This window comes from Clostridium sp. TW13 (assembly GCF_024345225.1).
Classification (GTDB): domain Bacteria; phylum Bacillota; class Clostridia; order Clostridiales; family Clostridiaceae; genus Inconstantimicrobium; species Inconstantimicrobium mannanitabidum.
Genome location: NZ_BROD01000001.1, coordinates 3,171,929 through 3,229,599, shown reverse-complemented (window position 1 = coordinate 3,229,599; position 57,671 = coordinate 3,171,929). Strand labels below are relative to the sequence as shown.

Sequence of the window (57,671 nt, the reverse complement as noted above, 5' to 3'; positions counted from 1 at the left end):
TGATAGTAATCATTTACTTATGGGTACTTCAGATGAAATGCCAGCAGCCTTAAAACAATCCCTTAGATATAATACTCAAATGTTTATTTCAACTATATTAATAGGTATAGCTGTATTTTTAGGATTAGTACAAGCTACGGTTTATTGGATTGAAAATTTAAAGTTAGAAATAGGCATAAGAAAAAAGTGTGGAGCAAGGGATTTTGAGATTTTATGTTTAATTATGAAGAGATATTTTATAGTTTCCATTGTAGCTACTATAATTTCTTTGGGAATCTTGGAGTTTGCGAAGAATATATTTAAATTTGAATTTCTCCAATATGCTGACTTTAATCTTATGTTAAAGATATTATTTGTACAAATTATAGCAGTAGGGTTAATTCCTTGTATGGTATTTTTGTTTAACATAAGAAAAGCAAGTATAGGCAGTCTATTAAGGGAGGAGTAGCTATGAATATAAAATATGCTTTAAAAGCAATCTTAAGCAATAAATTATTATCCATAGTATTGATAATAGAATTAATTTGTGGATACTACTCATTTTATAATATTTTAGATTATCAAAAACAGATAAATGAAGAATCTAAGAAGGTAAATTTTATATATGGCAATAAATCACTATACCAAATGACATTAAACGGTTTTGGCGGTATGGCGTTTAAAGATAGCGAAAAAGCTATAGATTGTATAAAAGAATTACAAAAAGCAAAAGAATATACTTTTACTGTAGGAAATAAAATGCAAGCAGATTTAAAACCTTTTTCAGGCTGCTATAAGTTTAAAATTTCATCATTACCTATGTCTTCTAGTGTAGTTTCCGTAAATGGATTTGTTGCCAATGAAAATGCAGTGAATAGCTTTAATCTACAGGTGCAGGAAGGAAGATTGTTTAATCAAAACGAATATAGTATGGGGAAGGTAGATAATATATACCCAGTAGTTTTAGGGGCAAATTATAAAGGATATTTTAAAGTAGGAGATATAATAGATGGCGTTAAGTTAATGCATGACACTGCTATTAAGATTAAAGTAATAGGTATATTGAAAAAAGATACTAGCATACCAATAAAGTTTGATAATTATAATATATTTTTTCAATCAGAAAAGGCAAATCCTAATTTTGTGAATTTAGATAATTATGTTTTAAAACCTTTTATTACTAATACATCTGAAATTGATGCCACAGAAATAAAATCAGATATGTTGGGTAATTTTGTTGTTTTAGACAAGAGTTATTCAGAAGAAAAGAAAGAAAAGATATTAAATGATATTAAAGATAAATTAGAGAATGCTACAGGAGATAAATTCATAATAACAAGCTATGATAAGGATATTACAAAACAATTAGATCAATATATTAATTCAAGAAATACTTATTTGTATACTTCAATCACAGTATTAATATTCTTATCTATAACAATAATAGTATCCATGCTGAGTTCTATAAATAAGAGAAAAAAGGAATTTGGAGTTTATATCTCAAGCGGAGCTAGAATGAAGGATATCATGAGTATGATCAGTTTGCAGATGATATTAATATCAATTATAGCGTTGATGTTTACAATTATAGCTATATTAATTTATTATAACTTCTTTGATGGGGATGCACTATTAAGTGCACATGATCCTAATATACAAACTAAATCATTAGATTTTAGAATATTAGCAGTGCTTTTATTTGGGGGAGTAGCTTACTCAGCTATTGCTTCTTTGATTCCAATAAGGAAGATAAAAAAATTGAATATAAGTGATTTATTAAGAAGGGATGATTAGTATGGAAATTTTACGATTAGAAAATATACACAAGGTTTATGGTAAGGGCAATCTTCAGATGGAGGCTTTAAAGGGAGTAAATTTAGTGGTTAATGAAGGTGAATTGATTGCTATAATTGGTGTATCAGGTTCAGGAAAGTCAACTCTTCTAAATATAATAGGAACCTTAGACAAAGCAAGTACAGGAAAATATATTTTAGAAGGTAAGGAAACAGAAAAATATTCAGAGAAAGAGATGGCCAAGCTAAGAAACAAGACTTTTGGTTTTGTGGTTCAGCATTTTGCACTGATAAAGGGTTTTTCAGTATATGATAATGTTGAAATTCCTTTAGCTTATAGTAAGGGGAATAAAAAAAAGTATGAAGAAAGAGTAAAAACTATGTTAACTAAGCTAGGAATTAGAGACAAAATAGATAGTAAACCTAATCAACTTTCAGGAGGACAATGTCAAAGAGTTGCAATAGCAAGGGCTTTGGTAAATGATGCAAAAATACTCTTAGCAGATGAACCTACAGGAGCTTTGGATAAGCAAACAGGACAGGAAGTTCTTGATATATTTAAGAAGCTTAATGAGGAAGGAAAAACCGTAATAATTGTAACTCATGATGAAAAGATTGCAAATCAATGTAATAGAGTTATAAGAATGGAAGATGGAAAGATAGTAGAGGATAAATCCCTTATAGAAGTAGTCCAATAATAGATTTTATGAAGAACTTGGTGTAGTGGCAGAAAATCAGTCTTGTGTAGCAGCAGTGCTATTATAAGTTTTCTTAAAAGCTTCAGTTAGTAAGTAGTGGGTTAAATTGTGTATAGAAGTATTCCATTAAAATGTTGGTGGACAACCTATAATAATTCGACAAAATTCTACCAACATTTAACTGGAATAGTTCTATAGGGCTTTTTAGAGTTATAAAGCATAGTATAGGAAGATAATCTATATTAGGGGAAGACTTATGTGCTTATATTGCCAGATTATTTATACTTGTAATGGATTAAATGAATACAAAGTAAGTAACTAAACTTTAAAAACAAAAATATATTTATTTCGACTATAGACTTCACATTTCAGCTTTTTGACTACACTTTATCTTTTGTTTCATACAAAAATCTCTTTTGACAGATAAATGATTAAAAAAATGATATTAAAAAGCGATTATATAAACAAAATTTCAAAAAAATGAAAAAAATAAATAAAATATGTTGAAATGGAATAAAATTCAATATATAATAATATAAAGTAAACGATTAACTGGAGGAACTTATAATAATTAATAAATGGTACCTAAATATTAGTTATTTTATAAAGAATTTTGGTTTGGTTTACTCAATAAGATAACTAATTATTTAGGAGGAGAGAAATATGAGAAAAAGAACAAAAAGAACTTTAGGGTTAGCTACAATTTTAGCATGTAGTCTTTCAGTGACAGCTTTTGGATTTACTGCAGATAAGTATAAAATAGGGGCTGTAGCAGGTTATTGTTACTGTGGATTGTATGGATATCAACATGCTATAGAAGCAATTAGATATGAAAAGGAGGCAGGTAGAAGAACAGAGGGAAGTGCTAAAATTGGGACTGCGTATAGTGGACATCATGGTAGGATTTACGCTCAGATTGGAGATTGTGTAGGTAAATCAGTTGAGATTACAGGTCCGGGATGGAGCCTTACAACCCCATTTGATATTTGGGGGCGCTATCCAGTTACAGAAATCCATAGTTATACTCCATATTGATTAAATATAAACGATTAATTTATAGGGAAGTTTACAGCTTCCCTATTTTAAAATGAGGGAGGGAATATGGTTAAAAAAACTTTTTTAGGAACTCAATACATATTTATATGTATAGTAATAATGGTATTCTTTAGTTTTACGATGATAATAAATATAACAAATATACAAGAAGGTTATAAGGAACATAGCAGTTCAGATACAAAAAATATGATGTATATTGATTTTGTACAATCAGATGGAACTAAGGATATAGATGCTGATGAAAAGGATAGTAAAAGTAAAATTGTAAGTAAAAAAAAGGCATATATAGATTTTTTAAAGAGTGTAAGGCAAAAGAAAGATATAATAATTAAAGTTAGCGGCGGAATTATGGGATTTATAAATTCAGATTATAATGTTGGATTATATTTTAATGGCAGGTATGATTGCCCTTATCATATATTAAAAGGAAGGTTTTTTACAAAAGAGGAGATGGAGAGTAAGGCTAAGACTGTAGTTATAGGCAAGGATGTAGTAAGTCAAACTATAAAAGAAGGAGATAAAACATATATTTTATGTGGGCAAGATAAATATGAGGTTATAGGTGTAGTTGGAAAAGAGAATGCTTCTACATTATATGATGATATAGTTTTATATAATTTAATTAATCTTGCGGATAGTAAGGAGAATATAGGAAGCATAGAGTGGAAAATAGACAGCAATGTTTATAATGTTAATGAATTGAGAAATATTATATCAACCTATGATGATAGTCACCTACTTAAAGGTGCTTTCTATAAAATGCCACCAGCATTAAAAGACTCTCTTAAATACAATACTCAGATGTTTATTTCAACAGTCTTAATAGGCATAGCTGTATTTTTAGGATTGGTACAAGCTACAGTATATTGGATTGAAAATTTGAAACTAGAAATAGGAATAAGAAAAAAGTGTGGGGCAAGGGACTTTCAAATTTTATGTTTAATTATGAAGAGATATTTTATAGTTTCCATTGTAGCTACTACAATTTCTTTTGTTGTTTTGGAAATTGTGAAGAACATATTTAAATTTGAATTTCTCCAATATGCTGATTTTAATCTTATGTTAAAGATTTTACTGGTACAAATTATAGCAGTAGGGTTAATTCCTTGTATGGCATTTTTGTTTAGCATAAGAAAAATAAGTGTAGGCAGTTTATTAAGGGAGGAGTAGCTATGAAGATAAAATATGCCTTAAAAGCAATCTTAAGCAATAAATTATTATCTATAGTATTGATAATAGAATTAATTTGTGGATACTACTCATTTTATAATATTTTAGATTTTCAAAAACAGATAAATGAGCAGACTAAGAAGGTTAATTTCATATATGGGAATGTATCTGTATATAGTATTCGTCTAAAGACCACTGGCATTATGGGATTCAAGGATAATGAAAAGTTATTAGCTTGCATTAAAGAGTTACAAACATCAAAGGATTATAAATTTACTATCGGAAAAGAAAGTGATATACGTTTGAAAAAATTTAGGGGATTTGAAAATTTTAAAGCAGGAGAATCCTCCAATTGTAAAATAGATAATGTAGAATATGTATATGCAAATAGTTTTGCTGTTAATGAAAATGCAGTGAAAAGTTTTGATTTACAAGTACAGGAAGGAAGATTGTTTGATGAAAATGAATATAGTAAGGGATCTGAAGATAATATATATCCAGTTGTTTTGGGAGCAAATTACAAAGGCTACTATAAAGTTGGAGATGTAATAGATGGGTTGAAGTTAGAGGAGGATATAGGTGCTAAATTCAAAGTAGTTGGTATATTGGAAAGAAGTGCTAGTATGCCACTAAAGTTTGATTATAATAGTATATTTTTTCAATCAGAAAAAGGAAGTCCTAACTTTGTGAATTTAGATAATTATATAGTAAGACCTTTTTTTGATGATGCATCTAGAAATACTGCAGATGATATGTTTTTTTGGGCTTACAGAAATTTCGCTATTTTAGATAAGAATTATTCAGAAGAAAAGAAAGAAAAGATATTGAATGATATCAAAGATAAATTAGAGAATGCTACAGAAGAAAAATTCATAATAACAAGCTATGATAAGATAATTACAAAACAATTGGATCAATATATTAATTCAAGAAATACTTATTTGTATACTTCAATTACAGTATTAATATTCTTATCTATAACAATAATAGTAGGTATGTTGAATTCCATAAATAAGAGAAAAAAGGAATTTGGAGTTTATATCTCAAGTGGGGCAAGAATGAAGGATATCATGAGAATGATTGGCTTACAGATGATACTAATATCAGTTATAGCTTTGATTTTTACAGCAGTAACTATATTAATTTATTATCATTACTTTGATGGTGATGCGTTAATGGATAATCCTTATATAAAAGTTAAATCATTAGACTTTAAAGCATTAGCAGTGCTTTTATTTGGGGGAGTAGCTTATTCAGCTATTGCATCTTTGATTCCAATAAGGAAGATAAAAAAATTGAATATAAGTGATTTATTAAGAAGGGATGATTAGTATGGAAATTTTACGATTAGAAAATATACACAAGGTTTATGGTAAGGGCAATCTTCAGATGGAGGCTTTAAAGGGAGTAAATTTAGTGGTTAATGAAGGTGAATTGATTGCTATAATTGGTGTATCAGGTTCAGGAAAGTCAACTCTTCTAAATATAATAGGAACCTTAGACAAAGCAAGTACAGGAAAATATATTTTAGAAGGTAAGGAAACAGAAAAATATTCAGAGAAAGAGATGGCCAAGCTAAGAAACAAGACTTTTGGTTTTGTGGTTCAGCATTTTGCACTGATAAAGGGTTTTTCAGTATATGATAATGTTGAAATTCCTTTAGCTTATAGTAAGGGGAATAAAAAAAAGTATGAAGAAAGAGTAAAAACTATGTTAACTAAGCTAGGAATTAGAGACAAAATAGATAGTAAACCTAATCAACTTTCAGGAGGACAATGTCAAAGAGTTGCAATAGCAAGGGCTTTGGTAAATGATGCAAAAATACTCTTAGCAGATGAACCTACAGGAGCTTTGGATAAGCAAACAGGACAGGAAGTTCTTGATATATTTAAGAAGCTTAATGAGGAAGGAAAAACCGTAATAATTGTAACTCATGATGAAAAGATTGCAAATCAATGTAATAGAGTTATAAGAATGGAAGATGGAAAGATAGTAGAGGATAAATCCCTTATAGAAGTAGTCCAATAATAGATTTTACGAAGAACTTGGTGTAGTGGCAGAAAATCAGTCTTGTGTAGCAGCAGTGCTATTATAAGTTTTCTTGAAAGTTTCAGGTAGTAAGTAGTGCGTTAAATTGTGTATAGAAGTATTCCATTAAAATGTTGGTGGACAACCTACAATAATTCGACAAAATTCTACCAACATTTAGCTGGAACAGTTCTATAGGGTTTTTTAGAATTATAAGGTACAGTATAGCAAGATTAGTATGTTTATAAGTTAATACAAAAGAGAGTAATAGATATTTTAAGGCATAATAATACCATGATAAAAATGATTATATAATGTGTAAATAATGTTCTACATTGATAAGCAGGTGAGGTAGAACTAAATATGCAGTTTATTTATTGAAACATATATAAAGAATGAAATTAGAATTTAAATCATAATGTTTTTGTTATATTGGAGTTAAGCAGTAAAAATACAGACTGTTTGACTCCATTTTAATTTAGTTTATAATCATGCTTTTCTATATTTTTGTGGAAGCAATAGATAAATACCATAAAAACCACAAGTTGAATATATGGATATGGAGTTTTTGCTAAAAGACTGTGAGATAAGTTAACATATATAATCAAAAAATATACAAAAAATATAGCTAAATACATAGAAAAAATGTTAAAATAATATGAATGTCTTAAACAAGTTTTATGTTTAAGAAAATTAATAACGTACATCAAGATGAAGTGTAAGTTTCAAAAAATGAGGAGTGAAAAGAATGGATTCTGGGCCTAGTACGGAGTTGAAAAATAGGAGAAGAGAGATTATGTAAGCAACAACTGTTTATTTAACATTGTTTCTCTTCTTCTCATAAGGAGGAGGAAGAATGATGAATAAATTAGCTTTTTTTAGATTTAATGATGTAATTAACAGGGATGTATTTGATGAGTTTGGTGAATCATTAGGTTTATTAAAAGATGTATATACTACATCAGAAAATGGCACATTAAGAGTAATTGGGTACAAAATAAAAAGAGGTAGTCTTATATTAGATTATGAATTCAGAAGCATTAACTTTTTTGAAAAGGATAATGGACGAATCAAGATTTTAACTAAGGGCAGTAGAGAAATATTACCTCGTACTTATAGCTATTTATTGTTTAAGGATCTTTTAAATAATAAGGTTGTAGATTTAACTACGAAAAAGGTAGTTAAGGTAAATGATTTGGCTATGGAAGAAATGGCAGGAGAAATCAGAGTTACCAAGGTTGAGTGTTATAACATAACAAAGTACAAGGGTGCTACAATTAATAAATTGTTAGGAAAAGTGCTACCCCTAATAGGAAAAAAAGCAGAGAAAACAGTGCTTAGATGTGATGAGATTGAAGTTATCAAGCTTTCAGAAGGAGCACTTAATATATCATCAAGATTTAATAAATTATCTGCAATGCATCCAGCTGACCTTGCGGATATCATTGAAGATTTGGATGTAACTCAAAGAAGAGAGATATTTGAAAACTTAGACCAAGATTTAATTGCAGATACATTAGAAGAAGTAGAACATGAAATGAAGGGTGAAATTATAAAGGAACTTAGTGAAAGTAAGGTTGTTGAAGTTCTAGAAAGTATGCCTAATGATGAAATCGCTGATATGTTAGATGAACTTGATGATGAAGAAAGAGAAAAGCTACTAGTAAGCCTTCATAATGAAGATGCTGCAGAAGTAAAAGAGTTGCTGAAATATGAAGATGAAACTGTAGGATCAATTATGAATACAGATTGCATAACAATTAACCTAGATATAACTATTAGGGAAACTATAGAATTAATTAAGGAATTAGATCCTGATGAAGAAGTTATGCATAATGTATACATAACTGATAATGATGGAAGAATTGTTGGTGTGGTAGGTTTAAAAGATATACTATTAAATAGCGATGAGATAAATTCAAAAAGAAAGCTTAAAGAATTTGCTGTTTTAGATGTTAAAAGTTTAAACTATAAAGGAAACATAGGTGAAGCAGTAGAGGCTATGGATAAGTATGATTTATTATCTATTCCTGTAGTTGATGAAGATAATAAAATATTAGGTGCAGTATTGATTCACGATGTTATTGATGAGGCATTATATCCTGTTTGGAAGAAAAAGAATAGGGCTAAATAATGTTTCCATATGTACCATAAAATTTAAATATATAAATTCCTACCTAAATACTTGACATTTAAAATTGAAGTTGTATAATAAAATCATAGTAAATCGTATCACATTACTAAGAATTGAATAATAAATGCATTGATAAAGTAAAGTAGCATAGTGGAATATTACAGAGAGAAAGCAGTGCTGAGAAGCTTTTATAGAGAAATTATGTGAAGTGCCCTTTTGAGCAGGAACCGGAAATTTAAGTATGGTATCTCGGGATTACCCGTTATAGTAATAGAACATTTATGTGTTTGAAAAAGGTGGACATATTCAAGTAGAGTGGGACCGCGGAGTATAATACTTCGTCTCTAGATTTTTAGAGGCGGATTTTTTTTATATAAAAATTAATATATATTTGGGGAGGAATTTAAAATGACATTCAAAAACGTATTAGAACTAATAGGAAAAACACCAGTATTAGAGGTAAGCAATTTAGTAGAGCAAGAGGATGCAAATGTATTTGTAAAGCTTGAAAAATTCAATCCAGGTGGAAGTGTAAAAGATAGAGCAGCTTTAGGTATGATAGAACAAGCAGAAAAAGATGGACTTCTTAAGCCAGGAGCTACTATTGTAGAACCAACATCAGGTAACACAGGAATAGCTATAGCTCTAATTGGAAGGGTTAAAGGATATAATGTAGTAATAACAATGCCGGAAACTATGAGTAAAGAAAGAAGAGATCTTTTAAAGGCTTATGGAGCTGAGCTTATACTAACTGATGGTTCAAAGGGAATGAAGGGTGCTATAGCAAAAGCTGAAGAATTGGTGAAGGAAAATGGATACTTTATGCCACAACAATTCTTAAATCCAGCTAACCCACAAAAGCACTATGAAACTACAGCAGAAGAAATATTAAAGGATATACCAGATTTAGATGTATTCATAGCTGGTGTTGGAACTGGTGGAACAGTTTCAGGTGTGGGAAGAAAGCTTAAAGAATTAAAGAAGGACATTACAGTTATAGCTGTTGAACCAGCAAACTCACCAGTTTTATCAGGTGGAAATCCAGGAGCACATAAAATTCAAGGAATAGGAGCAGGATTTGTTCCAGATATATATGATAGTAGTATAGTAGATAGAATTATACAAGTTAAGGATGAGGATGCATATAAGGCAGCAAAAGAATTTGCTGCAAAAGAAGGAGTATTAATTGGTACATCTTCTGGAGCTGCATTAAGCGCAGCTTTAACTGTAGCTAAAGAACTTGGAAAAGGAAAGAAAGTATTAGCTATAGCTCCAGATGGAGGAGAAAAATACATCTCTATGGGATTATATGAATAATATAAATATAAAGTAATTACAGAGGAAGTGATTTCGTTGTTTAAGAACCTTAAGTACGACTTACAAAGAATCTTAGATAGTGACCCAGCAGCAAGAAGCAAGCTAGAAGTATTTATTCTATATCCATGTGTTCATGCTGTTATAAACCATAGAATTGCTCACTGGTTATATAAAAAGAAATTGTTTTTTTTAGCGCGATTAGTATCCCAAACCTCAAGACATTTTACAGGTATAGAAATTCATCCAGGGGCAAAAATAGGTAAGGGCTTATTTATAGATCACGGTATGGGAGTAGTTATAGGGGAAACAGCTGAAATAGGTGATGATGTAACTCTTTATCATGGAGTTACCTTAGGGGGAACAGGAAAAGAGAAGGGCAAGAGACATCCAACAGTAGGTAATAATGTACTAATAGGATGCGGAGCCAAGGTTTTGGGCAATATAACTATTGGAGATGGAGCCAGAATAGGTGCTAACGCAGTGGTGCTAGAGGATGTACCAAATGAAGCAACTGCAGTTGGTAGTCCAGCCAAGAATATTATAAAGGCCAATGCTACTATTATAGAAATAGAAGATTATAGAGGCAAAAAGAAAAAGATGTACAACAATATGATAATATAGGCATAAGGACTTAATTATTTTTTGAAAATGCCTAATAAAAGGGACTGTTTTTACAGTTCTTTTTATTTTATTGAGCTTATTTCTTTCTAATACATACTTGTTATTTATTCTAAGCTATTTAGTAGATTTATCAAGTGAAACTTGATTCAGGTGGGGTGTATCCCCATCTGAATCTTAGTTGAACTTATCCAGGAGCGTGCAGCCGTTATCTCCAACTTAAGCAGAGAACCTAAATCTATGATTTAGTGTGAATCGCTTACTCATCTGACTTTAGGAAGAGGAGTTTCATATAAAGTTGGAGTGTTACGGATGCTAGCTATCGGATAAATTATATAAGTTTCAAGTAAGGTGCTTTGTGCTTTTTGGGTTAGTAATAGTATATGATTACTAAATTATATAGGTAATTAAATAAATATGTGCACATACATCTGTTCTGCTAATATATTTGCAAAGATGCATATAGAACTATTCCACTTAAAAGTTGGTAGAAAAATGTCGAATTTTTGTAGCTTGTCCATTAATGTTTCCACCAACATTATTATGGAACAGTTCTATATATGAAATAGAATCACTTTGTATAGATAAGAGGTATCGTATATTTATGAGCTAGAAACGACGTTATATAATATAAATAAATTATATATTAGTGTCTACTGTACGTAATATTGATGTAGAATATTATTTAGAGCTTATATAAATAAGTACTCTTTAAAATTTATTATAAACTATATATAACATAAAATAGTGAGAAGTTTAGTGGAGTAAATTTAAGAATTGTACACAGTAAAAAGTGTGCGTGTAGTAAGAGAGAGGCAGATGAAGTTAATAATGAAAAGTTCATATAGAAAGAAAGGAGTACATTATAGTGAAACAAGGCATAATAAACTTCTGTAGCAGCATAGGATTATCGGAAGTTGGCTTTATGAAGTGTAGAAGATTTGAAGAACTGAGAACATTTTATGAGGAAAGAAAAAAACTTAATATTGAAAATGAGTTTGAAGAACAAGATATAGACACTAGAATCAACCCTATGCATTACATGGAGGAAGGAAAAACTATAATATGTATTGCCTTTCCCTATCATCATAATGAAGAATATATAGATAATGGATTTTCTGTATATACTAGAGGAACTGATTATCATAGAGTGGTAAATAATTATTTAAATAAAATATGTGCATATATTCAAGAACAAGGAGGGAAAGCTATACCTTTAGTAGATAGCAATACCTTACCTGAAAGATACATAGCAGCTTTATGCGGAGTTGGTTTTATAGGAAAAAACAATATGCTAATAAATAAAAGGTATGGTTCTTATGTTTTTCTTGGAGAAATCATAACTGATTTAGAATTAGTTGATGAAAAGGAAGAAAAGCATTTTAAAGCATTTGATGGCTGTGGTGAATGTGAGTTATGCTATAATGCATGTCCGACAAAAGCGATTAATAAGAATAGGAAGAATCCTAATATATGTTTATCTTACATAACCCAAAAGAAAGATATAGATGAAAAGTGGTTCAAAATTTTAGGTGGAAGAATTTTTGGTTGTGATTCATGTCAAAAGGCATGTCTATATAATCAGAATAAAGAGTATTCAAATATTGAAGAATTTAAGCAATTAGAGTTTATGAAAAACATAGATGAAGATAAAATGATTAGTCTTAATAATGCTGAATTTAATAGTACAATAAAGCATACTTCTTGTGGTTGGAGAGGAAAGAATACAATTATAAGAAATACTTTAATAAGAAAAGCAATTTTTAAAAGAGAAAGTATAAAGGATATAAAACTTAACTCACCAAATTTACAAAGGTATTATAATAGACTTTTAGATGGAAGTGAATTATAATAATTGGGTGGATTTTTATAATTCAACCAGAAAAACTTCATACCATTGTGAGTGGTTGAAGTTCACTATATAGAATTTAAGGAAGTGTTTAAATTATGATGTCACCGTTGTTAATAAAATTATTAGAAATTATGCCAAAGAAAGTACGTGTGGCACTTGTTAGAAAAGGTGTTAGAGGATATATAAAGAAATATGCTGATTTAGAAGTAAACGGCTTAGAGAATATAGATAATGCTAAAGGTCCTATCATTTTCATTTGTAATCATTTAAGCAATGCAGATGCATTAATCTTGCATGAGCTTTTAAAGGATAGTGATCCATATTTTGTTGCAGGAGTAAAGCTTACTACAGATCCTGTTACAAACTTTGGAATGGAAATGGTGAAGACCATAAATATTAAGCCTAATAGTGCAGATAAGGAAGCTATGACTAATATAGTAAAGACAGTGAAGGAAGGAAATAATTTATTTATATTTCCTGAAGGCACAAGAAGTAGAACTGGTGCAATGATAGAGGCAAGAAAAGGTATCCTGTTAATAGTTAGACTAACAAAAGCAACAGTAATACCAATAGGAATTAGTGGCACGGAAAAGGTATTACCTATAAGGCAAGATGGAGATATGGGTGGAGAAAGATGGCAGCAGGGTAGAGTTAAAGTTAACATTGGAACTGCGGTATCCTTGCCTGCTAAAGAGAAGGATGAAGCAAAACATGACTATGAAGATAGATGTTTAACAACTCTTATGAAATCTATAGCTAAATTATTGCCTGAGAGTTATAGGGGAGTGTATGGAGAAGAAAGATAGTAATTAAAGGAGTAATTTTTTATGAAGCAAAAGACAAAATTTATTTTAGAAGAGCTTAAAAAGATGTATCCAGATGCTAGATGTGAATTAAATTTCAATACACCATTTCAACTTTTAGTAGCCACAGTTTTATCAGCTCAGACTACTGATAAAAAGGTTAATGAAGTCACAAAAGAATTATTTAAAAGCTATCCAGATGTGGATAGTTTTTTGACTCTATCTAGGGAAGAGTTAGAAGAAAAGATAAAGGTAATAGGATTATATAGGAATAAGTCAAAAAATTTATTGCTTTTAGCTCAGAAACTAAAAGATGATTATAATGGTGAGGTTCCTTGCAGCATGGAAGGAATAACTTCATTACCTGGTGCAGGAAGAAAAACAGCTAATGTAGTAATGTCAAATGCTTTTAATATACCTGCAATCGCGGTAGATACTCATGTGTTCAGAGTAACAAATAGATTGGGTCTAGCAAAATCAGATAAAGTTTATGAAGTGGAAATGCAGCTTCAAAAGCAGATAGATAAGGATCAATGGACATTAGCACATCATTTATTTATTTTTCATGGAAGGGCTTGTTGTATTGCAAGAAACCCAAAATGCGACAAATGCAATTTAAAAGAATGCTGTGATTATTATAAATTGAAAAAATAACCAGAAGAAAATTAGTTTTAATAGTGTGATTTAAAAACACAAATAAAGTCTAGCGAGAATTGCGATAATTAAATTGGGTTTCCTCTTTAAAATAATAGTATAATTATAATTGGTATAAAATATTAAATTATCATTTGAAGTTCTACTTATAGAAATAATTTAATTGTATTAATTGTATGGAAAGAGGATGTCTTTAGTTATGAGAGAGAAAAATATTTATCTATGGGTAGGAATAATTATTTTTATAATGATGACTATATTCCTAGCTATATTCTTAGATCCTATAGATGCATCAGGAACTGGTAAGGGAGTTTATTTGTGCAATATATATATTATTTTATCAATAATTGTAGCAGTAGCAAATTTAACTTATTATCTATATAAAAAGGATGTTTTTATACTAGCAATAGCAATAAGATTTTCACTAGCAGCAGGATTATATTTTTTTTCAGTGATGAACTATTATTTTTCTGAATCCGGACTACTTATTATTGAAGGGATACCTCATATGAGTGAGATGGGAGTTATAAGTAATGTTAGTATAGCTCTCTTAATTATATACGTAAGTATACATAGAAAAGTTGAATTTAAGTTAGATACCACTAAATCAGCAAGTTTATTATTGGCTGCAGCATTTTTGGGAGCTTTAATGCTTGAGGGTGAAAATTATATAATATATCATTTTATTAGTGGAAAAAATACAGTACTTATTTGTACATTAATTAGCTTGATTATTATCGCTTTGAATCTAATAATTTTATTTCTATTATATTCTGACTATAAAAGAAGCAAAAGCATTTATTTATATGTATTAGTTATTAGCTACTTATTTCTTATTATTGGAGAAATGTTAAAGATGATTTGTAGTGAGGGCATGACTAATATAGCATTTTTAGGTGATTTGTATAAGATAGCCTCTTATGCCTTGCCTTTAGTTGGAATGTGTATGGAATTTATAAATAATATGAAAGTACTACATTCCAAAATTGAAGAAGAAAAGGAATATCAGAGTAAATTATTTAAGTATTTTAGCATAATACAAGAATCTAGCAATATAGTAGCAATAATAAATGAAGTAGGAGAACCAGAATATTTAAATCCAGTAACAAGAAGAGCTTTAGGTATTTGCGGCGCGCTAAATGATAATGGTGAACCTGATTTAGATAAATTAAATATTGTTACAATAGAAGGATTAAATTATAGACAACTTATAGAAAGAGCTACTAAAGAAAAAGAATTCTTTACAAGGATTAGCATGGAAGTAGGAGATGAGATAAAATATTTAACTGTGAATATTTATCCTATAGAAGATAAAATTTATGGAAAAACAAATTATGCGTTAATAATGAATGATGAAACAGATACAGTTTTATTAACAGAAAGTTTGCTTAAGGGTGAAAAGAAATTTAGAAATATTACAAATAATATTTTTGATTTAATTTGTCAGCTAGATTATAAGGGAAATATAAAATATTGTTCACCATCATATACAGCAGTGTTTGGAGGAATATATGAATACTATCAAAATATCCCTTGGGTACACAATGTACTAGAAGAAGATGTTGAGATGGTTCTTGATGATATAAATAAGTGTCTAAATTGTAGGAAAACTATAACAAATGAATGCAGAATGGTAATTGACAATTGGAGTAAAAGTGAAGTTATATGGGTGGAATATCTTATTAGCCCTCTTACAGATGATGAAAAAAGAGGGGCTATGATAAGTGCTAGAGATATTACAAGGCGAAAGTTAGCAGAAGAAGAAAGGGAACGAGACTCTAAGAAGTTGCAGGAAGCATTACAATATGATGAACTTAGAACAGAATTTTTCTCGAATATTTCTCATGAACTAAGAACTCCTATAAATGTAATTTTTTCGATTGTACAAGTCGTAGATCTTGAAAATCAAAATAATAATAATTGTTATGGTAAATACAATAATGTGTTAAAACAAAATTGTTATAGATTGTTAAGATTAATAAATAACTTAATTGATATTACAAAAATCGATGCAGGCTATTTAAAATTGACTATAGGAAAATATGATATTATCAAGTTGGTTGAAGATATAACTCAATCAGTAGTGGCTTATGCGACAACTAAAAATATTGAATTACTATTTGATACTGAAGAAGAGGAACTTGAGATATATTGTGATCCTGATAAAATAGAAAGAATAGTTTTAAATTTACTATCTAATGCAATAAAATTTACTCCAAGTGGGGGAAATATACTTGTTTATATGAGTAGAGAAGCAGATGATGTAATATTAAAGGTTAAAGATAGTGGAATAGGTATACCAGAAGATATGCTTGATGTAGTTTTTGAAAGATTTAGACAAGTAGATAAATCTTTGACTAGACAAAATGAAGGTAGTGGCATAGGGTTATCATTACTAAAGTCATTAGTTGAATTACATGGTGGTACTGTAAGTGTAACCAGTGAATTAAATAATGGAAGTGAATTTATAGTAAGGTTGCCTATAAACTATAATAAACAATTTTGTGAAGAGGATAGAGTAATCGATAGATCAAAGAATAATATTGAAACTATAAATATTGAGTTTTCTGATATATATGATGTTTTATAAAAAATGCAGAGAATACACAAGTTTTTGTGATTTCTCTGCATTTTTTGATTTTAATAGAAATTAATAGTATTTAAAGGCAATGAGGTAAGTGTGTAAAGACTATTTCCGTATAGAATATGTAATGTACATTGTTAAACAAAAAGTGTATGTGCCTATTCCATCTAAATGTTGGTAGAAAAATGTCGATTTTTCGTAGGTTGTCCACCAACATTTTAGTGGAACAGTTCTATATGGATTATGTAAATTGCTTTAATATCAATATAACTACGGTATATATGTTTGGAAAATGTATTTATCCGGATGTATATGTTGAGCAATTTGATTATATTAATCCACGTAGTTATGAAAAATATAAAACAGTGGTACTTAAAACAGATTATTTTTTTTGTTATAATCACATTAATGAATAAATCAATGGATTGTTTGGAGGATAAGTTATGAAAATAGGAGTTATTATGGGAGGAATTTCTTCAGAAAGAGAAATTTCACTTCAATCTGGTAAGGCAGTAGTAGATAGTTTAGATAAAAATAAATATGAAATAGTAGCTATAGATATAAGAAATAAAGAGGAGTTAGTAGAGAAGGTTAAAGGAATAGACTTTGCTTTCCTAGCACTTCATGGTAGATTTGGTGAAGATGGAACTGTTCAATCAGTACTTGAAACTATGGGAATACCTTACTCAGGCTGCAACCCATTAAGTAGTGGAGTTTGTATGGATAAGGATATGACCAAGAAGGTGCTAAAAGCTTGTGGAATAAGAACTGCAAAGTGGTTTACAGTTTCTGCAGTAGATGAAATAGATTTTGATATGATAGAAAGCTTTGGATATCCAGTTGTAGTAAAACCTAATAGTGGTGGTTCTTCAGTTGCAACATTTATATTAAGAAATAAAGAAGAAATAAAAGATGCTGTACGAGAAGGTTTAAAATGGGATAACGAAGTTATGATAGAACAATATATAAAAGGTGATGAGATAACTTGTCCAATAATGGACAATAAGTTATTCCCTGTACTTGCAATTAAACCTAAATCAGATTTCTTTGATTTCACATCAAAATATGCTGATGGAGGAGCTGACGAGTTTATAGTTGAACTTGAACCAAAGCTACACAAAGAAGTTAAAGAAATGGCTATTGCCACATATAAAGCGTTAAAATGTAGCGTATATTCAAGAGTAGATATGATAGTAAGTGAAGGAGTTCCTTATGTTTTAGAAGTGAATACTTTACCAGGATTAACAAAGAATAGTCTTTTCCCTAAGAGTGCTAAGGGACTTGGAATAGAGTTTCCACAATTTTTAGATTTAATAATTGAAGGTTCATTAAAAGTTAGGAAATAAAGGATTAAATTTACTGAAGATTTTGATGTTGCTTAACATAGAGATTAGTCAATTAACCATATAGTTAATTGACTAATCTTAAATGTATATGCATAATTCAAAGTCTTTATTTATTTTATTTTAAGAAATTCTTAAGAAATATATATTACAATATATATATAACTAAATTTATACATATATACAATTAGTGTATTTAAGTCGATAGAAAAATTTATTTTATGAGGTGATAGGATGTCTAATGAAAAGCAGAGAATTTTGATCATTGATGACGAAAAAGAAATTAGAGATTTAATTAATATATATTTAAAAGGTGAAGGGTTTGAAACCATTTTAGCAGAAGATGGTGAGCAAGCTTTAGAAATACTTAAGAATACTAGGGTTGATCTTATGATTTTAGATATAATGATGCCTAAAATAGATGGAATAGAAGTTTGTATGAAGGTAAGGGAAGAAAGAAATACTCCTATAATAATGCTTTCAGCAAAGGCAGAAGATATGGACAAAATATTGGGTTTAACTACAGGAGCTGATGATTATGTAACTAAGCCTTTTAATCCATTAGAACTGGTTGCTAGAGTAAAGTCTCAACTTAGAAGATATACCAGCTTAAATAATGCTGGTATGACTGTAAATAAGGAGGAGAGCATATCTGGAAAAGATGTTTTGATTGTAGATGACTTGAAAATTAATATTGAAAATCATCAAGTATTTATTGGTGATATGGAGAAAAAGTTAACCCCAACAGAATTTGAAATATTAGCATTACTAGCTCAAAACAGAGGAAAAGTATTCTCGATTCAAAATATATATGAGAGTGTATGGAATGAAGAATTTATGGAATCAGATAATACAGTAATGGTTCATATAAGAAAGATAAGAGAAAAATTAGAAGCTAATCCTAGAAAGCCTCAATATATTAAAACTGTTTGGGGGGTAGGATACAAAATTGATAAATAAGTCTAAGTATAGAGTTGGTAATAGACTTTGGAATAGAAGATTCATGGCTCCAGTAAGACTTATGGTAAAGATAACAAAGAGAAGAATGGATAAAAACATTCGTTTTGCTATTATGGTGGTTTTTGCAATATGCTTTTTCATAGGAATGGTTGCCTATTTAATAAGTAATATATTCTTCGGGTCAAATGACTATAGAGTTGTTAATATAAAGGATAGAACATCTATATATAGTTTATTGGAGGATTTTAATACTGCATATAGAGATTATACTAAAGATAAAAATGTATCTATTAATAAATCCGATATGGATAAACTTATTATGAATTTAAACATATTAAATAATGATAAGGTAATAGTTGCAGATTTTAATGGTAAAGTACTTTATAAATATGGTAGTGTTACAGATTCCACAATAGATATAAACAAAAACATTACTAATGCTATAGATATAAGTCGTAAGGAAAAGGTAACAACAACTTATATGGCACTGAGTGAGGAAGAGTTAGTTGCTTATAGAAATATCACATTTGAAAGCAGTCCAGCGCTAATTTTTTTATATACAAAAGATGATGTTAGACAATCCTCAGAATCTACAGGTAATAAGGGAGGATTTGCATCACTTGTTATAGCAATAATAGCCTTTATAGTTTCTTTCTCTAATCTTACTAGGGATAAGATGAAGTATGTAAACAATATATCAATTGGAGTTGGTAAGATAGCCTCTGGAGATTTAGAGTATAGAATTGAAGAGGTTGGCGAAGATGAGATAAGTAAGATAGCCAGAAATATAAATTCCATGGCAAAGCAAATAAATAATAGGATGGAAAAGGAAAGAAGAGCTGAGAAAACAAAAAATGATCTTATAACTAATGTATCTCATGATTTAAGAACACCACTTACATCTGTTATGGGATATATAGGTTTGGTTAAGGAAGGCAAGTATGAAAATGAGGAACAGATGAAAGAGTATCTTGATATAGCTTTCAAAAAGTCAGAAAAGATAAAGGTACTTATGGAAGATTTATTTGATTATACGAAATTAAGTAATGCTGCAGTTAAGTTGGAGAAAACAGAAGTAGATATAGGTGAATTTTTATCTCAATTAATTGAGGAATACAGTCCTGTATTTTTTGAGAATGAGCTTAATGTTATAAAAAATATTGAGGGAAATCTAAGATGCAACATTGATACTAATAAGATGCTTAGAGTTTTTGAAAATATGATTTCAAATGCAATAAAATATGCCACAAAACCTTGTGATTTTGAAATTTCAGTGGCGAAGCTTGAAGAGAAGGTCAGAATAAGTTTTGCAAATAGGTGTGAACATATACCTAAGGAAAAGATAGATAAATTATTTGATAGATTCTATAGGATAGATGAATCAAGAAATTCAAGTAAGGCTACAGGGAGTGGACTTGGTTTAGCAATTTCTAAAAATATAATATCTCTTCATGGTGGTAACATATGGGCAGATTATGTGGAGGATAAAATTATATTCATAATTGAAATAAACTGCATTAGTTAAAAATTCTAGTAACCAAATATAGAAGTGGGCATATTTTATTTATATGAGTACTTTTATTTTGGAGATGTAGATATGCAAAATAATAATCCTCAAAGCACTTTTGGGCCAGATCTAAATGAATACAAAGATCAGGTTAATTTTAGTGTTTTGGCTTATACAGTAGATTTTATATACTTAAGAGCTTCTGGTTCAGCTACAGGAAGAGTTAGAGTTGATGCAAAGTTTGTAGAGTATGCAAAAGCCTGCAGAAATTTTGGTATTCCATCAGGTGCATATCATTATGCAGTTGCTTCTAACGATCCTACTACTGCAGATGTACAATGTGATGGATTTATTAATGCATTACAATCAGGTTATGGAACAAAAGATTATGGTGATTTATTTCCGGTAATAGATGTTGAAGCACCAGCTGATAAATCAATATCAACTACTACATTGGTTAATTGGGTTGATAGATTTAGAAAAAGGTTTGAATCAAAAACAAGAAGAAGATTAATGATTTATACAGGAACTTTTTTTGCAGAAATATATAATGATTTTAAAGTTCCTGGAAAAGGATATCCGTTGAGCAATATGCCTTTGTGGATTGCAATGTATAAAGAAATACCTTCTAATCCACCGTTTCCACCAGATTTAGGTGGATGGAAGAGGTGGAAGTTATGGCAGTATACTGAAAAAGGTAATATAAGAGGAGTAAATCCACCAGTAGATTTAAACTGGGGGCCAGATAGCTTGGATTTCATAATGCCGCCAAGAAACGTAAAAGGATTAAGTGCAACAAAAGATCAAAATAATATATATATTAAGTGGGACAAAAATCCTGATAAAGATTTGCTAGGGTACAATTTGTTTATTAACTCAGAGTGGATAGGAACAGTTAGCAGGGATGCTATTAGCTATGTGTTCAAGAGAAGCAGAATGAACTTAGCACCAGGAGCCCCTATTGAAGTAAGCATAGAAGCTTTTGATTTTGATGGAGATTTTTCTAAACAAAGAACTAAGGTAACCATCTAAATATATGTTTATAATCAACAAGTGTTGGTAGATAAAGGCACGACAATTAGTTTGAAATTATTTATTATATATTTAAAATGGAGGTTAGAATATAAATTTTAGCCTTCATTTGATTTGTTAAATTACAGAAATATAGGCTAAGATTTATATAAAAATATAAAAAATAATAATTATGTTATTAATCTATATTTAATAAAATTTATATAGTATAATATATTTTAGGCAAAATATATTAGAACTTATTATATATTTGTGTATAAACTAGTGAAAGGAGATAATAAATGGTTAAAAAGGTTAGAAACAAAAAATCAACAGCCATAATTGTTGGGAGTGTTTTAACAGCTGCAATTGTTTGTGGTGGTGTAGGATATGTGCTTGCAGTGCAAAATAATGTAAGTAAGTGGGCTAATAAGATATATCCAGGAATAGCTGTTGAAGGAATAGATTTATCTGGAATGAATGAGACTGAAGCAAAAACAATTTTAAAATCTAATGTAGAGAATAATGTTAATAAAAAAGTTGTTACTGCTACAAAAGATTCTAAGAGTTATGAGTTAAAGTATTCAGAAATTAATCCTAAATTCAATATAGAGGATACAGTTAAAACGGCACTTAATGAAGGAAAAAGTAAAGGGCTGTTTGAAAAAAATGGTATTATAAAATCTGGTATTAATAAAAAAATATCCTTAGAATTTAGTTATGATGAATCAGCATTAAAAAAGTTTGAACAGAAAATTTCTAGTGAGTTAAATGTTAAAGCTAAAGATGCCTCTTTAGTTATTACAGGTGGAAATATGTCAATTACTAGTGAAGCTACAGGTATAGAAGTAGATAAAGATAAATTGCATAAGTTACTTAAAGAAAGCATCTCAAGTGATTTAAGCAAGCAATCTAAAATAGATATACCAATGAATGTAATACAACCTAAGGCTACAAAAGCAGCTTTATCAAAGATTGATGGTATAATATCTTCATTTTCTACAACCTATAATCCAGCACAAACTGACAGAAGTGAAAATCTTGCTATAGCAGCTAAAAAGGTAAATGGTACAGTAGTTATGCCAGGTGAGACTTTTAGTTATAATGATACAGTTGGTGAAAGAACAACTGAGGCAGGATTTAAAAATGGTGCTATTTTTAAAGACAATAAGGTAGTTCAAGATGTTGGTGGAGGTGTTTGCCAAGTTTCAACTACATTATATAGAGCAGTAATGTCAGCAGGTATAAAATCTGTTGAAAGACATAACCATTCTTTAAAGGCATCTTATTCAGATTTGGGATTAGATGCTACAGTATATTGGGGAAGCTTAGATTATAAATTTAAAAATACTTATAATTTCCCAATATATTTAGAAGGTTATACTACATCAAATCAAGTAGTTTTTAATGTTTATGGTAGCAAAGCTGGTAAAGGCAGTAATAATTATGATATAGTAGCTGAAACAATAAAAACCCTTGAACCAGATGTACAAACTATAAATGATCCAAGCATAGATGCTGGACAAGTAGTATGGGATACTCAGCCAGTAACTGGATATGTTGTTAAGTCATATAGAGTAACTACTGATGCAAGTGGAAACCAAATTGCAAAAGAATTTATTGCTACTGATACTTACTCAAAAGTTAATGGTGTAAAAAGAGTTGGAACAAAAAAAGCTAAATAGAAATAAAGTGTTAATAAAGAGCCGTTGCAAGAATAAAATGCAATGGTTCTTTTTCATTTCAGGAAATAACCTAAATGATTATAAAACCAATCTTTATTTAACAAAATAATAAATTGAAACATTTACAATATGCCAGAAAATGAAAATATATTGTAAAATAATTATTAGATGTAATATAATGTATGTATAATGATTATAGGGGGCATAATTTATGAAACAGATTGACGAATTGATAAAAAATATATCTAAGGTTATTATTGGAAAGGAAGAAACAGCTCGTGATATATTAAAGGTGTTGCTATCAAATGGACACATATTAATAGAGGATGTTCCTGGAACAGGAAAAACCACGTTAATAAAAACCTTAGCTAAAAGTATAGATTTAAATTATTCAAGAATTCAATGTACACCAGATTTATTGCCATCAGATATTATTGGTGTTTCAATTTTTAATGAGAAAACAAGAGAGTTTGAATTTAAAAAAGGACCTGTATTCTCTAATTTTATATTAGTAGATGAAATCAACAGAACATCCCCAAAGACCCAATCAGCACTTTTAGAAGTTATGGAGGAAAAGCAGGTTTCAGATTGGAGCGATACATATATAATGAGTCAGCCTTTTATAGTATTTGCTACTGAAAATCCTATAGAACATGAAGGAACATTTAATTTGCCAGAGGCACAATTGGACAGGTTTTCAATGAAAATAAGTATAGGATACCCATCTTTAGAACAAGAAAAACAAATCTTAAGTATATACAGTGAAAATAACCCATTTGAAGATATTAAACCAGTAATGACTGGTGGAGAATTAAGAGAATTGCAAGAGAAAACAAGAGAAGTGTTTATTAAACAGGATTTAAATGATTACTTAGCAGAAATTGCTGCTAAAATAAGAGATTCGGAATTAGTAAGCGTGGGAGTAAGTACTAGAGCTATATTATCATTACAAAAAATATCTCAAGCTACTGCTTTGCTTAATGATAGAGATTATATGCTTCCAGATGATATAAAAGAAAATGTAATAAAATCACTAAGTCATAGAATTATATTATCTAGAGCAGCACAGCAGCAAGGTCTTGATGAGATAAAAGTGCTAGAAGGAATTATGAAAAATGTAGAGGTACCAAAGGTGAGAGTATGAAAATAGATAAGTGGTTTGCAGCTACATTATTTATTGTTATAGGTACTGCGTTAATCAATGGGGGCAAATTTTTTACTTCAGTTGCAATAGCAGTTGTACTTATTCTTGTTTTTGAAATAATTTATCTAGTTATATGCAAAAAGACTATAAATATAAAGGATAGGACTACTACATTTAAAATAACTTGTGGCGAAGAAATAACAATAAAGTATGAAGTGGAAAATATATTTAGAATTTTTATTCCTTATGTCAGTATAAATTCATCAGTTCTTAAGAAAAAAGAAGATGAAATAGTATACTCTACCATGCTGCCTAAAAAGAAAAATATAGTTGAAGAAAAACTTTCTTTCAATTATAGGGGAATATACAATATAGGAAGCAAAGTAATTAGCATCAAAGGCATTTGGGGAATTGTAACGATGACATATTTGAAAAGAAATGAAGAGGTTATTATTGTTACTCCTAAAATATATAGGTTTGAGCAGCGTTATTTTGGAGTCTTAGGAAATAGTGATTTAGCAGTAGGTGGAACTAAAGGTGAAAGCAGCAATATTAAAGAAATTAGGAAGTATAGAGCTGGGGATAATTTAAAACGAATAAATTGGAAATGCAGTGCTAAGTTCAGTAAGCTTATGGTAAATGAATATGAGGACAAAATTGGAGAAACAAATTATATTTTAATTGATATGAATGCAATTAATTTTGAATTGGATCCATCAAAGCAAAAAGAAGAATCTTTAGTTGATTTCACTGCATCCTTTTGTAAAAATATAGCTAAAATTGGGCTAAGATTTAATGTATTTATTAGTAATAAAGAAGTTGAGCATTTTGTTGTTGATGATGAAGAGAGTTACCTATTGTTAGAAGATTATTTTGTGAGAAATGAAAGTGACGGGCGAAGAGATATTTTAGACGTAATTAAGCAAGAATTTAGTAATATATCTGATGGAATTGGATTGATTATAGTAATTAATAGATTAAGTAAAGATTTCTTAAAAGAAATTAACAGAAGTATTAATTATGGTAAAAATAATCTTGTTATAGTGTTTAATGATTGTGATGAAGCTATACAATCAGAAGTAGAAAACAATAAAAACTTGCAGCTTGTTAAGTTAGAAGAAAGCATTAGTCAAAATGGGGTATAAAGTTATGGAAGATGAGGTACTAAAATCAATAAAAGAAAAAACATATAATATAGTTGAGTCAGTTTTATATATATGTTTTATAATATATTTCATGATAAAGGGGTTTTATATTCGTGGAAATGTATGGGGAACATGCATTAAATATATAATAGTATCATATTGTTGTATAGAAGGGATAAGGTACGGTATACCTTATTTATTTAATTATTGTAGGGAGTATTTAAAAGCTAGCGGAGTCCAATTTATAAAAAGAATAATACTTTTAGGTGTTATATTATGTATAATGGCAATGTATTTTGACTGGTCAAAAATTATTGATTTCTTTTATAATACAGAAGTTCACTTTGTAAATATGGTATCAGTAAACAATGTTGATATTACTATGACTCGAAATGTATTTCTATTTTCAATTCCTTTATTAATAATAATCTTTAGTTTTCTAATAAATAAACACTTAGAGTTTTTGATTTCAGCAATTATCTTTATTGTAATTGTAGTTCTGTACAACTTAGGCTACAAGCCATCCATTGATAAAATGATTACTACATTTATTGCGATTAATTTTATTATTTTTGGACTTAGGTCAACCTATATGAAAAAGAATTGCAATCAAAAAGATAAGTACAATATAGTAATGTTAGTTAGTGTGGCTTTAATTGTGGCTATCATAGGAAATAATTTTAGCATTGACTATAAAGGACTTAAAGATAAGTTTGTAACTAAAAATACGGGGTTTGCTGCAAAGAATTTAACAGGATTGTATGATAGTTCAAATAAAATGGGAGGACCAATAAGTTTAGATAATAAATTAGCGTTTAAATATAGTTTTCCTAATGGAGTAACAACTGGTTATACTTATTTCAAAGCAGATACTGAAGATTACTACACAGGTAAAAATTGGATAAAGAGCCAGGCCAAAACAGCACTGGATGTCAAAAAATTTAAAAATACAGTTGAAAATGTAATCAAAATTTCAGATAAGTATAAGAATGATGTTGAAATCTATCCTGAGGAAGAAGTTAAGGATGCAATTTTGGTTCCTAATTTGAGCTATAATATAACGATGATCAATAAAGAAATAAAGCCTACATTTGATTGGTATAGAAATAATTTTAATATTTCTAAAAGTAATATGAATTCTTATGACGTAGAGTTTATAGATGAAGCTATTTATTCTAGGAACAAAGGCGAAAAAGACGTAGATTATGTAAACAGGATAAATAAAATTTCGAGAGACTATTATTCTTTTGATGATGGTCCTGAAAGTTTTGATATGTACACGCAGTTACCAGTTACAGTCACAGAGAGAACAAAAAATTTAGCTTATGAAATAACACACGATTGTAGAAATAACTTTGAAAAAGCAGAAAAAATAGCTGAGTATTTGCGAAGAAATTATACTTATTCTTTAACTCCTAAAAATATACCAGAAGGACAGGACTTTGTTGATCATTTCTTATTTGATGAAAAGCAAGGGTATTGCGTATATTTTGCTACAGCAATGACAGTGTTATGCAGAAGTGTAGATATACCAGCCAGATTTGTAAGAGGGTTCAAGGATGGATACAGGTTTAAACAAAAAGATACTGTATACGAGATGAGTAATAAAGACTCTCATGCATGGTGTGAGGTTTATACCAATCCATTCGAAGAAACTTATAAAGAAATGAATAATAGTCTCATACAACCCACAAAACCATTTTGGGTTATAATGGATCCAACTTCAACCCCAAATGAAGTTTCAGTACAACACGTGCAAGAAGAAGATAAACGTGCAAAAGCTATTGGGGTTTTTATGTATGATGGAAGTAATATTAAAAAGAAAGTTCATAATACTGATTCAGATGTGTATAAAAATTTAACGCCAAACCATAATTATAGGCCTGATAGTACTAACATAAATGAAAGAACAGCTAAAAACAGCAATAAATTAATTGTTATAGCAATTATATTGTTTATACTTTTACTTTCAACCATATTAAGAATTTGTTGGATACTGCTTAAGAATCAACGTATAAGAAAAAATAAGAAAATTAAGATGATATATGCTCACTCTATGAAGTTAGTTTCTTTTATTGGATATAAGAAAAATCCTGCGGAAACAGATTTAGAGTTTGCAGCTAGAATTTCTGATGAAGAGATGAGTGAAATACTTCTAAATACAGTGAAAGCTATGAATAAACACTATTATGGTAGACACTATATTAAGAGGCAAGATACAAAAGATTTAGAAAGATTAAAATCTATTGTGAAAAGTAGAGGAAAGTTTAATTATTATATAAATATCTTTTTCCATTACTAAAAATGCTGTTATGGTTGGAGGTGCATAGTAGTAGCTTTGACTAATTTGAGTAGGTAGTGTATATTATTCTTTATAAGGCATTTTCAAAAAATAAGTAAGTTAATTTTATAATTGTTATTTATTTCTACATGCCCAAGAAGATTCTTAATGTAAAATTCAGGGAGGATATAATGGTGAATCTTAATATAGTTTTATACCAACCAGAAATACCACAAAATACAGGAAATATTGCAAGAACTTGTGTACTTACTAACTCAACTTTGCATCTTATAAAACCGTTAGGATTTAGCTTGGACGAAAAGCATCTAATACGAGCAGGTCTTGATTATTGGAAGGATTTAAAGCTTGAAATACATGAAAGTTATGAAGAGTTCATGAAAAAATATGGAGATAAGCGAATTTTCCTAGCGTCAACTCATGCTACGGATAGATATTCTGATGTAAAATATGAAGCTGGTGATTTTATAATGTTTGGTAGAGAATCCTGTGGTGTGCCAGAAAATGTTCATCAAGATCTTAAAGGAATAAGAACTCCAATGTTAGAAACAAGCACTCGTTCATTAAATTTATCAAATACAGTTGCAATCATAGCATATGAGGCATTAAGACAATTGGAATTTCCTAATATGAAATAGTGGAGGAATGACATGGAAAAAATAAAAATTATCACTGATAGCACAGCGGATATACCTATGAGTATCTTTAGAGAAAAAGATATTGAGGTGCTACCACTATTGATAAATTTCGGAGAAGAAAGTTATTTAGATGGTGTAGAAATCAATCCGAAGCATATGTTTAAAAGAATTGAAGAAGAGGACGTGCTTCCAACAACAGCACAAGTTACTCCGAATAGATTTTATGATTGCTTTAAGAAGTACTTGGAAGAGGGGTACAAGATAGTTTCAATTCATTTATCTTCAAATATGAGTGGAACTTATCAGTCAGCATGCATTGCAAAGAATATGCTTGAAACTGAAGATATAGAAGTAATTGATTCTCAGAATGTTACATCAGGTTTAGGACTATTGGTTCTAAAAGCACATGAGCTGAAAGAACAAGGAATTAATATACATGAGATAAAGGAACAATTAGATATAATTAAGGATAAAATATCAGCTTCTTTAGCATTTGAAAGCCTTGATAATTTAGTGAGAGGCGGAAGAATATCTAAAACAGCAGGGGTTATAGGCAGTGTTTTAGGAATAAGACTAATTCTAGATGTACAAGATGGAATGATGGCTGTTAAAAATAAAGTAAGAGGAAGTAAGAAAGCTATAAGAACTATCATTGAGGAATTTGAAAGTTCAGATAGAACACCTGATGAATTGGTGGCATTATTAAATGCAGAAAATGAAGAGATTTTTGAAGGTTTGAAGAAATACCTAGTAGAGAATAATATAGAGCATATTGAGTGTGAAGTTGGTTGCTCAGTTGGAATACATTCAGGCCCTAAGGCAGCAGGATTATTTTTTATTAGAAAATAGCCCAATTTATATATTAGGCATTTATGTAGTATTTATATAAAGTAGTAATGCAATTTTTAATACTAAATTTTTAATATATATGTTTTAATAAATAAAATACATATTTAAATTCACTGTACTGGTTGTTTATGTGCAATGTTATTTAGAACTTATATACTAAATTTTTTGTTCTAAAGTAAATTATATGATTTATAAGTTATAGATAACTTTAAGCAAGGTGAATAATTTATTTGTGTTAGAAGATATAAAAGTAATTATACAAATTGTCAGTTATCAATGATTTTAAACTTAATACAAGAACTGGACTTATTTATTGTTTTTAAATTTACAGTACAGATAAATCCTTTAAAATATACAGTAAAAGTAATTATATTTTCTTAGGAATAATCTATAAAACAAAATTTTTAAAAGATGTAATAATAATAAATTTATTTTCATATGGAATTATAAAAGAGCACGAATAAAAATAATATTATAGAGCAACATACAATATATAACAGAAAGTTCTAAAATTCTTACTTTAAATAATAAGTTTTTTTAAAGGATTTACTTAATTATTTTAATATGAATGCAGGTGTATACTTGCATTTTCAATTTTGTGAAACTGTTTACACAAATTGTTGCAAAAAATATATTACCCCGAAAAGATGGAAAAGCCCTATTTTTATTAAATATTCCATAAAATATTCAATTGGTTTTAAAAAATATGAAAAAAGTTGTTGAATTTATTTCATTTTTTATATAAAATGGTTAGAGGATAAAGAATGTATGAAAGTGCTTTACTAAATCATATATCTTTTTTGAGGTGTTTTATATTACTGTTGTATAATCTCAACAGAAAATAAAAATAAATAATAAATAATAAGAGTCTTAGGAGGGATCTTTTGATGAAAAAGAAAAGACTAATTGCTACTATGTTATCAGTTGCTGTTGCAGCAACATTATTTGCTGGATGTGCAAAGAAGGATGGAGCTGGTAAATCAGCTGGAGCAAAATTACAATTTGGTATGGCAACAGATCAAGGAGGATTAGGGGATAAATCTTTCAATGATGCAGCTAAAAAAGGACTAGATGATGCTCAATCACAATTTTCTGATAAGGTATCTAAACCAAATGTACTTGAATCAAAGCAAGCTGAAAATTATGAACCAAACCTTACAACTTTAGCTAAGACAAACGACTTAACAGTTGGTGTTGGATTCTTAATGAAGGATGCAGTAGAAAAAGTTGCAAAAGCAAATCCAAACAAGAAGTTTGTTCTTATCGATGAAACATCAACATTAAAGAACGTAAAATCATTAACTTTCAAAGCTAATGAAGGTTCATTCTTAATGGGAGTTATAGCTGGAAAGACAACTAAAACAAATAAAATTGGATTTATTGGTGGAGTTTCAAGTCCATTAATAGAAGCTTTTGAAGCTGGATTTATAGCAGGTGTTAAAGCAGTTAACCCAGCAGCAGCAGCAGATTTAGTTTCAAAGAAAACTGTAAAATATGCAGGATCATTTGGTGATTCAGGTAAGGGATATGAACTTGCTAAATCATTATACAATGATGGTTGTGATGTAATTTATCATGCAGCTGGAGCAACTGGATTAGGTATGTTCAAAGCAGCTAAAGAAACTGGTAAATGGGCAATTGGTGTTGACCAAGACCAAGCAGTTACAAACAAAGATTATGCAAGTGTAATTTTATCATCAATGTTAAAGAAAGTTGATGTAGCAGTTACATCAGCTTGTAAAGAAGTTGTTGATGGAAACTTCAAAGCAGACGTAACAGTTTACGGATTAAAAGAAGGTGCTATTGACATGGCTCCATCTACAAGCACAAACACAAAGGCAGATGTTATTGATTTAGCTAACAAATACAAGAAAGCAATAGTAGATGGAAAGTTTACAGTACCATCAACTGTTAAAGATTTAGCTAACTTTACAGCACCAGCACTTTAATTTTTAAGTTTAATAGAGCTAGATGGTAAAACATCTAGCTTTTTTTGAGAATGAATGGAGGATAGAAAGAATGCAAAATGTTGTGGAAATGAAAGGAATAACTAAGATTTTCCCAGGCGTCATTGCAAATGAAAATGTTGATTTTCAACTTAGAGAAGGTGAAATACATGTACTTCTAGGTGAAAATGGTGCCGGTAAAACTACCCTTATGAATGTCTTATATGGATTATACCAACAAGAAGCTGGAGAGGTTTATATAAAAGGTCAAAAAGCAGATATGAAATCTCCATCAGATGCAATTAAATTAGGAATTGGAATGGTTCATCAACACTTTATGTTAGTACCAAACTTTTCAATTGCTCAAAATATTATTTTAGGTTCAGAGCCTAAAAAAGGCTTAACAATCAATATGAAGAAAGCTGAAAAAGACGTAGATGAATTACAAGCAAAGTATGGATTTAACTTAAAACCAAAGGATTTAATTCAAGATATTACTGTTGGACAACAACAAAAAGTTGAAATATTAAAAGCATTATATAGAGGTGTAGATATTCTAATCTTAGATGAACCTACAGCAGTTTTAACACCTCAAGAAATAGAAGAATTAGGTGTTATATTAAGAAACCTTGTAAAAGAAGGTAAGTCAATAATTCTTATAACACATAAGTTAAAAGAAATAATGGCAATGAGTGACAGAGTTACCATCGTAAGAAGAGGTAAGGTTATTGATACAGTTAATACAAAAGATACTAATATAGACCATTTGGCTGAATTGATGGTAGGAAGAAAAGTAAATTTAGTTGTAGATAAAGATGAATGTAAGCCTAAGGAAACAATATTAAAAGTTTCAGGACTAAAGGCATTAGATAATAGAAGCTTACCTGTATTAAAAGGTATAGATTTAGAAGTAAAAGCAGGCGAAATAGTTGGTATAGCGGGTGTTGACGGAAATGGTCAAAGTGAGTTTATTGAAGTTTTAACTGGGCTTAGACAGGCTACAGAAGGAAAAGTAGAATTAAAAGGCAAAGATATTACGAATAAGGCTCCTAGAGATATAATCGAGAGTGGATTATGTAACGTTCCAGAAGATAGACATAAAAGAGGATTGGTTTTAAAGCATTCTTTAGTTGAAAATTCTATATTAGGTCAACATTATAAAGCACCTTTCTCAAAAGGAATAATGATTGATTATAGTGCAGTAAGAGAGCATGCTGTAAAATTAATAGAAGAATTTGATGTAAGAACTCCAAATGAAGATGCGTTGGCAGTAGGGCTTTCAGGCGGAAATCAACAAAAATTAATTGTTGGAAGAGAAATAATGAAGGATCCGGAATTATTAATTGCAGCTCAACCTACAAGAGGTTTGGATGTAGGTGCTATAGAATATATTCATAAGAGACTAATCGGAGAAAGAGATAAAGGAAAGGCAGTTTTATTAGTTTCACTTGAGTTAGATGAAGTTATGAATGTTTCAGATAGAATTGCAGTTATGTATGATGGTGAAATTGTTGGAATTCTTGATGCTAAGACAGCAACAGAAAATGAACTAGGAATTTTAATGGCTGGCGGTCAGCTTAAAGAAAAATAAGGAGGTTTAGAAATGGATAATACAATTAAAAAGTCTAAAAAGGTGGACTTCCTTAAAGCTATAAAGGCAATAGGATTCCCAATAATATCTATAATCTTTGCTATGCTTGTAGCAGTTATATTTGTTTGTGTTTCTACTAAAACAGGTTTTATAGATGCAGCTGTTAATTTATTTTCATCAATATGGCTAGGAAGTTTTGGAGATATGTCATCAATAAGTGAAACACTTGTGTTCGTTACTCCATTAATATTTACAGGACTAGCAAATGCAATAGCATTTAAAACTGGTTTATTTAACATTGGAACAGAAGGACAATTTATTATAGGTATGTTAGCAGCAGCCATAGTAGGATTAATACCAGGAATTCCATCTGTTTTGCATGCAATTTTAATAGTTCTTGCAGGTATAATAGCTGGAGGTATATGGGCTGGTATAGCTGGATTCCTTAAAGCTACTAGAGGAGTAAGTGAAGTTGTTCCTACAATAATGTTAAACTTTATAGCAATGTATGTTTCTAATATATTTGTAATGGGACCTCTTAATAAGACAGGTGCAGCAAGTTCAAGAGAAATTCAAGATTCAGCTAAATTAATGAAGTTATTTGGACCTGATTACAGAACAAGTATAGCTTTAATTTTAGCAGTAGTTATAGTTATATTAGTACATTTATTATTAACCAAAACAACAATAGGTTATGAATTAAGATCTGTTGGATTAAGCCCATTTGCAGCAGAGTATGGTGGAATTAGCATTAAGAAGAATATAATTCTTGCAATGGTTATTTCAGGAGCTATAGCAGGTATTGGTGGAGCAACTCATGTTGCTGGTATAAACTACAATGCCACTCAATTATCAAGCTTCCCTAATTTCGGTTTCACTGGAATGGCAGCAGCTTTACTTGCAAAATCTAATCCAATAGGAGTAATATTTGGAGCAATAGTGTTTGGTGCACTTGAGTCTTCTTCATTAACATTACAAATGAACGGTATTCCAAAGGATATAGTATATTTAGTTCAATCAATAATCATTCTATTTATTGCAGCAGATTCAGTATATAAGATCCTTGGAAACAAGTTAAAGAAGAATAAGGGGGTAAAGGTAAATGGCTAATACAGCAAGTATTCCAATAGTAGTTGCCTTAATAGCATCAATGCTTAGAATGGCAACACCTCTAATATTTACAGCACTTGGTGGAGTTATATCAGAAAGATCTGGTGTTGTTAATATAGGTCTTGAAGGTATGATGATAATGGGAGCTTTCTTTGCAGTTTACGGATCATATAAAACAGGAAGCCCATGGATGGGACTTGTATTTGCAATAGTAGCAGGTGGATTCATTGCTTTCATACATGCATTTTTAAGTATTTCTTTAAAGGCTGATCAAACTATTTCAGGTACTGCAATTAACTTATTTGCAGCAGCGTTAACTAGCTACTTAATAGTAGAACTATTTGGTAGAAAAGGTCAAACAGACGGTGTTACAGCATTACCTTATCCAAGAGAAATGCTTTCTAAGATACCTGTAATAGGTAAATTATTAGGTGAATTAAACTGGTTCGTTTTCATAGCAATAATTTTAGTTGCTGTTATAACTTTTATACTATTTAAAACACCACTAGGATTAAGAATAAGAGCCGTTGGTGAGCATCCAAAGGCAGCAGATACTCTAGGTATCAATGTTTATGCAGTAAGATATGGATGTGTAATTGCATCAGGAATGTTAGCAGCTCTTGGTGGAGCATCACTTTCTATAGGTTCACTAAATCTATTTAGTGAAGGTATGATAAATGGTAGAGGATTTATCGCTATGGCAGCAGTTATCTTTGGTAACTGGAAGCCAGTAGGAGCTTTTGGAGCATGTTTATTATTTGCTTTTGCAGATGCATTCCAAATTCTTGCTCAAAGATTTGCATGGAATATACCAAATGATGTATATTATGCTATGCCATATATATTAACTTTAATAGTAATAGCAGGATTTGTAGGAAAATCTCAAGCTCCAGCAGCTGATGGTGTTCCATACGAAAAGAATAGCAGATAATTTTACAAAATAAAGCATAATATCTACAATTTGTGTATTTATAATTGTATGTTTCTAATATAAAAAGCACAGTAGAATAATTTTTGAAAAGGCTGATTTGCAATGTATTGATTGTAAGTCAGCCTTTTTGTTTTTGTGCAGGAAAGCATAATCTCTATTGTTAATTGAATTTATGGGTTAGTGAAATATAGAATCACCTACTATAGGATAGGTTTGGTTTAGATATAAAGCTATCTAATTGTAGAATCCATCAATGTACTTTTTACATAGTTAACAATCCAATGTTGGTTATGAAACTATGTGGCTATAGAATGAAGTGGAGGTAGAATTGAAGCCATATGTATTGCTTTTAATTATGAAATTATGTAGTTATAGAATGAAACAGAAGACAGGACTGAAAACTTGCCTATTGTTTTAAGCTATGAAACTGTATAATCATAAATCAGTGATAGCTCAAAAGATGCATAGGTGGACGTGAATATAAATATACCTAAATGAATTTTAAGGAGTGAACTCAAAAGATACATAGATAGAGGTAGTGAGGGGATTATATAAATGTGTATAGAACTATTCCACCTAAATGTTGGTAGAAATTAATCGAATTTAATCGAATTTTGAGAAGTTGTCCACCAACATTTTAATGGAACAGTTCTATAGCAGTTTTTAATAAACATATTGATACTATTTATAGTTAATTTAAATTCAAATTAATATTAATTGTATTTAAATAGCATCTTAAAGAGAGATAATCTTATGAATTGTTAGAAAGAAAAAATATAAATTGAAATTTTTTTCAGAAAATTTTTTAAGATATAAAAATGCTAAATTATTATTAAATGCTGTCTATATAAAATGAAATTGTTCACATTTGCTATAAATTAAGATAAAATGTATATATTATACTAAAGTTAACGTAGGAGGCAAATCTATGGGGATAAATAATTTAACTTTTCAACTTACTCAAGAACAAAAGTTAGCACTTACTCAATCAATGATTTTATCAATAAAGCTTTTACAGATGCCCATTATAGATTTATTCAACTATGTTAACAATGAACTTAGTGAAAATCCTGTTTTAGAAGGAGATTTTAGGGATAAAGAAGTAAAAGAAGAAATAGATTATAATAAATTAAAAAATTACTTGGAATTTGATAGATATGATACTAAAAGTTTTGCAATTGAGAATGATGAGGTCTCACCATTTTCTTTTATTAGTGGTGAGAGAACATTAAAAGATTTTTTATATGAGCAATTAAGGGAAGTAAAACAGACTCGTGAGGAAAACTACTTATGTACATACATTATTGAAAATATAGATGATAGAGGATATTTACCTATAAGTGATGAAGAAATAAGTGTTGATACTAATATGTCTATAGATGCCATTAGAAAAGCATTAGATACAATTCAGAGTATGGACCCAGCAGGGATAGCAGCAAGGGACATAAAGGAATGTTTAATTTTACAATTAGGGAGAAATAATAAAGCTTCAAAGGAAATTCAAGAAATTATAAATTATCATTTAGAGGATATTGCAGACAATAAATTTAATAATATAGCAAAAGAATTAAATATAACAGCTAAAGAAGTACAAGAATATTTTGATATAATTAAGCATTTACAACCAAAGCCATCTAGAGGCTTTTACACAGGAGATAGCATAGCATTTGTATTTCCTGACGTTGAAATTAAAAAAGTGGGTAATCAATACGAGATAATTATGGAGGATAGGATATTACCTAAGTTGAGCATAAATAAATTTTATAAGCAAGTTATAAATTCTACTGGAGATGAACACGCTAAGTCTTATATAAATGAAAAGATGGAGCATGCCATAGGATTAATCAATGGTATCGAACAGAGAAAACAAACTTTGTATAAAGTTATGATGTATATATTAAACAAACAAGTTCAGTATTTTGATGAAGGGGTAGAAAAGTTAAAACCAATGACAATTAAAGAAGTATCAGAAGCATTAAGTTTTCATGAATCTACTATAAGCAGAGCAATAAAAGATAAATATGTTCTTACACCAAGAGGAATAATATTGATAAAGAAGTTATTTACTACAGCCTTAAACAAAGAAACTGAGGATTTGAGTGTAGTAAATATAAAGAACAGAATAAAATATTTAATTGATGGAGAAGATAAATTCAAGCCTTTATCAGATCAAAATATTTGTAATATTTTAAACAATGAAAGTTTGCCTATTTCTAGAAGAACTGTTGCTAAATATAGAGAAGAGTTAGGAATAAAATCATCCAGTAAAAGAAAAAGAATTTAAAGAAAAAAAGAAAAAGATAAAAATAATTTAATAAGAATATCATAAGAAAAGAGTAAATATATAACAAGGTCATATGATAAAAGGAATAAATGTTTATAATATATTAAATTACTATAAAATTTAAAAAAAATTGTGAAAAGGCTTTTAAAATTGAGATAAGTGTTTTATAATAATACTTGTGGGACAGAAAATATTCAAGTGGGACATTGAAAGACCAAAGGGAGTGTTAGGTTTGCAAGATATATTAAGGCTTCAGAAAAAGTTAATTCCTGAGCTTGTAGACTTAATGGAAAAAAGATATAATATACTGCGAACAATATATTATAATGAACCTGTTGGTAGAAGAGTTTTAGCAAATACTTTAAGTCTTGGTGAGAGAGTTGTTAGAACTGAGGTTGAATTTTTGAAGAGTCAAAATTTAATTGAGATCAATGCTCCAGGAATGACTGTAACAAGTGAAGGAACTGAAATTTTAGAAGACTTAAAAGAGTATGTTCATGAAATTAAGGGTCTTTCAGATGTGGAACAAGCAATAAAAGAAGCTCTTAATTTAAAAGATGTAATAGTGGTATCTGGTGATGCAGATGATGATGTTACCATATTAAAAGAATTAGGTAAATCAGCAGCAAACTATGCTAAAAACCAGATAAAATCAGGGGATATAATAGCCATTACAGGTGGCAGTACCATTAAACAAGTGGTGGATAGTTTCCCAAAGATGAACAATATAAAAGATGTACTAGTTGTTCCAGCTAGAGGTGGAATGGGAAGAAAAGTTGAAACTCAATCCAATAGTTTAGCTGCAAGGTTAGCAGAAAGGTTAAACGGTACCTATAAGTTATTACATGTACCAGAAAACTTAAGTAATGATATATTACAAACGCTTACTAGACAGAAAGGTATTCAAGAAGTTATCCAATTTATACACAAGGCTAATATTTTAATTTATGGAATAGGTCGAGCTGATAAAATGGGTTTAAAAAGAGGTCTATCTCAAGAACAATTAGATCGATTAGAAGAGCTTGGAGCTGTAGGAGAAGCTTTCGGATGTTATTTTGATGAAGATTCTAAAGTAGTTTGGGTAACACCAACCTTAGGAATTAACATAGATGATATAACCACTCTTAATTTGCATATTGCAGTAGCAGCAGGCAAAGATAAGGTTGATGCCATTATAGCCACTGAGTTTGGTAAAAAGAATGGTGTTTTGGTTACAGATGAAGGCGCAGCAAAAAAAATAATGGAGAAATTAAATTTACAAGTATAAATATTGATTATTTCTCTAATATTAAATTACGATATAAAAATATTTTTTTAATATTTTATATAATTATAGATACTTTTAGGAGGTAATTTTACATGGTAAAGGTAGCAATTAATGGTTTTGGACGTATAGGACGTCTTGCATTTAGACAAATGTTTGGAGCAGAAGGATTCGATGTTGTTGCAATCAACGACTTAACAGATCCTAAAATGTTAGCTCACTTATTAAAATATGATTCATCTCAAGGTAGATATGACGGTGAAGTAGAAGTTAAAGAATCTTCTATCGTTGTTAACGGAAAAGAAATAAAGATTTATGCTGAAGCTGATGCTTCTAAACTTCCATGGGGAGAAATCGGAGTAGACGTAGTTCTAGAATGTACTGGATTCTATGTATCAAAAGCTAAATCTCAAGCACATATCAATGCAGGTGCTAAGAAAGTTGTTATTTCAGCTCCAGCTGGAAACGACCTTCCAACAGTTGTTTACAATGTAAACCACGAAGTATTAACTGCTGAAGATCACATAATTTCAGCTGCATCTTGTACAACAAACTGCTTAGCTCCAATGGCTAAAGCTCTTAATGATCTTGCACCAATTCAATCTGGTATAATGTCAACAATTCATGCTTATACTGGAGATCAAATGGTACTTGATGGACCACACAGAAAGGGAGACTTCAGACGTGCTAGAGCTGCAGCTGTTAACATAGTTCCTAACTCAACAGGAGCTGCAAAAGCTATCGGTTTAGTTATTCCAGAATTAAAAGGAAAATTAATCGGTTCTGCACAAAGAGTTCCAGTTCCAACTGGTTCAACTACAATCTTAGTTTCAGTTGTTAAAGCAAAAGATCTTACAGTTGAAGCTGTTAACGCTGCTATGAAAGCTGCTTCAAATGAATCTTTCGGATACACTGAAGAAGAATTAGTATCTTCTGATATCGTTGGAATCAGATTTGGTTCTTTATTCGATGCAACTCAAACAATGGTTTCTAAAGTTGGAGAAGACTTATACCAAGTACAAACAGTTGCATGGTATGACAACGAAAATTCATACACTAGCCAAATGGTTAGAACTATAAAGCACTTTGCTAAATTCTTCTAAGATTTAAGAATTTAAGTTTAAGTATTTAAAGATTAAAAAAATAGGTCTGGTTTTGTAGTTAACGGCTATGAGGCCAGACCAATTTAATATCCAAATAAAAAATTTTTTATGAGGTGAAAAACATGAGTTTTAATAAAAAAACAATCGAAGATATCGAAGTTAAAGGTAAAAAAGTTTTAGTAAGATGTGACTTTAACGTACCACTAAAAGATGGCGTTATAACTGATGAAAACAGATTAAACGGAGCACTTCCAACTATAAACTACTTAATAAATAATGGAGCAAGAGTTATTCTTTGCTCACATTTAGGAAAAGATGCATCTAAGTCTTTAGCACCAGTAGCTAAGAGATTAAGCGAACTATTAAACAAAGAAGTAGTTTTCGCTAGAGATGAAGAAGTTGTTGGAGAAAACGCTAAAAAAGCTGTTGCAGCAATGAAAGACGGAGATGTTGTATTACTAGAAAATACAAGATGCAGAAAAGAAGAAACTAAGAATGTTGAAACATTCTCTAAAGAATTAGCTTCTTTAGCTGACGTTTTTGTTAACGATGCATTTGGTACAGCTCATAGAGCACACTGCTCTACAGTTGGAGTTACTGAATTTATCGATACAGCTGTATGTGGATACTTAATTCAAAAAGAATTAAAATTCTTAGGAGAAGCTGTTGAATCTCCAGTAAGACCATTCGTAGCTATTTTAGGTGGAGCTAAGGTTTCAGATAAGATTGCTGTTATAAACAACTTATTAGAAAAAGTTGATACTATAATCATCGGTGGAGGAATGGCTTACACATTCTTAAAAGCTCAAGGATTTGAAATAGGAACATCTTTAGTAGAAGAAGATAGACTTGACTACGCTAAAGAAATGATCGAAAAAGCTAAATCTAAGGGAGTTAAATTCTTATTACCAGTTGACCACAGAGTTGCTGCTGAATTCAAAGATGTAGAAGCTACTGTTACTGCTGATGAAAACATTCCAGCCGGAAACATGGGATTAGATATTGGACCTAAGACTGAAACTTTATATGCTGATGCAATCAAAGATGCTAAGACAGTAATCTGGAACGGACCAATGGGAGTATTCGAATTCGAAAACTACAACAAGGGAACTATAGCAGTTGCTAAGGCTATGGCTGATGCAGATGCTACAACAGTAATCGGTGGAGGAGACTCAGCTGCTGCTGTTAATATATTAGGATTTGGAGATAAGATGACTCATATCTCTACTGGTGGTGGAGCATCACTAGAATTCTTAGAAGGAAAAGAACTTCCAGGAATAGTTGCTTTAAACAATAAATAATTTTATTTAATTAAAGTTAACAATTATAAAGGGTTTTGGCTTTTGCTCAAAACCCTTATTTCAAGAATAAATATATGAGGTGATTTATAATGAGAAAAGCTATAATAGCAGGAAACTGGAAAATGAACAAAACTGTTGAAGAAGCAGTAAAAATGGTAGAAGAATTAAAGTCATTAGTAAAGGATGCTACTTGTGATGTAGTTGTATGCCCTACATTCGTATGTTTAGATGCTGTTAAAAAAGCTGCAGCTGGATCAAATATTAAAGTTGCTGCACAAAACATGCATTTTGAAGAAAGTGGAGCTTTCACAGGAGAAGTTGCTCCAGGAATGCTTGAAGCTATGGGAATTGAATATGTTGTTTTAGGACACAGTGAAAGAAGAGAATACTTCAATGAAACTGATGAAGCATTAAACAAGAAAGTTAAGAAAGCTTTCGAACACAACATAACTCCAATCCTTTGCTGTGGAGAATCTTTAGAGCAAAGAGAAAATGGAACAACTAATAAAGTTATAGAAGCTCAAATTAAAGCTGATATAGCTGGATTAACTAACGATCAAGCAGCTAAACTAGTTATAGCTTACGAACCAATCTGGGCTATAGGAACAGGTAAAACTGCTACAGATGAACAAGCAAACGAAACAATAAAAGCAATAAGAGCTATGGTTGCAGAAATGTACGGAGCAGAAGTTGCTGACAAAGTAAGAATCCAATACGGTGGATCAGTTAAACCAAACACAATAAAAGCTCAAATGGCTATGTCTGACATAGACGGAGCATTAGTTGGTGGAGCTAGCTTAGTTGCTTCTGACTTCTCTGCAATAGTTAACTACTAGAATTAAAAATACTTTTAAATTAAGTATTTTTCAATGATATATAACTTTGCTTTTTAAGTTATGCAAGTAGAGCATAACTAAATTATTGAAAATTAGATTGAAATGAAAGAGGTGTTGTAAATTTACTTATGTGATTTTGCAACACTTTTTTAATTCTTTAGAAAATTATAATATGGGGGAAACTATCCGTAATTTTAAAGTAGTATAAACGCATACTATTCTAAACAGATTTTTTATAGCTATTAGGCTATATGATTAATGTTTTAAATTACAACTATTTTTTAAGGTATAATTTTTCAAAATTATACTTATATAAAGATTAATATATTCATAAAAACGATAAAAAAATAAATTTTTGTCAAATAAAATGATAACGATGTCATTTGTTGAGAGTAAGGAAATAATATAGTATAATTACTGTATAGAAAATCAAAATAAATTTAGATTAAATGTTAAAAATAATTAATAACAGAGAAGAAGATATATGGAGGTATAAATATATGTCAAAAAAACCAGTAATGTTAATGATATTAGACGGATTTGGTATTGCTGCTAAATCAGATGGAAATGCTGTAGAAGCTGCAGTAAAACCTAATTATGATAGAATAATAGCAAAATATCCTCATACAGAAATTCAAGCTTCAGGTTTAGATGTTGGACTTCCTAAAGGACAAATGGGTAATTCAGAAGTTGGACATTTAAATATAGGTGCAGGAAGAATAATATATCAAGAATTAACTAGAATAACTAAAGCAGTAGAAGAAGGAACAATTTTAGATAATGAATCTTTAAATATTGCTATGAAAAATGCAATTGATAAGAATTCATCTCTACACTTAATGGGATTATTATCAGATGGTGGAGTTCACTCACACATAGATCACTTAAAGGGTCTAATTAAAATGGCTAAAGATAAGGGTGTAAAAAATGTTTATGTTCATGCATTTATGGATGGAAGAGACGTTGCACCATCATCAGGTAAAGAATTTGTTGAAGAATTAGAAGCTTATCTAAAAGAAGTTGGAGTTGGTAAGATTGCTTCAGTTTCAGGTAGATATTATGCAATGGATAGAGATAACAGATGGGAAAGAGTTCAATTAGCTTACGATGCTATAGTTAATGGTAAGGGTGAAACTGCAAACTCAGCTGTAGAAGTAATGGAAAACTCATATCATGATAATAAAACAGATGAATTTGTATTACCATGTGTAGTATTAGAGAATGGTGCTCCAGTAGCGACTGTAAAGAATAATGATTCAGTTATATTCTTTAACTTTAGACCAGATAGAGCAAGAGAAATAACTAAGGCTATGACTCAAGATGACTTTGATGGTTTCCAAAGAGAAAAGTTAGATGTAACTTTTGTATGTATGACTCAATACAACAAAGACTTTACTGGAGTTGAAGTAGCTTACAAGCCAGAAAGTTATACAAATACTTTAGGAGAATATGTTTCAAATAAAGGCTTAAAACAATTAAGAATTGCTGAAACTGAAAAGTATGCTCACGTTACTTTCTTCTTCAACGGTGGAGTTGAAAAACCAAATGAAGGTGAAGATAGAGAAATAGTTCAATCTCCAAAGGTTGCTACTTATGATTTAAAACCAGAAATGAGTGCTTTTGAGTTAACTGATAACTTAGTTTCTAAGATTGATGCAGATAAGTATGATATGATAATAGTTAACTACGCTAACCCAGATATGGTTGGTCATACAGGAGTATTTGAAGCAGCTAAGAAGGCTGTTGAAGCAGTAGATACTTGTCTTGGCAAAGTAGTAGATAAGGTACTAGAAAAAGAAGGTACAGTATTTATAACAGCTGACCACGGAAATGCTGAAATAATGATAGACTTCTCAACAGGTACACCATTTACAGCACATACTACAGATCCAGTTCCATTTGTATGGGTATCAAAGGATGCTGAAGGAAAAGAATTAAAATCAGGCGGAAGACTTTCAGATATAGCTCCAACTATGTTAACAGCTATGGGATTAGAAGTTCCAGCTGAAATGACTGGTCAAAATTTAATGAAATAGTATATTAATTTAATGAACTAGCTTAAAATATGAAAATATTTTAAGCTGTTTTTTTTGGCATAGCTTTGTTCAATTAATTTTGTGATTGTTTGAAACGTAAAGCAAGTAGGTGTGGGGGGATTTTTTATTTTTAAGTGTTTTGTTTGCGAATTTATCATGTGAGCTTATACTTATTGTTTACTTACTTTAAAATTACAAGAATTATACTATATTTTGATGTTGGAATTCTCCATGATTTTGATATCACCATGTTCATAAATGAGTTGAAAACCTATATAGAAGTATTCCATCTAAATGTTGGCGAAAAATTTGTCGAATTTTTGTAACTTGTCCACCAACATTGTTATGGAATACTTCTATAGGGATTCTAGTAGATAAACAGTCACATCTCCTTTCATCCATTCTTCATAAAAAATTTTAATCACAGTGAATATAAAAAAATAATCAGTCAAAAATTCAGAGAGAACATATTTTCTGAATGGAGTGATTGAGATGTGGACTAATAAATTAGATTTATTTTCAACGAACCAATGTAATGAAGAATTTAAGGAAATTTACATAAAAGATTGTTTAAACTATTATTATGATTTTTTTAAATCAGCTAAAAACATAACAAAATGCCCACACTGTGGTAGTATCAATATAATAAAATATGGATACACAAAGTCAGGCTCCAATATGTATAAAAGACATCTATGTAAATGCTGTGATAAAACTTTTTCTGAGGTTACCACATCTCCATTAAGCTACAGTAAAAAAGATATTCACGTATGGATACAATATTTAGGCTGCATGGCTAAGGGTATGACATTGAAAGCAATATCAGAGGAATTAAAAATAAATATTAAAACAGCTTTTGCGTGGAGACATAAGATATTAAGTTCTATTGAGAATAAAGTAATGACAAGCGAGCTTTCACATCATGTGCAAGTTGATGATTTTATGATGCGGAAAAACTTAAAAGGAAATAAGAAAATTTTTTTAGAAACTAAAAAAATTAGATTAAAATATTCAAGGTTTGAAGCACCTATGAATGAAAGAATAAGAGTAATAAGCTGCATAGATGATTCAGAAAATATAGTTTTAAGAGGAATAGACAATAGTGTAGTAAATTATGAAGATGCAAGGAAGTTCTTATCTCCGTTAGTGAAACCAAAGTCAATATTATGTACAGCAAGAAATTTTTCGTATATAAGTTTTGCAAAGAAAAATAGGTTTAGAATAGAATTAGAAAGATCAAAAAGGTATAAAACCAAAACAGGAGAATACTTAGATAACAAAACAGCAAGAAATAATGGATTTAATTTTATTAGATATACAGAGAAATTTATGGGGATTGCCACAAAGTATGTGAATTATTATCTCAATTTATATGTTTGGGATATTAAAAACAAGGCAACCCAATTTTGTGTTGCAGTAAAACAGTTATTTATAAACTTACTAAATAGCAATAAAGTTTTGAGAACTGTTGATTTTAAGAATGTAACTTTAGATGGAGTAGTTGTTTCGGGATAAATTACATACTTTTCTTGAGGCATATTTTTATTTTGGTGACTCAGAGCTACTGTGTAGGGCATTTACTAGATAAATATCTTGAAATTTACAAATACTAATTTTTATTGTAAAAAACATAAGTGTTAAAATTAAATTGCTAACAAAAAGTGATTTTTATTAATAATTTCATAAAAAATAAAAATAAATGTTGACATAATAACAGTAATGTAATATTATAATTATAATAAATTTAACGAAAAGCAAATGCGTTGAAAGAGAAAGGTTATTACTGATAAAGTCACAGAGAGTCGATGTTTGGTGTAAATCGATACTTTAAGGTTATAATGAATCACTCTGGAGCATAAGGTCTGAACAATTTTTAATTAGTAAGACTTTTACGTTATGCCACGTTATAGGCAAGGGTTTGATAGAACTTAGTGATATAGAGTGGAGATAATATCCTCACCTTTTTTGATTATATCATTAAAGGTGAGTTTTTTTATACAAAAATATATTAATTTATTAACATTTATGTATTTATATTGAATTTTGTTTTTAAAGGAAATCAAATTTGTTGGGGAGGTAAATAAATGAATACAAGAGTATTATCAATAATTGTTAGCAATTATTCGGGGGTTTTGTGTAGAATTTCAAGTTTATTTGCAAGGCGTGGATACAATATAGATAGTTTATCAGTAGGAAGCACAGAAAATCCAAAGTTTTCAAGAATGACAATAACAGTAAAGGCTGATGATGATACTGTTGAACAAATGATAAAACAAATAAATAAATTAGAGGACGTAAAAAGAGTAGTTGAATTAAATTCATCAAATTCTGTGGTAAGAGAATTGGTACTTATAAAGGTTGCTGCAACTGAAAAGACTAGAGCAGAAATAAATGAGATTGTTAATATATTTAGATGCAGAATAGTCGATTTATCTCACGAAAGTTTGACTGTATTGGCGACAGGTGGTGAAAGTAAAATCTCAGCAATTATAGATCTTATGAATAAGTATGGAATTCAAGAGATGGTTAGAACAGGTATATCAGCTCTTGGAAGAGGAGAAGATAGTGTTCATAAAGATTTAGGAGTTGAGGATTATGAAGAATAAAATCTTTATATTAGATTCGACTTTGAGGGATGGAGCTCAAGGTCAAGGAATATCTTTTTCAGTTGAAGATAAACTGAAGATTGTTAAGGCTTTAGATAAATTAGGAATTGATTATATAGAAGCAGGTAATCCAGGTTCAAATCAAAAGGATTTAGAATTCTTTAAAAGAATTAAGGACATTAAGTTAGAAAAGTCAAAGGTTGTAGCATTTGGATCAACCAGAAGGGCAGATGTAACAGTAGAAGAAGATAAGAATTTGAAAAGCCTTTTAGAAGCCAATACGGAAACAGTAGTTATTTTTGGAAAATCTGATTCGTTTCAAGTGACAGAAATCCTAAAAACGTCTTTGGATGAAAACTTAGAAATGATAAAAGATACGATAGAATATTTAGTTTCTAAAGGTAAAAATGTAATGTTTGATGCAGAACATTTTTTTGACGGATATAAAAGAAATCAAGAATATGCTATGAATACTTTGGAAGTTGCAAAAGAAGCAGGGGTTCATACGCTAGTGCTCTGTGATACAAATGGAGGTAGCCTACAAGGAGAAATTTTAGAAATCACAAAGAACGTAAAAGAAACTTTAGGAATTATTATTGGTGTTCATACTCATAATGATATGGGACTTGCAGTAGGAAACTCATTGATGGCAGTAGAAGGGGGAGCAACACATATTCAAGGTACATTTTTAGGTATCGGAGAAAGATGTGGAAATGCCAATTTAAGTGCAATAATTCCAACATTAGAGTTGAAACTAGGCTATGAAGTATTAAGCAAAGATAAACTCAAAGAAATAAAGAGTACAGCAATGTATATTTCAGAAATATGCAATATTCCTCTTAAGGATGATATGCCTTATATAGGAGAGAGTGCTTTTGCACACAAAGGTGGAATGCATATAGATGCAGTTTGCAAAATTCCTGTATCTTATGAGCATGTTAAACCAGAGTTAGTTGGGAATTCAAGAAGATTTTTAGTTTCAGAAGTCAGTGGGAAAAGTACAATATACAATCAAATCAAAAAGCTTTTTCCAAACTTCAAAAAAGATAGTGAAGAAGTATTGTTAGTAACAGAGAGGCTCAAAGAGTTGGAATATGAGGGCTATCAATTTGAAGGAGCAGATGGAACTGTTGAACTAGTGATCAGAAAAACAATGGGAAAATATAAACCATTTTTTGAACTTAAGCAGTTTAAAGTAATTGGAGAACAACCTTCTTATGGTGGAGAATTTTCTGCTACAGCTATGGTAGAACTCACAGTAGATAATAATTATGAAATTACAGCAGCACAAGGCCAAGGACCAGTAAATGCCCTAGATAAAGCATTAAGAAAGGCATTAGAAAAGTTTTACCCACTATTAAGCTCTGTAAGATTAGTTGATTACAAGGTTAGGGTATTAGATTCAGATAAAACTACAGCTTCAAGAGTTAGAGTATTGATTGAAAGTACAGATGGAGAAGAAAAGTGGAGTACTGTTGGGGTATCAGAGGATATAATTCAAGCAAGTTGGATAGCTCTGGTAGACTCTATTGAGTATAAATTAATTAAAGATATTGAAAGGAAAGTTAAAACTTATTTTTAAGGAGGAAGAACAAATGGGAATGACGATGACTCAAAAAATATTGGCAGCACACGCGGGGTTAGAAGAAGTAAAAGCAGGACAGTTAATAGAGGCAAAACTTGATTTAGTACTAGGAAATGATATTACATCGCCAGTGGCAATAAAAGAATTTCAAAGGCTTAAATTTGGAGAGGTTTTTGATAAGGAAAAGGTAGCAATTGTTCCAGATCACTTTACTCCAAATAAAGATATTAAAGCAGCTGAGCAAAACAAATTTATAAGAGAATTTGCAAAAGAAAAACAAATTAAAAATTACTTTGATGTAGGTGAAATGGGGATAGAACATTGCTTGCTTCCTGAAAAGGGGTTAGTGGTTGCAGGGGATGTGGTAATAGGAGCAGATTCACACACATGTACTTATGGAGCATTAGGGGCATTTTCAACTGGTATAGGGTCTACAGATATGGGAGCAGGTATGGCAACAGGAGAAGCATGGTTTAAAGTACCATCAGCTTTAAAGTTCGTATTAAAAAACAAACCTGCAAAATGGGTTTCAGGTAAGGATGTAATTCTACACATAATCGGTATGATAGGTGTTGATGGAGCTTTATACAAATCAATGGAGTTTTCTGGAGAGGGACTTAAATATTTATCAATTGATGATAGATTCACTATAGCAAACATGGCAATAGAAGCAGGTGCAAAAAATGGAATTTTTCCTGTAGATGAGATAACAATAGAATACATGAAAGAACATTCAAAAAGAGAATCTAAGATTTATGAAGCAGATGAGGATGCAAAATATGATGAGGTTTATGAAATAGATTTAAGTACACTAAGACCTACTGTAGCATTCCCACACTTGCCTGAGAATACTAAGACAATAGATAATGTAGGAGATATAGATGTTGATCAAGTTGTAATAGGATCTTGTACAAATGGAAGAATAACAGATTTAAGAATTGCAGCCCAAATATTAAGAGGCAAGAAGGTTAAAAAGGGAGTTAGAACGATAGTTTTCCCAGGAACTCAAAAGATTTATCTTCAGGCTATGGAAGAAGGGCTTCTTAGGGATTTCATAGAAGCAGGTGCAATTGTTTCAACACCAACTTGTGGACCATGTTTAGGTGGTCATATGGGTATACTTGCAAAGGGTGAAAGAGCAGTATCAACTACAAATAGAAACTTTGTAGGAAGAATGGGACACGTTGAATCAGAAGTATATTTAGCATCGCCAGCAGTAGCAGCAGCGTCAGCATTAACTGGCAAAATTACAGATCCAGAATTGGTATAGTGGGAGGAATTGAAGATGAAAGCAACAGGAAGAGTTTTTAGATACGGAGATAATGTAGATACAGATGTAATAATACCAGCAAGATATTTAAATACTTCTGATCCAAAAGAATTGGCATCACATTGCATGGAAGATATAGATACAACTTTTGTAACAAGAGTAAAACCTGGTGACATAATTGTAGCAGATAAGAATTTTGGCTGTGGTTCTTCAAGGGAACATGCGCCTATAGCAATAAAAGAATCTGGAGTTAGCTGTGTTATAGCAAGAAGCTTTGCGAGAATTTTTTATAGAAATGCAATAAATATAGGTCTTCCCATTATAGAATGTGAAGAAGCAGTGAAAAGTATTGAAGAGGGCAATGAACTTGAAGTAGATTTTGGAACAGGGGTAATAAAAAATCTAACTACAGGGAAAGAATATCAAGGGGAACCTTTCCCAGAATTCATGCAAAAGATAATAAACAGCAATGGACTTGTTGAATATATAAAGGCTAATAAGCAAGCAAAATAGATAATTTAAAGTAGCAATAGGCGTTAAGTCAGCAACGAGGGGACTATAAAACATAGATTGGCAATGAGCAATTAGGCAGTAAATAAGGGTTATAAAATATAAAGTGGCAATAAGCATTTAAGTAGTGAATATGGGATATAAAATATAAATTAGTAATAAGCAGTTGAATCAATAGACAGGGGCGTATAAGAAATAGATTAACAATAAGCAATTAAATCAATAGACAGGGGGATACAAGAAATAGATTAGCAATAAACAATTGAATTAATAGACAGGGGCATATAAGAAATAGATTAGCAATAAGCAATTAAATCAATAAACAGGGCATGTAAGAAACAGATGTAAATAAGATGCGTTTTATAAATGAAAGGGGTTATTATAGATGAAATATAAAGTAGCAGTTATACCTGGGGATGGAATAGGTCCAGAAGTTACAGAGCAGGCGGTTAATGTATTAAATGCAGTTGGAGAGAAGTTTAATCATAAGTTTGAATATACCTATGCTAAAGCAGGTGGTTGTGCAATAGATGAATTTAAAACTACAGCTCTTCCAGAGGAAACTTTAGATATTTGTAAGGCAAGTGATGCAGTATTGTTAGGTGCAGTAGGTGGACCTAAGTGGGATGATACTAAGGCAAAGGTTAGACCAGAACAAGCTTTATTGGGGCTAAGAGGAGGCTTGAACTTATACTGCAACTTAAGACCAGCAATGCTTTATAAGCAGTTAAAGGATGCATCACCACTAAAGGATAGAATAATTGGTGATGGTATAGATGTGTTAGTTGTTAGAGAGCTAACAGGTGGAATTTACTTTGGGGAAAGAGAATTACTTACAAAGGAAAATGGGGAAGAGGTTGCAAGAGATACAGAGCAATATTCAACTTCAGAAGTCAAAAGAATAGCAAAGATTGCTTTTGACTCAGCAATGAAGAGAAATAAGAAAGTAACATCTGTTGATAAAGCAAATATTCTTGAGAGCTCACGTTTATGGAGAAGAGTTGTTGAGGAGGTGGCTAAGGATTATCCAGAGGTGACTTTAGAACATCTTTATGTAGATAATACGTCAATGCAGCTAGTAAGAGATCCAAGACAATTTGATGTTATATTAACAAGTAATATGTTTGGAGATATCTTATCAGATGAGGCTTCAATGATTACAGGTTCAATTGGAATGTTACCTTCAGCAAGTTTAGGTGACAACAGCTTTGGGTTGTATGAACCTATCCATGGAAGTGCGCCTGATATTGCAGGTAAAGATCTTGCAAATCCTCTGGCAACAATATTATCAGTGGCTATGATGCTTAGATATTCCTTTGGACTTAATGCAGAAGCAGATTCAATAGAAAATGCAGTAAGCAAAGTTTTAGACACTGAATACAGAACTGGTGACATTATGAGTGAAGGTAAAGTTAAGGTTGGAACTAAGAAGATGGGAGAGTTAGTTGTTAGCAATCTTTAATATTGATATCTATAAGTTCTGATTAATCTAATTCATAATTTATAGGTAAATAGCATTGCTCATAGTAAGAAGAGCATGGGATAGATACAAGAAGAATTGTGCTAGACATAAAAGATGAGAATTACAAAGATAAATATATTATTAGTTGTTAGGAAGGCATAATTGGATATATATCTACGAATATAGGATAGTGTTATATGTTTATGAAGATGTGTATAGAACTGTTCCACCTAAATGTTGGTGAAAAAAATGTCGAATTTTTGTAACTTGTCCACTAATATTTCCACCAACATTAATATGGAACAGTTCCATATGGATACTAGAATGATAACATAGGACTGTTTAAGAGTTAGGTAAATAAGAAGAAACCTAAGAAAAATCTTTATTAGCTATATATGATAAACATACGGCAGGATGTCTTCAAATAATATGAGATAATGTCAGGATGCTTTCAGAAAATATTAACTATAAGATATTAAGTATGAAATATAAGATTAAAAAACACAAAGCTTGCTAGTTAGCAAGAGATTAGAAAAGTAATTGATAATAAGCAAAGTTATAAATAAGAGCTATAGAAAAGTACATTTATATACGCAGTATAGAGAGAATATTAGGAGATGATTAGAAATGAGAAGTGATGCAGTAAAACTAGGAGTTGAGAGAGCACCTCATCGTTCATTATTCAAGGCAGCAGGGTTAAGTGACGCTGAGATAGATAGACCTTTAATTGGTATAGTATCTGCACAAAATGATATAATTCCAGGACATGTGCATCTAGGAAATATAGTTGAGGCAGCAAAGACAGGTGTACTTATAAATGGAGGAACTCCACTAGTGTTTCCTGTTATAGGAGTTTGTGATGGGATTGCAATGGGACACGAGGGAATGAAGTATTCTCTGGCAACAAGAGAGCTTATAGCAGATTCTATAGAATGCATGGTTAAGGCGCATAGATTTGATGGTTTAGTTTTCGTTCCAAACTGTGACAAGATAGTACCAGGTATGTTGATGGCAGCATTAAGACTTAACGTTCCATCAATATTTGTCAGTGGTGGACCAATGCTACCAGGTAAGCATAAAGGTTCAGCAGTATCACTATCTACAATGTTTGAGGCTGTTGGTGCTGTTAATGCTAATAAAATGACTGAAGATGAGTTATCAGAGTTAGAAAATAATGCATGCCCAACTTGTGGTTCTTGTTCAGGTATGTTTACTGCAAACTCTATGAACTGTTTAAGTGAAGTTATAGGGCTTGCTTTACCTGGTAATGGAACAATTCCAGCAGTTTATTCAGAGAGAATAAGACTAGCTAAACAAGCAGGTATGCAGGTTATGAACTTAGTGAAATCTGATATAAAACCAAGAGACATAGTAAATGAAAAGGCTATTGAAAATGCATTGAGAGTGGATATGGCACTTGGCTGTTCTTCAAACAGTGTACTTCATCTTACAGCAATATCAAAGGAAGCAAAAGTTCCTATGAATTTAGATAAAATAAATAACATAAGTGCAGAAACTCCAAACCTTTGCAGATTAAGTCCTGCAGGTTGTGACCATATTGTTGATTTATATGAAGCTGGTGGAGTAAGAGCAGTTATGAGTGAGCTTAGTAAGAAGAATTTATTAAAGCTTGACTGCATGACTGTAACAGGAAAAACTCAAGGTGAAAACATAGAGGGAGCTAAGGTTCTTGATCATAAGATTATAAGACCAATAGAAGAACCATATTCAGCTACAGGTGGAATAGCAATTTTAAAAGGAAACTTAGCACCATTAGGGGCTGTAGTTAAAAAGAGCGCAGTGGTTAAAGAAATGATGAAGCACCAAGGAAAAGCAAGAGTTTTTGACTCTGAAGAGGAATCAATAGAAGCAATTCTTCATGGAAAGATTAATCAAGGTGATGTAGTAGTTATTAGATATGAAGGTCCTAAAGGAGGACCAGGGATGAGAGAAATGTTGTCTCCAACCTCTGCATTATCAGGAATGGGACTTGATAAATCTGTAGCGCTAATAACAGATGGAAGATTTTCAGGAGCAACAAGAGGAGCTGCCATTGGTCACGTTTCTCCAGAGGCTGCTGAAGGTGGAAACATAGCCTTAGTTGAAGAAGGAGATACAATTTTAATTGATATAGAAAAGGGACTATTACAACTAGAGGTTTCTGAAGAGGAGCTAAAAGAGAGAAAACAAAAATGGACTCCAAGAGAACCAAAGGTAAAAGAAGGGTATTTAAAGCGTTATGCAAAGCTTGTAAGTTCAGCAGCATACGGTGCAGTTTTTGAGGACTAATACCACAATATTAGAGATAATTGATATAGTTATATAGTTTTTGAAGATTAAATCAAATTTTAATAGTGGTGGATTTATGAGTTTTAAGAGTGCTGTATTTATGAGATAAAAAGATAAGGAATAAATAAAAAGATATTATTTTTAATTTTTAATTGTTGAAAGGAAATAAATTTGTGGGGGGAGTTAAGATGCGAGTAAATGGTGCAGAAATACTCATCAGAACATTAATTGACCACGATGTTAAGACTATTTTTGGATATCCAGGTGGGGCGGTTCTTAATATTTATGATGCTCTTTATAAGCATAGCGAAGAAATTAATCATATTATAGTTGCCCATGAGCAAGGGGCAGCACATGCAGCAGATGGTTATGCAAGGGCTACAGGAAAGGTTGGAGTATGTTTAGCTACTTCTGGGCCTGGAGCTACAAATCTTGTGACAGGTATAGCAACAGCGTATATGGATTCTGTTCCTTTAGTTGTAATTACGGGTAATGTTGCAAAGCCACTTATTGGTAAGGATAGCTTTCAAGAGGTTGATATAGTTGGCATAACAATGCCAATAACAAAGCACAATTTCATAGTAAGAGATGTTAATGAACTTCAGCATACTATAAGAAAGGCTTTTAGAATTGCCAATGAAGGGCGTAAGGGACCTGTACTTATAGATATACCTAAAGATGTAACTGCTGAGATGGCTGAGTATGTTAAGAAGGAACCTCAAAAACTTAAGGAATCAAATGATGTAGATGAAGAAATATTAGATCAAGTAGCTAATTTAATTAATGAAAGTAAGCAGGTATTCATCTATGCAGGTGGAGGAATAATATCTGGAGATGCTAGTGAGGAATTGTTAGCACTAGCAGAAAAGATTAACTCACCAGTAGGTATGACTCTTATGGGACTTGGAGGATTTCCTTATAAACATCCCCTATTTACAGGAATGATAGGAATGCATGGTAGCAGGTGTTCAAATATCTGTGCCACTCAATGTGATCTGCTGATTGCAATTGGAGCTAGATTCAGTGATAGAGTTATAAACAATAAGAATTTTATAAAAAATGCAAAGGTTATTCACTTAGACATTGATGAAGCAGAGATAAATAAGAACGTTAGAGTAGATTTGGGTTTAGTAGGAAATATAAAGGTTATTCTTGAAAGGCTGTTACCAAAGCTTAAGGAAAATAGAAATGAGCAATGGATGGCTAAATTACAAGAACTTAAAGAAGCAGATAAATGTACTTGTGAAAATAAAGGAGAATTAAATCCACAGATAATAGTAACTCAAATAAAAGAGGCTGTTAAAGAACAAGGTATTATAGTTACAGATGTAGGCCAACATCAGATGTGGACTGCACAGTACTATGGTTATGATGCTCCAAGAACTTTTTTAAGTTCAGGCGGACTTGGAACCATGGGATTTGGTATGGGAGCAGCAATTGGTGCTCAAGTTGGAATGCCAAACAAGAGAGTAGTTTTAGTAACTGGTGATGGAAGCTTTGGAATGAACTGCAATGAAATGGTTACAGCAGTTTCTCAGAACCTACCAGTGATAATAGTTATAATGAATAACAGTGTACTAGGAATGGTTAGACAATGGCAGAAGTTGTTCTATGAAGAGAGGTATTCAAGTACTACATTAAATAGAAAGACAGACTTTGTTAAGTTGGCAGAGGCTTATGGAGCAACAGCCTTCAGAGCATATACAGCAGAGGAACTTCAAGATTGCTTAGGCAAGGCTGTGGATTATAATTCACCAGTGTTAATAGATTGTGTAGTAGATATGGACAAAAAAGTTTTCCCTATGGTAGCTCCAGGAGCACCAATAAGTGAAATCTTGCTAGAGAAAGATCTTTAATAATTTGATTTAACTTTCTAAATGAGGAGTAGAAATTCTTTAAGAAAATAAGGAGTATGATTCTTTACAAAATGGAGAAGTTGAAAAATTAAAATAGGTAACTTATATTAATTAGCTAACTTGTATTAAATAGCAACTAGGTTAAGTTTAATTCTCTATAAAATAGAGAAAGTACTCCTTACATGAAAAAGGATAGAGATTCTTTAGTTGGAATGTAAGATAAATATAAAATAATAAAATAATAAAATAAACTTAAATTGGGGAGGAAATTAAAAATGGCAAAGATGTATTATGAAAAGGACGCAAATTTAGATTTATTAAAAGGTAAAAAGGTTGCAGTTATAGGTTATGGCAGTCAAGGTCATGCTCATGCAAGAAACCTTTATGAAAGTGGTGTTGATGTTGTTGTTGGGCTATATGAAGGCAGCAAGTCTTGGGAGAAGGCAGCTTCTCATGGATTAGCAGTTAAAACTGTTGCTGAAGCAGTTAAGGAAAGCGACATCATAATGATACTTGTACCAGATGAAAAACAAGCAGAATTATATAAAGCAGAAGTAGCTCCATACTTAACAGAAGGAAAGGCTTTAGTTTTTGCACACGGATTTAACATACACTATGGTCAAATCGTACCACCAGCGAACGTAGACGTATTTATGGTGGCACCAAAGGGACCAGGACACATGGTAAGAAGAACATATACTGAAGGATCAGGTGTTCCATGCTTAATAGCTGTAGAGCAAGATTATACAGGAAAAGCTAAGGACTTAGCATTAGCTTATACAGTAGGAATTGGTGGAGCAAGAGCTGGTGTTCTTGAAACTACTTTTAAGGATGAAACTGAAACAGATTTATTTGGAGAGCAAGCAGTTTTATGTGGAGGACTTACAGCATTAATAAAAGCTGGGTTTGAAACATTAGTAGAGGCTGGATATCAACCAGAAAATGCTTATTTTGAATGTTTACATGAAATGAAGCTAATAGTAGATTTAATTTACCAAGGTGGAATTTCAACTATGAGATATTCTATTTCTGATACAGCAGAATATGGAGATTATGTTGTAGGAAACAGAATAGTAACTGAAGAAACTAAGAAAGAGATGAAGAAAGTATTAACTGAAATCCAAGATGGTACTTTCGCAAAGAACTGGTTAGTAGAAAACAAGGTAAACAGACCAGCATTTAATGCAAGAAGAAAGCTTGAAAAAGAACATCAAATCGAAAAAGTTGGAGAAGAACTAAGAGGCATGATGTCTTGGATAGGCGAAAAGAAATTAGATGAATAATAGTTGTAAATAACCAATATATGAAATAACTAATCATGTGGGCTACTTGTTTTTGAAGATATCCTATATAAAATACAAATAAAGATAAAGATAAGTTAAATTAATAGAGTGCTAAAAAATATATTTATAAATAAATATCCATATGTTTATAGAGAAACCCAGAAGAAAGCTAAATTTAGCCTCCTTCTGGGTTTTATTTTTGTACCAAGATTTAAATACCTTAAACTTAAAGCATATAAATCTTGTAATCAGATAAATCTTGAATTTTATTTTGTTTATTCTTCAGTAAAAGTAGGATCTTCTACTGGATTGATTAAAGATAATGCTCTTATTGGTCTAACTGATTCAGCTAAAACTGAAGGAGTTATTATAGAAGTACCTCTAATCTCAAAGTATCCAAATGTTGGACATGGTGGGCATGGATTGCATCCAAGACCATCAAGTTGAGCATCTTGAAGACCAGCTCCAGCGATTGGTCCCATACCTCTGTGATACTTTATAGATACACAGTTAAAGAAATCAACATCATAGCTGTAAACTAAGTTTATATATGGTGGGAAGATAGAAGCTCTTCTTGGAATACATAAACCTCTTACAAAGCTTGATATCTTGTCGCAGTTTTCATCATGATGATGTTTTGGTGGAAGTGGTGGAATGAAGTCACTAACTTCATTATTATCAAAGTTAAATAAATCCATTGCAAAATCATCTGGAACATTTCTTGCACCTAAGAAAGCTTCTGCACCAAGACCTGGTGCTTGGTGACAATGTTCATCCATTTCTCCAGCTTCGCCTCTAAATGGACATCTATTAGTGTCGTTGAATCTGATGAAGAATTTATATGCGCAGTTTCCATCGATTACTGTACCACAAAGAGTGTATTGGATTGTGTATCCAATCTTAAATGGCTTTATTCTAATGTTTGCTTTAGCACCATTACGGCAGTCATCAAAGAAAATTTGAGAAGCAAATTCACCTAAATTAATTTGATATAGGTTTGGAGAAATTGCTGTAACACTTTGAGCTGAAGTAAGTGGCTTGCAGTTAATTTCGATATCGTCATTATCAAAAGGCCTGCATGGAGCAACGCTTATTACTCTAGCAGCAGCAGATTCAACAATAAACTTAGCATTTGGACTTG

44 protein-coding genes and 1 other annotated feature (2 of these 45 running past the window's edge) are annotated in these 57,671 nt (G+C 30.8%); of the genes, 43 read left to right on the top strand and 1 reads right to left on the bottom strand.

Annotated features, from left to right (window positions below; translation table 11 throughout):
* The 43 genes from OCU47_RS15110 to ilvC form a co-directional block, all read left to right on the top strand.
* A protein-coding gene (locus tag OCU47_RS15110; RefSeq protein ID WP_261829439.1) for an ABC transporter permease crosses the window boundary here: on the top strand, positions 1-448 show its end. Its footprint begins 683 nt before the window's first position; the window shows 448 of its 1,131 coding nt (coding positions 684-1,131); its start codon lies off the left edge, out of view; it ends in the stop codon at positions 446-448.
* Positions 449-450: 2 nt separating this feature from the next.
* Positions 451-1,773: an ABC transporter permease gene (locus OCU47_RS15105; protein WP_261829438.1), complete on the top strand. Its 1,323-nt coding sequence runs from the start codon at positions 451-453 to the stop codon at positions 1,771-1,773.
* A 1-nt stretch (position 1,774) separates the two neighbouring features.
* A complete protein-coding gene (locus tag OCU47_RS15100; protein ID WP_261829434.1) occupies positions 1,775-2,470 on the top strand; it encodes an ABC transporter ATP-binding protein in 696 nt (231 codons plus the stop codon).
* Positions 2,471-3,133: 663 nt separating this feature from the next.
* Positions 3,134-3,505 (top strand): hypothetical protein, encoded by a 372-nt coding sequence (locus OCU47_RS15095; RefSeq protein WP_261829437.1) that lies wholly within the window; start codon positions 3,134-3,136, stop codon positions 3,503-3,505.
* 66 nt (positions 3,506-3,571) lie between these two features.
* Entirely contained in the window at positions 3,572-4,696 is a 1,125-nt protein-coding gene (locus tag OCU47_RS15090) for an ABC transporter permease (RefSeq protein ID WP_261829436.1), read from the top strand.
* Positions 4,697-4,698: 2 nt separating this feature from the next.
* A complete protein-coding gene (locus tag OCU47_RS15085; RefSeq protein ID WP_261829435.1) occupies positions 4,699-6,027 on the top strand; it encodes an ABC transporter permease in 1,329 nt (442 codons plus the stop codon).
* A gap of 1 nt (position 6,028) precedes the next feature.
* Positions 6,029-6,724: an ABC transporter ATP-binding protein gene (locus tag OCU47_RS15080; protein ID WP_261829434.1), complete on the top strand. Its 696-nt coding sequence runs from the start codon at positions 6,029-6,031 to the stop codon at positions 6,722-6,724.
* Positions 6,725-7,583: 859 nt separating this feature from the next.
* Positions 7,584-8,858 carry a magnesium transporter MgtE N-terminal domain-containing protein gene (locus OCU47_RS15075; protein WP_261830639.1) on the top strand — a complete coding sequence of 425 codons (1,275 nt, stop codon included), beginning with the start codon at positions 7,584-7,586 and terminating at the stop codon, positions 8,856-8,858.
* Positions 8,859-8,978: 120 nt separating this feature from the next.
* Positions 8,979-9,207 (top strand) — a binding site (T-box leader).
* A gap of 59 nt (positions 9,208-9,266) precedes the next feature.
* Positions 9,267-10,175 carry a cysteine synthase A gene (cysK, locus tag OCU47_RS15070; protein WP_261829433.1) on the top strand — a complete coding sequence of 303 codons (909 nt, stop codon included), beginning with the start codon at positions 9,267-9,269 and terminating at the stop codon, positions 10,173-10,175.
* Between the two features lie 36 nt (positions 10,176-10,211).
* Positions 10,212-10,796, top strand: a complete 585-nt coding sequence (gene epsC / locus OCU47_RS15065; protein WP_261829432.1) for a serine O-acetyltransferase EpsC — start codon at positions 10,212-10,214, stop codon at positions 10,794-10,796.
* A gap of 865 nt (positions 10,797-11,661) precedes the next feature.
* Entirely contained in the window at positions 11,662-12,645 is a 984-nt protein-coding gene (queG, locus tag OCU47_RS15060) for a tRNA epoxyqueuosine(34) reductase QueG (RefSeq protein ID WP_261829431.1), read from the top strand.
* A 95-nt stretch (positions 12,646-12,740) separates the two neighbouring features.
* Positions 12,741-13,451 carry a lysophospholipid acyltransferase family protein gene (locus OCU47_RS15055; protein ID WP_261829430.1) on the top strand — a complete coding sequence of 237 codons (711 nt, stop codon included), beginning with the start codon at positions 12,741-12,743 and terminating at the stop codon, positions 13,449-13,451.
* A gap of 21 nt (positions 13,452-13,472) precedes the next feature.
* Positions 13,473-14,102 (top strand): endonuclease III, encoded by a 630-nt coding sequence (gene nth, locus OCU47_RS15050; protein WP_261829429.1) that lies wholly within the window; start codon positions 13,473-13,475, stop codon positions 14,100-14,102.
* Between the two features lie 199 nt (positions 14,103-14,301).
* The gene (locus OCU47_RS15045; protein WP_261829428.1) at positions 14,302-16,692 is read left to right on the top strand and encodes a PAS domain-containing sensor histidine kinase; all 2,391 of its coding nucleotides are present in this window, start codon (positions 14,302-14,304) and stop codon (positions 16,690-16,692) included.
* A 437-nt stretch (positions 16,693-17,129) separates the two neighbouring features.
* The gene (locus tag OCU47_RS15040) at positions 17,130-18,032 is read left to right on the top strand and encodes a D-alanine--D-alanine ligase (protein ID WP_261829427.1); all 903 of its coding nucleotides are present in this window, start codon (positions 17,130-17,132) and stop codon (positions 18,030-18,032) included.
* 231 nt (positions 18,033-18,263) lie between these two features.
* Positions 18,264-18,989, top strand: a complete 726-nt coding sequence (locus OCU47_RS15035) for a response regulator transcription factor (protein ID WP_261829426.1) — start codon at positions 18,264-18,266, stop codon at positions 18,987-18,989.
* Entirely contained in the window at positions 18,979-20,514 is a 1,536-nt protein-coding gene (locus OCU47_RS15030) for a sensor histidine kinase (RefSeq protein WP_261829425.1), read from the top strand. The genes OCU47_RS15035 and OCU47_RS15030 overlap by 11 nt, the downstream gene beginning before the upstream one ends.
* Before the next feature lie 72 nt (positions 20,515-20,586).
* A complete protein-coding gene (locus OCU47_RS15025) occupies positions 20,587-21,528 on the top strand; it encodes a glycoside hydrolase family 25 protein (RefSeq protein WP_261829424.1) in 942 nt (313 codons plus the stop codon).
* A 281-nt stretch (positions 21,529-21,809) separates the two neighbouring features.
* Positions 21,810-23,192 carry a VanW family protein gene (locus OCU47_RS15020; RefSeq protein WP_261829423.1) on the top strand — a complete coding sequence of 461 codons (1,383 nt, stop codon included), beginning with the start codon at positions 21,810-21,812 and terminating at the stop codon, positions 23,190-23,192.
* A 211-nt stretch (positions 23,193-23,403) separates the two neighbouring features.
* Positions 23,404-24,336 carry an AAA family ATPase gene (locus tag OCU47_RS15015; RefSeq protein ID WP_261829422.1) on the top strand — a complete coding sequence of 311 codons (933 nt, stop codon included), beginning with the start codon at positions 23,404-23,406 and terminating at the stop codon, positions 24,334-24,336.
* Positions 24,333-25,481 carry a DUF58 domain-containing protein gene (locus tag OCU47_RS15010; protein WP_261829421.1) on the top strand — a complete coding sequence of 383 codons (1,149 nt, stop codon included), beginning with the start codon at positions 24,333-24,335 and terminating at the stop codon, positions 25,479-25,481. The genes OCU47_RS15015 and OCU47_RS15010 overlap by 4 nt, the downstream gene beginning before the upstream one ends.
* A 4-nt stretch (positions 25,482-25,485) precedes the next feature.
* Positions 25,486-27,783: a transglutaminase-like domain-containing protein gene (locus tag OCU47_RS15005; protein ID WP_261829420.1), complete on the top strand. Its 2,298-nt coding sequence runs from the start codon at positions 25,486-25,488 to the stop codon at positions 27,781-27,783.
* Between the two features lie 173 nt (positions 27,784-27,956).
* Positions 27,957-28,418: a tRNA (cytidine(34)-2'-O)-methyltransferase gene (locus OCU47_RS15000; RefSeq protein ID WP_261830638.1), complete on the top strand. Its 462-nt coding sequence runs from the start codon at positions 27,957-27,959 to the stop codon at positions 28,416-28,418.
* Between the two features lie 12 nt (positions 28,419-28,430).
* Entirely contained in the window at positions 28,431-29,267 is an 837-nt protein-coding gene (locus OCU47_RS14995) for a DegV family protein (RefSeq protein WP_261829419.1), read from the top strand.
* Between the two features lie 887 nt (positions 29,268-30,154).
* The gene (locus tag OCU47_RS14990; RefSeq protein ID WP_261829418.1) at positions 30,155-31,216 is read left to right on the top strand and encodes a BMP family lipoprotein; all 1,062 of its coding nucleotides are present in this window, start codon (positions 30,155-30,157) and stop codon (positions 31,214-31,216) included.
* 70 nt (positions 31,217-31,286) lie between these two features.
* On the top strand, positions 31,287-32,804 hold the full coding sequence (locus tag OCU47_RS14985; RefSeq protein ID WP_261829417.1) for an ABC transporter ATP-binding protein: 1,518 nt from the start codon (positions 31,287-31,289) through the stop codon (positions 32,802-32,804).
* A 12-nt stretch (positions 32,805-32,816) separates the two neighbouring features.
* Positions 32,817-33,914, top strand: a complete 1,098-nt coding sequence (locus OCU47_RS14980; protein WP_261829416.1) for an ABC transporter permease — start codon at positions 32,817-32,819, stop codon at positions 33,912-33,914.
* Positions 33,907-34,845, top strand: a complete 939-nt coding sequence (locus tag OCU47_RS14975) for an ABC transporter permease (protein ID WP_261829415.1) — start codon at positions 33,907-33,909, stop codon at positions 34,843-34,845. The genes OCU47_RS14980 and OCU47_RS14975 overlap by 8 nt, the downstream gene beginning before the upstream one ends.
* A gap of 928 nt (positions 34,846-35,773) precedes the next feature.
* Positions 35,774-37,129 (top strand): RNA polymerase factor sigma-54, encoded by a 1,356-nt coding sequence (gene rpoN, locus OCU47_RS14970; protein WP_261829414.1) that lies wholly within the window; start codon positions 35,774-35,776, stop codon positions 37,127-37,129.
* 232 nt (positions 37,130-37,361) lie between these two features.
* Positions 37,362-38,396, top strand: a complete 1,035-nt coding sequence (locus OCU47_RS14965; RefSeq protein WP_261829413.1) for a sugar-binding transcriptional regulator — start codon at positions 37,362-37,364, stop codon at positions 38,394-38,396.
* Between the two features lie 92 nt (positions 38,397-38,488).
* Positions 38,489-39,496, top strand: coding sequence for a type I glyceraldehyde-3-phosphate dehydrogenase (gene gap, locus OCU47_RS14960; protein ID WP_261829412.1), 1,008 nt, complete (start codon positions 38,489-38,491; stop codon positions 39,494-39,496).
* A gap of 122 nt (positions 39,497-39,618) precedes the next feature.
* A complete protein-coding gene (locus tag OCU47_RS14955; protein WP_261829411.1) occupies positions 39,619-40,797 on the top strand; it encodes a phosphoglycerate kinase in 1,179 nt (392 codons plus the stop codon).
* Between the two features lie 89 nt (positions 40,798-40,886).
* The gene (gene tpiA, locus OCU47_RS14950; RefSeq protein ID WP_261829410.1) at positions 40,887-41,633 is read left to right on the top strand and encodes a triose-phosphate isomerase; all 747 of its coding nucleotides are present in this window, start codon (positions 40,887-40,889) and stop codon (positions 41,631-41,633) included.
* Positions 41,634-42,133: 500 nt separating this feature from the next.
* Positions 42,134-43,669, top strand: coding sequence for a 2,3-bisphosphoglycerate-independent phosphoglycerate mutase (gene gpmI, locus OCU47_RS14945; protein WP_261829409.1), 1,536 nt, complete (start codon positions 42,134-42,136; stop codon positions 43,667-43,669).
* Positions 43,670-44,161: 492 nt separating this feature from the next.
* Positions 44,162-45,184, top strand: a complete 1,023-nt coding sequence (locus OCU47_RS14940; RefSeq protein WP_261829408.1) for an IS1595 family transposase — start codon at positions 44,162-44,164, stop codon at positions 45,182-45,184.
* A 569-nt stretch (positions 45,185-45,753) separates the two neighbouring features.
* A complete protein-coding gene (ilvN, locus tag OCU47_RS14935; protein WP_261829407.1) occupies positions 45,754-46,275 on the top strand; it encodes an acetolactate synthase small subunit in 522 nt (173 codons plus the stop codon).
* On the top strand, positions 46,265-47,857 hold the full coding sequence (gene cimA, locus OCU47_RS14930) for a citramalate synthase (protein ID WP_261829406.1): 1,593 nt from the start codon (positions 46,265-46,267) through the stop codon (positions 47,855-47,857). The genes ilvN and cimA overlap by 11 nt, the downstream gene beginning before the upstream one ends.
* A gap of 13 nt (positions 47,858-47,870) precedes the next feature.
* The gene (leuC, locus tag OCU47_RS14925; protein ID WP_261829405.1) at positions 47,871-49,130 is read left to right on the top strand and encodes a 3-isopropylmalate dehydratase large subunit; all 1,260 of its coding nucleotides are present in this window, start codon (positions 47,871-47,873) and stop codon (positions 49,128-49,130) included.
* 15 nt (positions 49,131-49,145) lie between these two features.
* Positions 49,146-49,643 (top strand): 3-isopropylmalate dehydratase small subunit, encoded by a 498-nt coding sequence (leuD, locus tag OCU47_RS14920; protein WP_261829404.1) that lies wholly within the window; start codon positions 49,146-49,148, stop codon positions 49,641-49,643.
* A 382-nt stretch (positions 49,644-50,025) separates the two neighbouring features.
* Positions 50,026-51,102, top strand: coding sequence for a 3-isopropylmalate dehydrogenase (gene leuB, locus OCU47_RS14915; protein ID WP_261829403.1), 1,077 nt, complete (start codon positions 50,026-50,028; stop codon positions 51,100-51,102).
* 627 nt (positions 51,103-51,729) lie between these two features.
* A complete protein-coding gene (ilvD, locus tag OCU47_RS14910; protein ID WP_261829402.1) occupies positions 51,730-53,391 on the top strand; it encodes a dihydroxy-acid dehydratase in 1,662 nt (553 codons plus the stop codon).
* Positions 53,392-53,579: 188 nt separating this feature from the next.
* Positions 53,580-55,247 (top strand): biosynthetic-type acetolactate synthase large subunit, encoded by a 1,668-nt coding sequence (gene ilvB, locus OCU47_RS14905; protein ID WP_261829401.1) that lies wholly within the window; start codon positions 53,580-53,582, stop codon positions 55,245-55,247.
* 275 nt (positions 55,248-55,522) lie between these two features.
* Positions 55,523-56,530 carry a ketol-acid reductoisomerase gene (ilvC, locus tag OCU47_RS14900; RefSeq protein WP_261829400.1) on the top strand — a complete coding sequence of 336 codons (1,008 nt, stop codon included), beginning with the start codon at positions 55,523-55,525 and terminating at the stop codon, positions 56,528-56,530.
* Between the two features lie 275 nt (positions 56,531-56,805).
* Here ilvC and OCU47_RS14895 read toward each other — a convergent pair whose 3' ends face one another.
* A protein-coding gene (locus OCU47_RS14895; RefSeq protein WP_261829399.1) for a hypothetical protein crosses the window boundary here: on the bottom strand, positions 56,806-57,671 show its 3' portion. The gene runs 373 nt beyond the window's last position; 866 of the gene's 1,239 nt are visible here — the last part of the coding sequence; the start codon falls outside the window, past its right edge — the gene reads right to left on this strand; its stop codon occupies positions 56,806-56,808.

Bases quoted from the DNA above. Each gene is read 5' to 3' on its own strand.
- cysK (WP_261829433.1), top strand. From the start codon at position 9,267: ATGACATTCAAAAACGTATTAGAACTAATAGGAAAAACACCAGTATTA.
- OCU47_RS14985 (WP_261829417.1), top strand. From the start codon at position 31,287: ATGCAAAATGTTGTGGAAATGAAAGGAATAACTAAGATTTTCCCAGGC.
- OCU47_RS15010 (WP_261829421.1), top strand. From the start codon at position 24,333: ATGAAAATAGATAAGTGGTTTGCAGCTACATTATTTATTGTTATAGGT.
- leuB (WP_261829403.1), top strand. From the start codon at position 50,026: ATGAAATATAAAGTAGCAGTTATACCTGGGGATGGAATAGGTCCAGAA.
- rpoN (WP_261829414.1), top strand. From the start codon at position 35,774: ATGGGGATAAATAATTTAACTTTTCAACTTACTCAAGAACAAAAGTTA.
- nth (WP_261829429.1), top strand. From the start codon at position 13,473: ATGAAGCAAAAGACAAAATTTATTTTAGAAGAGCTTAAAAAGATGTAT.
- OCU47_RS15040 (WP_261829427.1), top strand. From the start codon at position 17,130: ATGAAAATAGGAGTTATTATGGGAGGAATTTCTTCAGAAAGAGAAATT.
- ilvD (WP_261829402.1), top strand. From the start codon at position 51,730: ATGAGAAGTGATGCAGTAAAACTAGGAGTTGAGAGAGCACCTCATCGT.
- OCU47_RS14990 (WP_261829418.1), top strand. From the start codon at position 30,155: ATGAAAAAGAAAAGACTAATTGCTACTATGTTATCAGTTGCTGTTGCA.
- gpmI (WP_261829409.1), top strand. From the start codon at position 42,134: ATGTCAAAAAAACCAGTAATGTTAATGATATTAGACGGATTTGGTATT.
- ilvN (WP_261829407.1), top strand. From the start codon at position 45,754: ATGAATACAAGAGTATTATCAATAATTGTTAGCAATTATTCGGGGGTT.
- OCU47_RS15090 (WP_261829436.1), top strand. From the start codon at position 3,572: ATGGTTAAAAAAACTTTTTTAGGAACTCAATACATATTTATATGTATA.
- cimA (WP_261829406.1), top strand. From the start codon at position 46,265: ATGAAGAATAAAATCTTTATATTAGATTCGACTTTGAGGGATGGAGCT.
- OCU47_RS15100 (WP_261829434.1), top strand. From the start codon at position 1,775: ATGGAAATTTTACGATTAGAAAATATACACAAGGTTTATGGTAAGGGC.
- OCU47_RS14940 (WP_261829408.1), top strand. From the start codon at position 44,162: ATGTGGACTAATAAATTAGATTTATTTTCAACGAACCAATGTAATGAA.
- OCU47_RS15075 (WP_261830639.1), top strand. From the start codon at position 7,584: ATGAATAAATTAGCTTTTTTTAGATTTAATGATGTAATTAACAGGGAT.
- OCU47_RS15055 (WP_261829430.1), top strand. From the start codon at position 12,741: ATGATGTCACCGTTGTTAATAAAATTATTAGAAATTATGCCAAAGAAA.
- ilvB (WP_261829401.1), top strand. From the start codon at position 53,580: ATGCGAGTAAATGGTGCAGAAATACTCATCAGAACATTAATTGACCAC.
- OCU47_RS14955 (WP_261829411.1), top strand. From the start codon at position 39,619: ATGAGTTTTAATAAAAAAACAATCGAAGATATCGAAGTTAAAGGTAAA.
- gap (WP_261829412.1), top strand. From the start codon at position 38,489: ATGGTAAAGGTAGCAATTAATGGTTTTGGACGTATAGGACGTCTTGCA.
- OCU47_RS15095 (WP_261829437.1), top strand. From the start codon at position 3,134: ATGAGAAAAAGAACAAAAAGAACTTTAGGGTTAGCTACAATTTTAGCA.
- OCU47_RS15025 (WP_261829424.1), top strand. From the start codon at position 20,587: ATGCAAAATAATAATCCTCAAAGCACTTTTGGGCCAGATCTAAATGAA.
- OCU47_RS15105 (WP_261829438.1), top strand. From the start codon at position 451: ATGAATATAAAATATGCTTTAAAAGCAATCTTAAGCAATAAATTATTA.
- OCU47_RS15020 (WP_261829423.1), top strand. From the start codon at position 21,810: ATGGTTAAAAAGGTTAGAAACAAAAAATCAACAGCCATAATTGTTGGG.
- tpiA (WP_261829410.1), top strand. From the start codon at position 40,887: ATGAGAAAAGCTATAATAGCAGGAAACTGGAAAATGAACAAAACTGTT.
- OCU47_RS15035 (WP_261829426.1), top strand. From the start codon at position 18,264: ATGTCTAATGAAAAGCAGAGAATTTTGATCATTGATGACGAAAAAGAA.
- leuC (WP_261829405.1), top strand. From the start codon at position 47,871: ATGGGAATGACGATGACTCAAAAAATATTGGCAGCACACGCGGGGTTA.
- OCU47_RS14995 (WP_261829419.1), top strand. From the start codon at position 28,431: ATGGAAAAAATAAAAATTATCACTGATAGCACAGCGGATATACCTATG.
- OCU47_RS14980 (WP_261829416.1), top strand. From the start codon at position 32,817: ATGGATAATACAATTAAAAAGTCTAAAAAGGTGGACTTCCTTAAAGCT.
- OCU47_RS15045 (WP_261829428.1), top strand. From the start codon at position 14,302: ATGAGAGAGAAAAATATTTATCTATGGGTAGGAATAATTATTTTTATA.
- OCU47_RS15005 (WP_261829420.1), top strand. From the start codon at position 25,486: ATGGAAGATGAGGTACTAAAATCAATAAAAGAAAAAACATATAATATA.
- leuD (WP_261829404.1), top strand. From the start codon at position 49,146: ATGAAAGCAACAGGAAGAGTTTTTAGATACGGAGATAATGTAGATACA.
- OCU47_RS15080 (WP_261829434.1), top strand. From the start codon at position 6,029: ATGGAAATTTTACGATTAGAAAATATACACAAGGTTTATGGTAAGGGC.
- OCU47_RS15015 (WP_261829422.1), top strand. From the start codon at position 23,404: ATGAAACAGATTGACGAATTGATAAAAAATATATCTAAGGTTATTATT.
- OCU47_RS15085 (WP_261829435.1), top strand. From the start codon at position 4,699: ATGAAGATAAAATATGCCTTAAAAGCAATCTTAAGCAATAAATTATTA.
- OCU47_RS14975 (WP_261829415.1), top strand. From the start codon at position 33,907: ATGGCTAATACAGCAAGTATTCCAATAGTAGTTGCCTTAATAGCATCA.
- ilvC (WP_261829400.1), top strand. From the start codon at position 55,523: ATGGCAAAGATGTATTATGAAAAGGACGCAAATTTAGATTTATTAAAA.